Genomic DNA, 57671 nt, shown 5'->3' on the forward strand with positions numbered 1-57671 from the left:
CCACTCTGCGCGCAAATCGGCGGGAAATCAATCACATCTGATAAGCGATACTTATTGGGTATGAAAGAAAGATATTTGGCTCGAACAACAAGTAAACAAAATCAAAAGATAATGAGCGTAATAATGGTAGCACCCCTAATCTGGCGGGCCTTCTGAGGATCTGTTGCAACTTTTAGCCATTGACGTTCTCGGAGTTAGCAAGTGAGTAATTGTCGGTCGTATCAATTCGAAAGCAAGTTCATGATTTCTTCCAGATCACGGCACGACACCAAATAACGCAGGTAAAGGAAAACGGCGTGCAATATTATTTCCTTTGGAAAATGCGCGCCCTTGAATGACATCGTCACAGTTTGACTTTTCCGAAATCCGCCGCGCCACTTTCACGAGGACCAACCTCGAACAGAGGGTCTCAAAGCTTGCGACAGAGCCTTTATGGTCGTTGAGGGTCGATCCTGTCTGCCCCCTCCGGCAGGATACGCCCGATTAGAAACTCGTTGTTCGAAAATACTGTGGTGACGCAATCCGCTGCGGCCATACCTGACCGAAGCCGGATTACGGCGTAATCCGCGCGCAGCGCAGTGTTCTTGGTACATTCCCCGTCAAAGAATGCGCGACGTGCCTGCAATAGCTGATACCAGCGCACTACATCAGGTTTGCTGGTTGGAATGTATTTGAAATTTACGACAAACCCTCGCCCACTCAATCGTTCCATCCCGCCGGGAAACGGATCGCCCTCCAGAATTGATCCTCCTGCAATTGCCTCCTGCACCACGATTGCCGCATTCGGTGCCGTGTTGGTGCGGATCCATGATAGAATATCGCGTTCGGAGGCGCTGAGAGCGGCTTCGAGCCTGATATGTGGGGGATACCGCGTGACGATTTGCGCCAGACTGCCCAAGGCCTGGGGCAGTAAGAGCAACAAAACTGCGGTGCAGGTTGCCAGAGCGAGCCGCGGTCGCTGGTCCTGCTCGACCAGTTCCGACAGCATATGCGCCAAAGCCAGAAGCGACATCAGACAGATTAGCCCGGCAGGACGCAGCAGATAGAAGGGTGCCAGCAAGTAGCGGCCATCGTCCAGCATGTAGATAACAAGCGCCAGAAGGACATATACATTCAGCCCGATCAACCAGATCAGCAAAGCCCGGTCCCTGAACCGGTCGCGTAGCATTACGAGCGCAATCAAAAGCGCCAAATGCACGCATGCACCGGGCAGCCAGGCTTTGAGGAAATGGCGGATGCCATCGAGAAGGGGAGCAACATGGAAGTGCGCTGAAAGTTCTGTGTAGATCGCGTTTAGCGAGCGATCGAGGCCCGAGGTATCGACCTCCACCCCGATCCGCTCCCGGATCAAGACAAAGAATAACGGCAGGATCAGCAGGAAGAATCCGATCGCGAGACGTGCGGATTGCCACATGCGACCTGTTTTCAGAAGGTGCAGCAGAACCAGTGTCACAGCCCAGAAACCACCGACCAGAAAATGCATGTAGGTTGCCACTGCCAACGCGATCATAGCCATTATCCAGCGGCCGTTCAGCGCTGAGGTGATCGCGAGGAATACCGCAGCGTAGGCAAAGACCTTCGCCTCTATTGTGTCGAACATCCATTCATTGCCAAGAATACCTTGAGCGCTTTGACAAAATATCAGGAGTGAGAGAGCCAGTTCGGCCACCCGCAATCCGAAATCGCGTGCGATGGCGGCAACCCCCAAGGCAGAGAGCAACCAGAGTGTCAGTGCGAAGATCGTCTTAGCGGCTTCAAAGCCTGCCAGTGTGATAACGTTGCCGATCAGCAAAAAGCTGACGATGCGTCCCTTTGAATCGTCGAAAACCGCATGGCTGTCTGTGAATGCGTCGGGTTGCGCAAATCTATAGGAGAGATCGAAATAGTTGATCTCGTTACCCGACCATTGCACTGGCCACATAAATGGACCGATGACTGCGATTGCGGTTAGAGCAAGTAACCAATAGCTACGGCTCGTTGCAATGTCGCCGACCTGCCCCAGCGCTCCTTTCATCAGCCCCCCCCATAGCACAGGTTGCCATTGCAGTTGCAATTGATATCCGCATTCATCTTCCTATGCGCATGCGGTCGCGGTTTGGTGAGATATAACATGGTGCTGTAAATTTTTTGAAATATTTATATAGCTTTGAACGCTGGAGGTGATTTTGGGAGGCGTGGTTTGGTGTTTCGCACCCTGAAAACTGGACCGTTTGAAGCTGGAGTTTTCCGCTAAGCTTCCCAAACTGGGATAGGAGCGGAATCGCATGAAGGCATCAAAGTCCACGGGGATGCAATAGGCGTTCATCCTGAAGCAGGGCGAGTAAGATCGCTGTTTCATCAAGAGGCTCACCTGGTCGATGTTGGGTGTCAAAGCCTTCGTATCATCCGCAGTAAAATCAACGAGCCTGGAACGGGGGCGCAGCGACCTCCAGATGCTCCAACACATCTACTTGCAAGCGAAAGGAAAAGGTGGTGCTCCGCCGGTGCGGCTCATTGACGGATTTTATAACATTCCACGGTAGATCGAATTTGTAACACAACCACCTTATCCTGTCATACTCTTCAATAGGAAGTCGGGGGTGATTTTAGAAATCCGTATTTTCTATAATTGTCCTCGGAACAGTTTTGCTCTTGGAGGCAAACTCCACGCCGGGATAAGGGTCCCGCGTCTTTCTTAACCAGCAGGCGTGTGTCCGTCGTCAGGGATTTTGGGACAGATGGCGACGTGAGCTATGACAAGATCGTGTCGCAGTATTTCTATGTCTTCTATGCGCCTGACAAACTGTCGGCGGAGCAATTTGAAAACATTGGAAACTTCTCACTCAATTCGATTAAAATGCTGGAATCCCGGGTTCAGGAAATCCTGCTTAGTGTGATTATGGGGAACGAGTATATGGACAAAGATTTCAGTGCAGCAATGGAACGCTTTAGCACAGAACTTCTGCCGCAACCTTCCTAGGATGCCGAAGGCAGACGCCTCGCGGGCCTTGATGCGCCATGTGGGTTCCCTCTCTGTCGACGATACCTTTGACGTATTACGCACCTGCCATATGATGGCTGTGTTTCAACATGGCTCAGCCTCGTACCATATCAGATCAACGGTGCTGAATCTGCAATCGATTTGGTAAAACCTTTCCGGGTGGCGGGTTTGTGTGACGTCCGCATGTGCCCCGGACAAGGGGGTAAGGGGTTTCGTCTATGGCCTATGTTTCAGGGCAACCAGAGCAGGAGGTGGATATTGCAACCGGACGTTCCACCCGGCCACTACGCGTTCTGCAATTGGGACCTGCGTTCGAACGAGGTGGAATTCAGCGCCATATTCTGGACCTGACGAGTTATCTGCGGGATCGAGGGCATCATGTCGAACTGGGTGGACCGCCCGGTCCATGGGGCCGGGAAGGGCGCGATGTCGGGTTTCATGCGTTGGACCTGAAACGTGTATCGGAAGACGAGGGTCTCAGTATGATGAGACGGCTAGGAGCCGCCGTGGGCTGTGCGCAAAAACTGCGAAAGATTGTCGCCCGCGGCCGTTTCGACCTTGTTCATTCTCACGAAACCGCCCCCGCACTTGTCGCCCGGCTGGCGCTTGCCGGCCAGCCGACCCGCCGCCTTTTCACCTTTCATGGTTCAACGCCCGAACGGTATGGCGGGGTGGCGCGCAGTGCTCAGTTCGCAGCTCATGTCACTGCTTGCCCCAGCCATAAAACCCTTGATGCATTGATCGATCGTGGCCTGCCGCGGGCGCGCACAGCCCAGCTTGGGCTTGGTGTGCCACCGCCACCGGATCAGGATCCCGCTGCAGTTCTGGCGCTGAGACAGGAACTTTTGCGCGACGAGAAAGGTGTGTTGATTTTCAGCCCGGCCCGGCTGGATCCGCAAAAGGGTATCGACCTGATGATCGATGTGCTGGCCCGGCTGGTGAAGGTGCGCCGCGATATCGTGCTCGCGCTGGCAGGTCATGGTCCTTTGGAAGATGTGATTTCGGGTTGGATTGCCTCGGCGGGGGTGAGTGAAAATATCCGGGTTCTGGGGCCGATCGATACCGTCCCCCTGCATATGGCCGCCGCGGATTTCATGCTGCTCACGTCCCGTTGGGAGGCGCTGCCGATTTCAATCGTCGAGGCCTTTCACGCCGGTTTGCCCGTGATAGCGACCGATTGCGGCGGTGTGAGTGAACTTGTGTCTGAACAGGTTGGGCGGCTTTGCCCGGTTGGCGATGCCGAAGGGCTGACTGCTGCTGTGCTGGAGCTTGCGGGGAACGAGGAACTGCGCCGGGAACTGGGGTCCAACGCTCGTGCACTGGCACGTGAGGACCGTTTCGACCCAACCCATGTGCATGAACGGATCGAACAGATTTATCGGCAGATGCTGGATGGGGTGGCATGACAGAGTGCAGGAAGTAGAAACAATAAGGGAATATTTTGTATATTATCGAGTATTTGGGCTGCTTTGAGGTGAAACCGCCTGCATCCGAGCCTTGTGTCAGTATGCGCCCCGGATACGGTGGGGTGCGAAAGAAGGACCGGCACCTGCATGCGCCGCGTCCAGGCCGACGATTTTGCCGGGTGCCTGACCTGAACCGAGTGGACTGGAGAAGCCCATGAAACAGCCTTCCCCCGCGCTTGACCGCAACGATCTGGCAATACTCCTGTTCATTCTTCTTCTTGCCGCAGTCCTCAGAAGCGCCGGGCTGAACGCGCCCCTGTGGTATGACGAAATCCGGACCGTCGATACGCATGTCAGCCTTCCGTGGAATGAGATGATGCGCGAATATTCGATGAACCATCATTACTTTTTCAGCATGAAGGCAAAGCTGGTTTCCCAGATCTTCGGAGATCAGGCCTGGGCATACCGGTTTCCGGCCGTCCTGTTCGGCGTCGGTCTTGTCGGGGTAATCTGGTGGCTGGCAAAAGAGGTTGCAGACAGCACGATTGCGCATGTTTCTGCCTTGCTGGTGGCCCTGTCCTACCATCAGGTCTGGTTCTCTCAGAACGCGCGCGGATATACCGAGCTTGCATTCTGGAGCACGCTTGGCTTCATTTTCTTTCTGCGGGGGATGCGCCAGCCAGCGACCGGCACCTGGGTTGCATTCGGCTTTACCGCCGCGGCCGCTGTTTTCACGCATCTGACCGGTGCATTTTTCTTTGTTGCACTGGGTCTCATCTGGCTGCTTTCCCTTGTGACCGGGTTCGGCCGGGGCACTTTGACCCGCGAATGGGTGCTGCATCCGCTGGTGGGTGTTGCGGTTGCGCTGGTTCTGGTCCTGCTTGCATATCTGCCGATCTTGCCAAGCATAGCGGGCACGGTGAGCGAGGTTTCGGCGACATCCGCCGTGGACCCCATGCAGGAATACCAGAACCCGCTCTGGACAATTGTCGAAGGTTTGCGGACCGCGGTTGGGGATACCGGCCCGCTGATGTTGTTCATCGCGATCGGTGGGCTGGCCGTCATCGTCTTCGGTGCCGTGGGGGCGCATGCGGTGCAGCCGTTGTTTTTCCCGTCCATCGCCATGCATATCGCCGTGACGCTACTGCTTCTGCTGTCGCTTGAGATGCGGATCTGGCCGAGGTTCTTTTTCGTCGATATCGGGCTGATCATTATTCTGGCCGTTGTGGGGTGTCGATACGGTGCTGATGCGGTGGCACGGTGGGCTCAACAGCCCCGGTTTGGATCGCCGCTCTTTGCGTTGGGCGTTCTGGCGATGATCGTGGTGTCCGTGTTCTTGGTGCAGCGGAACTATTCTGCTCCGAAACAGGATCTGGCGGGGGCTTTTGCGCTTGTTGAAGAAACCCGCAGCCCGTCAGAACGGGTATATGCGATCAACCCGGGCGGCCCCCTTTTCGAAGACCACTTCGACGCCGACTGGGGAACCATCGGGGATGCGCAGGACTATTCCGAGGCCATGGCCCAACCTGGCCCTGTGGCGCTGGTTGTTCTGTTCCCAGACCGGATGTTCCGTGCCATTCCTGATCTGCAACGTGATGCGGAAGGGCGGCTGGAACGCGTGCACGCGTTTGCCGGGACGCTGGGGGACGGGCAGGTTCTTGTCTACCGGCGCAGATGAGGCCGAGGGATCAGGATGAATGACCGTCCAGGGGCTCAAACCCCAGGCTGCTTTCGACAATGTAAAGCGGGCGTTTCTGAGCCTCTGCATAAAGCCGCCCCAGATATTCCCCGATGACGCCCAGCACGACAAGTTGCAGGCCACCGATCAACAGCACTGCAACCATCAATGAGGCATAGCCGGGTACATCCACCCCGTAGACAAGGGTGCGTGAGATCAGGAAAACACCATAGATGATCGCGGCCAACGCAGTCAGCATGCCGACATAGCCCGCAATCCTGAGAGGTACGGTGCTGAACCCGGTAATACCGTCCAGCGCAAAGTTCCAAAGGCGCCAGTAGTTGAATTTGGTCTGCCCCGCCGCACGCTCGGGGCGGTCATACGCCACCTCGGTGTGCCGAAACCCGACCCAGGCAAAAAGGCCCTTCATAAAGCGGTTGTGCTCACGCAACTGAACAACAGCCTGAACCACGCGCCGGTCCATAAGGCGGAAATCGCCGGTATTGGCGGGTATCGGTACCCCCGAAAGCCGGTTGATGACCTGATAGAACTTCAGCGCTGTCCAGCGTTTCATCGCGGTATCGCTGTCGCGGTGGCGCCGGACGGCATAGACGACATCGAACCCTTCGCGCCATTTTTTCAGAAATGTCTTGATCAGTTCGGGGGGATCCTGCAAATCCGCGTCTATCGGAACAACGGCTTCACCCGCAGCTGCATCCAGCCCCGCCGTCAATGCGATTTCCTTGCCGAAATTACGTGAAAAATTCAGCACCTTGATACGATCATCGCGCTCATGCGCGGCGGCCAGAAGCTTGGCAGTTGCGTCTGTGCTGCCATCGTTCACGCAGATGATCTCGTAGCTTTCCCCAAGCTGATCGAGGAATTGCCCCAAACGTTCGAACAGGGCCGGCAGAACCTCTTCTTCATTGAACATGGGCACGATGATGCTGAGCGTCGGAGCGCTTTGGTCCAAGGCTTTTTCCCGGGACGGAATTGTGGGGGAACTCATGTTTAAATTTACCATAACGCGTAGCCTTTCCCGTGCGTCCGGGGATAAGTGACCATGGTTTTGCCTTGGGCTCAAAAAGTTCTGTGTGCGTGCGTATTTTTTCGAATTTCAGTGTCTTTTCACAGTCACTAAGCACCTCACGCCGTGCATTGGTGATGACAAAGTTTTTAGTTTGGCGTCATTTGGCCAGTCAGGCGCACGCCTTATTCTAGGTTGCCGGATGGATTCTCTATCGCGCCAAGTGTCAGCTTTTCGGACCAGGTGACTGCACCATCCCCGTTCACCATTGATACTTCGATCTCATTTGGTACCTCTCCGTTCCAACCTGCGGTATAGAAACACCCGCCATGTATGGTGTGGCCGTGGTCTTGGATTGCGCTGCGAACGGTTGGCATCGCGGTGCTTGTAACGTCAATTCTGTCCCCTCGAAGGGGGGACGCACAGATCTCCGAGAGCCGCAGAACTGCTTTTGGCGTGACGCAGATACGACCGATTTCGGGCTTGTCGCTGTCAGCGCACATGAGGTTGCCGGAAAAGCCGGAGCTTTGCGACAGGCAGACATAGGCGGCACCATGATGCAGATAGACGGAATTTTCGGCTGGGAAGGCCTCGCAGGCCAGCGGTCCTTCATACAGCCCGCCCTCGGCGTACCAATCCAGGTCATACATGTCCTTGAAGATGCCCGGGCGGGAGTTGCCAGCGTGAAATACGGTCCAGCCAATCATGTCCCCCCAAGCCAGATCGGGGTAATCTGTATGGCCGACGATGCGGAATGGCGCGCCGTCATACCCTTCCAGCTCCGCGAGCCGTGTCATGATTTGTTCGGCAAGCGTCTCATCACGGTCCCCCATTTCGGACTGATCGCTCCAGACGAAAGGCGCCATGAAGGCGTATGTGAGTGCAACGATCAGGGGCAGGCCCAGAATGACCGGTGCCGTGAACCCTCTTGCCCGTATTTCGGCATCAACGGCCAGGTAGAACACCGCAGCCAGTAAGCCGACATAGGCTACGGCCCGTGACGGTATCCACTGCCCATCGTAGGAGAACCAGATCAGCAAAGGCAGCAAGAGAATACCGGTCATGCCAATCAGGATGCGCAGGGCATGCACCCAATTGTGCGGGTTCCGTACAAGGACAGAAATGCTCAGCCCAACGCCCAGCAAGAACCCAATTCCGATATAGGCGCTGTTCAGGGTCTTGATTTCCCAGGGTATTCTTTGTAGCGACCCCCGCCAGATTTGGCCAAGCAATTGAAGGGCTGTTTCAAGCTTGCCCTGCAACTCGTGGAGAGAGGGCATCGCGATACGGTTGGTCGTGGGGACATGATCATGCAACTGGGCAGCCAGATGGGCCTGCGCAAAATAGACCAGAAGGCCAAGACATGATCCAATTGCCGACAGCAGGATGAATGTGCCCACATCTGTGGTCTTGTATCGGTCGGTTCGGATCATCGAGACAAACAGGATCACGGCGCCAAAAGGGACGAAAGGCTGATAGAGTGCTGCACAAAGCGCGATGCATTGCGCACCGATCAAAAGCCAGATCACCCGCGCGCCAAACGCATGAAGGATGCCGCGTTCAAAACATTTGAAACCGGCAACGGAAAGCAGCAACGCCAGTGGGAACGCAAACACGTGGCTCGAAAAAGTAAGGGCGTTGATCATGTAGATGTGATGAACGCCAAGCGTGAAAATCAAAAAGGTCGCGAAGGGCCGGGTGTCACGATCGCCGGACTGCCGCGCCAGAATCCACGACAGCAGAAGGAAAACGCCTGCCGCTAGTCCAGTCTGCAAAACGGGCAGAAAACGTTCCTGGAGAACATGGACATACAGCACCTCCATCGCCCAGCGACCTTCCTCGGTCGTCCAGTTAAGAGGCATCCCGCCCTCGGGTGCACCATGGACCTGACGCCAGTCATCGGGGTTTCTGCCATCCCTGATCAGGCCCGGTGCGGTTGTGAGTGCATAAATGAGCAGGCTGGCGGAAATCGCATGCGGCCAGCGGAACCTGGTCGAGAGGATATGTGCGGGTCGTGCAATGCTCATGCTATACATTTCCCACAAGAAACGTGCACACAGCTGTCTCTGACCCGGTCAAAAATACTCTTTCAACCTGCGGGCGCGCTTCATGTTGGATGGCAGCGACACGATGTTTCGTACCAGCCTGGCTGCGGCACGCATCCCCGGAATGGCCTTGAGCGCCGAGAGCCCTTTGGATGTTTTCAGAAGAGCTTCGTAGGTCTGATTGTCCGCATGTCTGAAGTCTTTGGCATGCAGGTCCTTGCCAGCGTTTTCTGTGGGCGCCGATGCGACCGAGGTCGCCTTGCGGTTCACGTCAAAGACGACAAAAGACTCAAAGAAGCTAATCCCCCAGGCACGCTTTTCCGAGGTGTCAGGCGTCAGCCGCGAGAACCGATGGTTGATACGGTCCACCATGTTCATGGCATATTTGATGAAGGAACGGTGCTTGAGGCCGAACCCTTCCATGTAAGAGGTATGCGTGTCTTCGACCACAAGCACCCCGCCATCCTTGATGTGTGGCAACAGGCATTCCGTCGTAATGATCTGTTGTTCATAGGTGTGGCCGCCATCATCCAGAACGATGTCGATATCACCGACTTCCCTTACGATTTTTTCAAGGAAATCCGGATCGCTCTGGCTGCCGATGAAAATCTCGAACCCTTCCTGTTCCCAGCGCTTTGCATCGGGGTTCAGTTCAACGCCGATGATGCGGGCCTGAGGACCAAAGAATTCCCGCCACATGAAAAGAGATCCACCACCCAGAACGCCGATCTCAACAAACGTGATATCCTTTCCGATGTAAGGAGAAAAAAGTTTGTCATACACATCGAAGTAAGTGGAATGCTTACTGCTTTTGTATGGGCTGTTCATATAGGCCTGATAACTTTTCGACTCTAACATCTCTACGTCCTCGGATCTCAACTTGTCATGCGCTCCACCTGTCGAAGCGGGTATTCATAAACTGGGGCGTCAATTCCATTACTTCGTCTGTTTGGCTGTTTTGTGGCTCCGCTCTTTCCACAGCCTCCGGTCTTGCTGGTTTCCTGTCAAACGCCGTGGGCCCGGTCTGGGGCACTTACTTGCGCGTTATGATGATGGCATAGGAAGAATAAACCGCCCATTGGTGCCGGGCGCACAGGCGCGCCAGCCCGTTATCCAGCTGCCGCAGGCCGAAAATCTTATCATAGTAATGGTGCCCGTAATATTCATGTACTTCGATGCTCGAAAACCCGACATCCGCCAACGCCTTTCGCATGTACGGGGTCGAGCCGCGACACAGTGAGTAATAGGCGGGGAATTTGCCGGTATTCTGGCCATCAAAGCGCCGGGGCTGCAACAGTTGAACCGCCTTGCGTGTCAGTTGTTCGGGAAACAACCAGTTGATCAGGAACGGCGAGGCGAAAATGGTCGGCACCAAGTGAACAGCAACGCCACCATCCGCCAGAAGGTGATGCATGTTTTTGTGGAACTGCTTGCCGTCGGGCATATGCTCGCCACAAAACTTGGACATGATCAGATCGAACCTCTGATCCACATGGCTGACATCGCCGCAGGCGTTGATCTGAAGGGTGTCGAACTCATCGGAAACATGGGAAAGTTCTTCGGCACTTATGTCACTGATCGTGAAGGATGTGACATGATCGGGCAGTGTCTTGTCGCCGGTCGATCGGCTGGTCGTGCCACCGATTTCCATGATCCGGGCCGGTTTTTCATCTGTTATGATGTTCCAGACCGTATCCAGATAATCCTGTCTGCAATCCGTGTGCCAGCGTATTTCTGACTGTACCATTTACTCTCCCAAAAAAACCGTAACCTTGCGCGGCGTTCGAAACGGGGCCAATCGCGATAAAAAGACTTTTTGCAATACGCCTTTTAAGGCAGTGACATGGCTGTTTGACCAATCTTTAGATGAATGCTGGCAGCATTCAAAGAACGTATGCACCCAAGTTTACATGACTGGCAATGCCAGGGGGCGGAATAGATATGGGCGGGTCCGAATTTTCGGTACCCGCCCATGCAGTGGTAATCAATAGGCTGTATTTTCAGCGATCTTTGCCGTTACGCGAACAAATCGGAATACGGCTCGACAAACGGGGTCTCGTCACCGATCGCAAAGGTGTCGACGCTATCACCAACGTACCAATCCCTTTCCCGACCGCCGGCGAAATCGAAATCCGTATTGGTTTCGTCCAGGACAACGGCACCATCGACCATAATCTGAAGGCGATCGGTGTCCTGATCGACCATCAGAGTGACCTGATGTGTTTCACCGTCGCTCAGATCGACATCCGTGATCTTGAAGCCGTCGCGGAACCCACCATCATTGTTGTCGACTTTTGCGACCAGATGCCCTTTCTTGTTCAGCTTCAGGCCGAAATTCGAGTGGTTCCACACAAGCCGCTCGGCTGTTGTGTCGCCTTCTTCCCGCGTCACGTCGATCGAGAAGCTGACCTGCTCAGCGTCAGAAATCCCGTCCAAGTGCCCGATGTTCCCCCGACTGTCCTGATTGGTGATGTCGATCACCGACATTTCGTCTTGTGAGCTGTCAGCAAGGACAAGTTCGGAGTCGGTGTCAGGCTGCTCTGAACCCGTGTCGGGTTGTTCCGAGCCTGTATCAGGTTGCACGGCGCTTGTATCGCCTTCGGCCTGCGTCGCGTCGACCGGGGAGGAGACTTTGCTGATGTCAGAAATTCCGTCCTGGTACTCAACGCTCTCCGGGCTGTCCTGATGGGTTATGTCGATCATCAGTTCGCCCTGCGGTTCGCCACTAATAGGCTCGGACCCGGTGTCGGGCTGTTCAGACCCGGTATCAGGTTGCTCGGACCCAGTGTCGGGCTGTTGGACTCCGCTGTCCGGAGACGTGGTGCCACTGTCGGGGGACGTGGAGCCGCTGTCCGGGGACGTGGTGCCGCCCTGCTGCGGAGTGGTGGAGCCCGAGGCGCCATACGAATGGGCCGAACCGGCGTTCAGTGTGTCAGCCAGGCTGCCTGGGATGACGACATACTGGTTGTAACCATTCCCCTGCGCCGTTGCCTGATAGGTGAAGTTCTGGTCGTACTCACCGGGCTGGATCAGGGCGTTGTTGCTGACGTTCCAGTCGGATTGCCCGTTATACCCTACGATCTGAGATGTAATGTTCTGATCGATGGTGACGTTTGTGGAACCAGAGGAAACGTTGATCACCGGAATCTCGATCCCGCCGGTCAGCGTCTTTTCGTCCACGTGCAGAACCGAATTCTGGGTGATCGTAAGCCCATCCACACCATAAAGGGAAATGCCGTGGAAGTGGCCATTATAGATCGTGTTCCCTTCGATCAGCACGTTGTGGTGGATCACATTGGGATCGTTGATATCCTTGCCGTCACCACCAGCCCAGATGGTTTGGGTAAAGTCCCCGTTCCCCATGTCGAACACGTTGTTGCGGATGGTGATGTTGTCACTGCCGCTGCCGTTGGCGCGCTGAATCTGGATCATGTCGCGGTGATCGCCGGACCCGGCTGCGCCGCCGAAATCGTGAATATAGTTATTCTCGACCAGAATGTTGTCGACATTGTCGAAGACCAGACCGTCGGACCGTATCGTGTGGATATCACTGCCGGTAACGCTGACCCCATTGGAGTTCACGGCAATGACTGCTTTCCACCACTTCAAGAACTCGGTGTTGTCGATAGTGACATTGGTCGAACCGCTGATTGTCAGGCCTGTTCCATAACCGGTACCATCTGCGGATGTGCCTGTGCCGCTGGCAACGTCGCCATCGAAGATCGAGTTTTTGAACGCGATGTTCTGGCTGTCATAGACACTGAACGGACTTTGGAAATGGTAGTCGCCACTATTGTAAGTGTAGTCGAACTTGATGCCGTCGAATGTGACGTTCGATGATTGCTTGACGTGAATACCGGAAAAGCTGGCTTGCGCATTCGGATCCGCGGATTGGATCGTCACATTCGATGCGAAATTCGTGTAGTGGAGGTTGAGCTGACCGTAATCGCCCGCCGCAAGCAGTATGGTTTCCCCACCTGTCGCCTGAGACAAGGCCTGGTTCAGCTCTGCCGCAGAGGTTACCGTGATTGTCGTCGACATATTTCACCTTCTGTTTCATAGGCGCTGTGAGTGGCAGCGCACGAGTTCCCGCACACCCAGGACGGATGGAACAGCCGCCCGAGGGCGGCAGAGTGGCCGAAATATGGCTATGTTTGGAAATTGTTGCCTGTATCGGGACAATTCTGCCCCTGTGCGTTTATTTCCGAGTGAACTCGATACTCGATACCGGGAATTGTTCCACTTCCCTTAGCGGTTGCCTAGGGTTTGGCGAATTGATTCCCGTAGGGCAACAATGGCCACAAAATAGCCATCATTCAGGCATGTCCTTGCGTATGGGCGATAGGCATCGGCAATGAATTGCCCGGTGCCGTAAGGGAAACCTGGGCGTTGCAAGGGCTATTCGGACGTGCCATGGCGCCAGACGGGCAAGCAGGCGCGATAGACAGTGGAACCCGCCTTGCCTACACTTTCCTGCAAGTGTGGTTATCAGAAAGGTGCGTTATGGCCGGGTCCCGGATTCTCGTCTTGGCAGGGGCGCTACTGCTCATGTTGGGTTTTGATGTGGCGGCCCAGCCCCCCTGTCAGGGGCGAGACGTGCGAACGCACCTTCCCGCAACTCAGACCAAGGGGCAGCCGGTCGCGAATGCCGCCGATCTTGGCGCAGCCCTGCAAAATGCCCGGGGCGGGGACATCTTTCTTCTGGCGCCGGGGAATTATGGAACCCTTAGGATGAACACGGCATACCGGTCACCCGTGGTGATCCGGTCCGCCGATCCTGCCGCACCGGCCTGCTTTACCCGTCTGGTTCTGGAAGGAGCCAGGAATGTGCATCTGGATGGTGTCTATTTCGATTACACCTACAATGGGGGCGATCCGCATTTCATTGCCTATTTCGTCATCCTGAACAGTACGGACATTGTGATATCGAATTCCGTGTTCGACGGTGGGACTGCAAGGGGAACAGGGTCCGAGGCGGACGGGTACAGTATCGGGATCGGCCTGAAAATCGAGCGGGGCGGGAACCTGACCCTTTCAGGCAACGAATTTCGCAGATGGTGGACAGCAGTTCTGTCCGTGCAGTCGCGGCAGTTTGTCTTTACGGGCAACAACATTCACACGATCCGGTCCGATGGGGTTGACGTCGATGCTGCGGATGGCCTGAGAATCGAGCGGAACCGGTTTCACGATTTTGGCGGTGCGGCTGGATCTCAGGATCACCGCGACATGATCCAGATTATGCGGGTATCGCCCCGGGGATCTTCGGACATCGTCATCCGTGACAATATATTCGACATGGCCGGCGGCGATTTCACACAGACCATCTGGGCTGGCGGAGACGGCAAGGACCTCGGCAACCCAGTCATGCGACACCGCAATGTGCTGGTTGAAAACAACATGATCTACAATGGTCATATTCACGGCATTTCGATCCATGGCTCGGACAATATCTCGATCAGAAAGAACTCGGTGATCCATGTGCCCGGCGGTCATTCGGTTCCGGTCATCAACATTTCTCCGGATTCGACCTCGGTGGTCATTGAGCAGAATGCGGTGGCCAATGTCATCGGGCACGAGAACCAGCGCGATTGGGTTGTGCTCAACAATGCGTTGATTCAAGATCAGACCCCCTCTCAGGGTGGGCATTATGACAGCCAGTTCATCTATTACGCGCAAGGCAGGAAAGACGGATACAACGAATACGGCGTGCGCCCCGGCAGCCAGCTTGATCGCCTGAATGCGGGGTCCAGCTTGTCGCAATCCTACCCCTCGCGATGAGGACATTGCGGGCAATGTTGTGGAAAAGTGATTGGCTTCGGGCGCGCGGCCAGAATACTGACAATATGTTGGTGCAATCTGTAATATGTTATCCGTTTAAAGGCAGGAATTTTAGATGACAGCCGTTTTGTCAGCGAAAGCCAGCGCCCCGGCGACAAAGCCGGTCGTTCTCGCCTTGCTCATTGTCTCCTTCGCGATGCCGTTCTATTTCCACCTGGGGGGGCTCAAGCTCAGCGGGTATCGGGTGATCCTGCTGCTGTTCATGTTTCCTGCGATCATCGGATGGCTGAGCGGCAAGGCCGGAAAGATCAGGGCCGTTGATATTCTGGCGATCATGTTCAGCTTTTGGTCGGCCCTGTCCATTTCTGTCAATAATGGTTTGGCGCAAATGTGGCAGTTCATCGGGATGTTCATGATCGAAACCCTGGTGCCCTATTTTATTGCCCGAACCTATATCCGGAACCTGGAATCGTTTCGGTACTTCGTGAAATGCCTGTTTCTGCTTATCCTCATTTTGCTGCCCTTTGCCTTGTTCGAATCCTTTACGGGCAAGACCCCGCTGTTGAACCTGTTCGGCAAGGTTCTAAGCGTTTATCAGAAATGGATTTTCGAACCTCGGCTTGGGTTGCTGCGGGCGCAGACAACGATGCCGCATCCCATCCTGTTCGGCGTGTTCTGCGCGCCGGCCTTCGCGCTGACCTGGTATGTGCTGGGATGGCATAAATCGTTCTTCAAGAAGGTTGGCCTGACCTCGGTAGTAGGGGGGGCGGTGTTCTTTTCCCTTTCATCGGGTGCGTTTCTGAATGTCGTCATTCAGTTGGCGTTGATGGGATGGAACTGGATTTTTAGTTTCCTCAAGAAGAAATGGAAAGTTCTGCTGAGCATATTCTGCGTTCTGTATTTCATTGCCGAGATTGGCTCGAACCGGAGTATGTTCCAGATTTTTGCAACCCATTTCACGCTGACCCCCGGTACGGCATGGGCCCGCATCCATACGTTCAATTTCGCATCCGACGATATTCTGCGAAACCCGATCTTCGGTATCGGCCTGAATGACTGGACGCGCCCCCACTGGATGGTACTGCTGAGCAGCGTCGACAATTTCTGGCTGGTGGTCACATTGCGACATGGTTTTCCGGCCCTGTTCCTTCTTGTAGGCGCGATGATTGTCACGTTCTTTAAGCTTGGCAGCAGAAATCTGACCGGGGCAATGGCGGATGCGCGCCTTGGATATCTGATTTCGCTTCTGGGCCTTTGTGTATCTGCGGTGACCGTCCATCTTTGGGATGCCACGTTCTGTTTTTTGATGTTCCTGCTGGGTGCGGGGGTCTGGTTTTTGGATGCGGATGACGGGTCCGGTCAGGATGGGGACCAGGCCCAGGCCGAGGAAGGAGGGCGGAAGATGCGGTATACCCGGTTTCCCAAGGCCCTGCCCGGAGAACTGTCTACCGGGCGTGTCGCACGCGCCCGCTAACCTGTGGTCGTCCAGCGCCGACGGGTCATGCCCAATGCGCGCCGAAAGCGGCGCGCGAGCGGCATGTGACCCGACAAGATCGCCTTCAAATCCTGATCGCTCATATCCTCGCGCAGCGATGTGCGGGGGCGTATAAATGCGTTTTTGCGCCAGATGCCTCCGTCGCTTGACCAAGCCGTAGTGTAGCCCGCATCGCGCAGCGCACGTAACACCCGTGTATCGTAGCGGCCAAAGGGAATGCCCGCTTCGACCACCGGGCAGCCGCATATCATTTCCAACTGCGCGCGGGATTCGCTGAGTTCTCGGATCAGAGCAGCGTCATCCAGTGTCGGCCAGGCAAGATGGTCAATTCCATGGCTGCCGATTGTCATATCCGCATTCTGCAAGCGACGCAGATGGTCTGCATCCAGTGATCCGGCCTGTCCGATCCGTCCGGTCAGAACAAAAAACCGGGCCCGCAGGCCTCGGGTAACAAGTGCTGGCAGGGCGATGTCATGATCAGAAAGATTGCTGTCATCGAAGGTGATGGTGAACCGGCTCGGATTGGGGGCCGCAGCGATCCGGTCCAGAACCCGCTCAAACTTGCCAACGGACAGCCAGTAGGGGGCCTCGCCCGGTTCCAGAGAGCGTTTTGGTGTTCCGATGCCGTGAAAGTTGATACCGATGGGCTTTGTCATGAGCGCAGCTTCTTCAGGCGGGCGTGAATGGTTTCGGCGATGCTGATCAGGGCAGAGCTTGCGCCGGCAGGGCGGAACTCGTACGGGCCCGCTGCGCGCAGCTCTGTGCCGCCCGTGCGCAGCTTGTAACGTGTGACGGAAGGGTTGGCTTCAGGATCTATCCCGCCCAGGTCGAAATACTTCAGGCCCAGGTCGCGACAGCGCAGCATGGAATGCCACATCAGATAATGCCCGGCATTCAGGCGCCGCCCGGTGTCCAGAGTGGCCCCGAACAGATAGACGGCATTGGACCCAGCCCGTCCCAGCGTCATCGCGGCAATGTCGGCCCCGTCCTTGCGGGCAAACAGAACCTCATGGGCAAAATCAGCCCCCTCAAGGCCATAATAGAATTCTGGCGGGATATCCGGCCGAAAGCCTTTGGCTGCCTGAACCTCGGTATACATCGGATGAAACCGGTCGGCTGCCTGTGCAATCGGCACGATATCCAGATCAAGGCCGGCTTTCAGCGCATTGCGCAGGGGGTTGCGCCATTTTCCGTGCAGGGCACGCATCAGTGTATCTTCGTCCTGGGTACAATCCACGACCACGGTTCGATAGGTCGGGGATCGATCGGTGGGCAAAAACGCTTCGCTACGGGCCAGCTGATCCAACAATGCAACATCATGCCAGGGTGTGGCCGGAAACCGCAGGCGCAGGATATGCCCGCTCTCCTGAGCATACGTACGCAGTGCGGACAGCACGGCACGCAGTGTTGCAGCGTCGGGATCAGGCCGATCGACATGCAGCACCAGCGGTCCGGCGGCAAGCCATGCAATGCCACGCCGCAGGCCAGGAACATGTTTGATGCGCAGACATGCGGCGGCAACAGGCTGCCCGTCCGGGGTGGTGAGCATCAGGAACTGTACGTCTGCCCCGATCCGGCGGGCCGCCGCGCGGGCATAGGTCAGGCTGTGTTCAAGGGTCAGGTCGCGGAACGACGCGCTGAGGGCGGGCCACTTTTCTTCAGGCAGAACCCGTGCAGAGAACTGATATGCGATCATATCCGCCTCATATTCTTGTTTTGATCCAGCTGGACCACAGCGATTTGTTTTTCAACGGGATCACGGCCCTCAGCCGGGGTGCAACCCGCCCGAACCAGAGCCTGTAATAGACCAGGTGCAACACACGCGCCCAACCAAGGCAGAGCTTCAGCAAGACAGGGGATATTCCTGATCGCCGTGAGACGATCAGGCGATGAGTGGGCACCGATTCACCGCCATAGACCAGCTTGTAACCATATGCGCCAATCCCGGCTTCGATCCGCGTCACGCCAGCGGCGATCAGCTGTTCGATCATCTGAACCAAGCCGATTTTCCCAAGGCTGAGGCGTTCCAGTTCCGGATCGGTCGATCTGGCGGGCAATCGCCAATGGCAGGTCTGTCCCGCGACCAGACAGAATTGGGTGGCAAGGGGGCCGTTTCGACCATGTTGTTCGACGAACCAGGTTTCCTGCCCCTGCTGGGTGGCGTCTGCCAGATCGCAGTAGAAGGCGGCGCTGCCAGGCCAATCCGCGAAATGGCCTCCTTTTCCAACCTCCTGCCATTGCCGGTTGTGGAAGGAGACGAAATCCCTGAACTGATGCGCATCAGGATGGACCATCCGCGTTGTCAGGCCGTGGTCATTCTGTAGATGTTTCAGATCCCGTCGATACTGACTCCGCCGTTTCTTGGACAGGTTGGCAAGATAGCCCTCAAACGTATCGGGCAGTTCAAAAACCGTATGGGTGCCAGCCGGCGTGTCGGTCAGCGCCAGCCCCGGTGCCACCCCATTGCGGATGGCTGCCAGCATGGTGCCGCGTTCCGAGGCGGGGGTGAAACTGACCAGATGCGCCCGGCCATCGCCGAGAAGGCCGTTCAGGGCCTCGGCGCAGCTGTTCTTTAGCGCGGTTTCCGTGGCGGCCAGTTGGAAAATCACCGTGTTGGGATCGGTTGCGGCCAATTTGGCGATACGGACCCTCACAGGCCCCAGCCAAACTGGATAGATCATGAACGGCAGCAAGGCGACCAGCTGCCCCTGAGCGTCATATGCCACAAGGGTCCGGAGCGTTTTACCGCGCCCAAAATGAGCCCACCAGGTCAGGACCCAGACCGGAGTGGCATAGATATCCGCGCCGGTCTGTCGGGCCAGTGCGGCCCACGCATCGGTCATGCGTTCAAGGCCGGTGACCCCATCAACCCATTTGAATGTCAGCCGGACGTCTGTGTCGGTCACTCTGTCGGCTCCTGGCTGGTCAGGTGATAGCGCAGCGAGGCCCGGGCCAGACGCCGCCGCGCGGCAGCTTCTTCCCGCTGATTTGCGACCGACATGACAAAGCGCAATACGGATGATCCCACAAACACCATCCGGCCGCGGAACAGGCCCCAAAGGCCATAATGTTTGCGCAGATAGATCATCTTGCTTTTCTGCATCTGTACGTACATCCGCGAGCGGATCTGGGCGGTGCTTTTGCCGCCTCCCTCAAGGTGCAGGATGCGCGCTTCGGGGGTGAACACGCATTTCCAGCCTGCATCGCGGATGCGACGGCACCAGTCGGCCTCTTCCGAGTAGACGAAGAATGCCTCGTCCAGAAGGCCCACGGCCTCGAAGACACGACGGGGCACAAGCATGAACATGCCCGAGACGACGTCGACCTCGCGTTGCGAACGCCGATCCCAGTCTCCGTACTCGGCGCGGGCCAGAAGCGGATTGCGCCGAGACAGGCGGTGCAGCCCAAACTCGATCAGCGCCAGGTTTCCCGGACCCGGGTCGGCAAAACAGGTGCGCTGAATGGTGGTTTCATCTTCCAGGACCTGACATCCAGCGCAGCCGACATCCGGGTGCTGATCCAGCCAGTCCAGCATGGTATCGATCGCACCATCCAGAATGATGGTATCGGGATTGAGCAACAGCAGATTGTCACCCCGTGCGATTTCCAGACCCTGATTGTTGGCGGCGGCAAATCCCCGGTTCGTGTCATTGGCGATCAAGCGAACATCAGGGAATTCGTCACGGACAAGATCGACGGATCCGTCGCTTGATGCATTATCGACGACGATGACCTCATGCGGCTTCCGGGTCTGCCGGGAAATCGATATCAGGCAGTCCCGAAGAATGTCCCGGGTATTCCAGTTCACGATGACAATGGAAACAGCGCATTCGCTCTGCGTGCCGTGTGACGGTGAAGTCATGAAACCCTGTTCTCGTTACTCACTTACATTTTCAAATTGTTTAGCCATTGTTCTGATCTATGAATACACTCAACGTCATTAAGCGACGGCTGTTGTTAAATAGTAGCTGTGAAATTCAGAGCGAATAAACCGGTATATTGAGGTATTAGTTTGGCTGTGCAGGAACTTGAAGGGCAAGATAGTGTTGCGATTGAATGCACTGAAACCCTGACCGCAGACCGGAATGCCGAATGGATGACGTTTCTGAATGCGGCCCGGCATCAGCATCCGCGGCAATCTCCGTTGTTTACGAATTCGGAACAAAGATTGAAACGCAAGGTGATTTATGCCTCGGCGCGCCGGGATGGGGCGCTTGTGGGTGTCGCTCTGATCTCACTTGAACCGCACCCGTATCTGCCCGGCGCCTGGGCCCGGGCCCGCTGCCTGAGCGGCCCGGTTTGCGACGATGCCGCCGACATGGTGACGTTTCTGGATGGCCTGTGCCGACAGCCGGGGTTTTCAAGGGTCGGCAGCCTGACTGTCACCCCGTTCTGGACTGAAGAAGAGGCCGACACACTGGATGCCGCGCTGTCTTGTGCAGGTTGGCGCGTGGCTGAAGAAGATCAGTTTCGTGAAACCGGATGGGTCGACATATCGGTCACGAGCGAAGAGATCATGGCGGCGTTTTCCAAAAGCGCCCGTCGCGAGGTCAGGCGCGCCGAACGGCAGGGCGTGACGTTCCGAAGCGCGCAGACCCCGGAAGAGTTCCGCATTTTTCTCGAGAGCATGAACCGGTTGCGCGTTTCGCGCAGGCTGCCCGAGCTGAGCCTTCCCGCCTATGAGGCGATGTTTGAAGATGTATTGCGGCCCGATGAGATTGGCACCGTGATCATGGCCTGGCAGCAAGAGGCCTTTCTTGCCGGGCTTTTGGTGTATCGCAGCAGGGACATTGTGCACGGCCGGCATTTCACCACCGAGCCGGATCATCTGCGGGCGGCGGGCAATCTGCGTATCGCCCCGGCCTTGTGGTTGGAGGCCATGAGATGGGCCAAGGGCAAGGGCTGTAGCACCTTGGATGTCGAGGGCTATCACGTACCGGTTTCGGGCGAGAAGAAGTTCAACATTCACAAGTACAAGTCAGAGTTCAATCCGCGTGTCGTGCAGCGGATTTCAGCACGTGAAAAGGTGTTGAACCGGTCTGTGTACCTGACGGGAAATGCGCGTGATCTGATCCGGGGGCAGTTGAAAAAGCTCAAGAGGGCAGCGGCGGGTTAGGTCCCTGAACGATTGGTAAGGCGAAGTATGAATCTGGCCAAGAAAGGCAAATTGCAACTGATCCGGGGGGCCGCGCGACGTGGGCCGGTTGTTCTTGTCCGGCAGCTTTGGCTGGCCCTGATGGACAGCTTTGTGCGCAAACGCCATCTGGTATTCCGGCTGGGCGCGACCAGTTGTGCTGCCCACTCACAAGCCGGGCAGGACGCGCAACAGGTGCGGGAAATCCGATCACGCGAAGACCTTACCAGGGACGAACTGGCCAGCCTGACGGACCCTGAGGCGGCGCATGACTGGGGAATGCTGGAATGGCTGGACGCCGGGTGGCAGCTTTGGGTGCTGACGGAAGAGGGGCGCATCCAGGCGGTGGCCTGGGTTAGGGATGCCGCGCATAGCCGCGATTTCTTTGTGCCCCTCACTGATACGGAAGAGCTGTTCTGGCATGTTTATGTCCTGCCGCAATACCGCGGCAGAAATTTGCAGGGCCGGCTTTGGGACGCGATTGTTGCCAGCAAAATATCCGCAGGAATCGACGGGTTTTATACCAATTGCCGGGATTACAATTTACCTTCCAGGCTCAATATCCTGAAAACGGGGTTTTCACCGGTTGGGCACTGTAATGAATACCGCCTGACACATCATCGGACTTGGCGGCAGTATTGAAATGCGGGGTTGGCATGAGCAGCAACACACATGAGACCACGCTTTATTGCGGCGACCCGCCCATGCAGTTTGCCAATCTGTTTCGCCGGGACCCGGCAGGCGGATATACAGCCCTGTTTCGGAATCGCCCGGTTTTCTGGAGTTTCAATACCCGCGTGGCGATCCGGGCGGCATGTGATCTTTTGGCCTTGCAGCCCGGGGACGAGGTTTTGGTGCCAGCCTATAATTGCGGCTCAGAGGTTGACCCGCTGATTGACGCGGGTCTTTCGGTCCGGCTGTATCCTGTCTCGGACAATTTACTGGCTGATCCGGATCGCATTGCACCGCTTATCACGAAGCGCACGCGGGCGATTTACGTGACGCATTACTTCGGCGTGATCCAACCCTCACTGACCGGGCTGCGGGCGCTGTGTGACCGGCACGGGTTGCGGTTGATCGAAGATTGCGCGCTGAGCCTGCTGAGTGGTCAGACCCCCGCCGAAGGCCGGGTGGGTGACGTTTCGGTCTTCTGTTTTTACAAGTTTGTTCCGGTTTTGGGCGGCGGCGCCTTGGTGATCAACGCGCCGGATCTGCATGCTGAGCATCCGTTTACACGCCCGCCCCCCCGCAAGATGGTCACCAAGATGCTGCTGCGGGCCGGGCTGGGCAATGTGCTTGGTACAGCGCGCCTGAAAGGGCTGGTGCAAGCGTTGCGGGGCGGCGAACAAATACCCGTGGACATGTGCCCTGAGAGAGAACTGGAAGATATTCCAAGCCATTACTACTTTGATCCGGCTCTGCGCAGTACCCGCATGAGCGCGTTTGCGGCCCGCCCCTTGCGGGCGTTTTCCGTATCCGAGGCCATCGCAACGCGCCGGGCAAACTGGGAAAGGTACCGTGAACTTCTGACTGATGTCGCGGGTGTGCGCATGCTTGTGCCCGAGCTGACGGTCGACACCTGCCCGCTGAACATGCCGGTGTTGGTGGAGGAGCGCGACCGTGTCGTGCAGGCTTTGCAACACGGCGGGATCGGGGCAACACCTTGGTGGGCGGGATTCAACCGTAATCTCGACTGGACCGGACAGGCCGAAGCGATGGCGCTTAAGAATGACGCCGTGTCACTGCCGCTGCACCAGTATCTTTCCGAGGCGCATGTTGATTACATCGTCTCGGAACTGAAGCGGGCATTGCAGGGGTGAGTGTGTCTCAGGACACCCTGGCGACAATCCTGTTGCGCAGTTTCGATGCGAGTTCGAGCGTCAGGCTTTCAAATCCCTTTGGGCGCCCCGACAGCTGCCAAAGCAACAGATGGGTCGCGATATAGGTGAACACGCCGACGATGACCTTGACGGCAAAGCGGATGCGCAGCAGGGGCAGGTCTTCGGCTGAATCGTAAGCCCAGCCGATTGCGTCGCCACTGCCATAGGCGCTGCTGACGATGAGAACCGCGGTGACCATTGCGATGGCCGCGGCGAAGGTGCGCCAGGCCATGAGAATGGGTGTAAGAAGCCCCCCGGTTCCAAAATCCTTGGCCATGACCAGCGCCAGGCCAATCGCGAACAGGCTGGCTGCGCCGGATCCGAGGATCGCGCCCACAAATCCATAGTTGGATCCCAGCAGCACCAGTATGGTTGTTACGACCAGCAGGATACTGTTGCGCAGGCACAGCCGTTTCGTGTCACCCTGCACATAGCTTGCCGAACGGACATTGGCTTGTAGCGTTTCAATGGCCTTGAGCGGGGCGAGCACCCAGATGACCTGAGAGGCTGCCAGCCATTCATATCCGGCCACCACGACGATCAGGTGATTTGCGACCAGCGCCATTCCGACACTGACGGGAATGATGATGCCCAGCAGAATGGCATTGGCCTGTTCAAAGGCTTCGCGGTCGTTGCCCTGAGTTCTGGAGATGCTGGCGAGCCCGGGATAGATCACCCGCTCAAGTGGCCCGATGACCTGGCTGGTGAACAGCGACACAAGGCGAAAGCCGATTCTGAAAATACCCGCATCCGCCAGCCCCAACGTGGCTCCGATAATGATTTGCGGCATGTTGGTCGTCAGGAATTGCGTGATCTGTGCGCCCAGTGACCATGATGATACGTCGATACAGTCATGCCAGCATCTGAGCGTCAGCCGGGGCCGCATCGGTGCGACGGAAAAGGACCAGATGACGCGTGCGACCTGAGTCAGGAAATTGGCTGCCACAATGGCCCAGAAATCGCGCCAGAACCAGGCAAGGCATACTGCGAACAACGTATATGTGATGCGGCTGATGGCTTCTTCACCAGCCACGAATCCAAACCTGAGATCCCTTTCCAGCAAGGGAAACCGTGTGCTTTTGAGCGAACTGACGATGGCGATCAGGCATAGGGCGGGTATCAGCTCGGTCAGGGCAGGCAAGCCCAGAAACCCCATCAGGGGTGCACTGATCCAGATCAGGCCAGCGGCGGAAGTGCCCAGCAACAGCTGCATCGTGAAAACTGTATTGAGGTGCGCTTCGGTTACCTCGGGTTGCCGGATCAGGGTCATGGAAATCGCCCGCTGCGCGATTTCAAGCAAGGCCACTGCGATGACGAAATAGGCGATTACACCGAAATCCGTCGGGGTCAGCAGGCGGGCAGTGACGATAAGCGTCAGCAGACCAAGAAACTGGCTGAAAACACCCGACGCAAACAGTGCTGCGGCCCCGACGACAAGGGGTGAGCCGCGCGGGACTGCGGCACCGGTCGGTTCGGATTTAGGCGAAGGCTTCAACAGCTTTGTCTTTCCACATTCAAAACAAACAACAGAATACCGGGTTAGTGTTTCCTTTTTATCTCCTCTCTCAGGTATTCCAACCAGATAGAGAAGTGCCGTTCTGGCAATTGGGCGGGGTCGCTGTTACTCAAGGAAGACCGCGCTTTTTTATGTCGAAATCACATGATTTTCTTTCAATGTCAGAAGGTTGTTTCATACTCGGTGATACCTGCGGGTCTAGTGTCCGAAAGTTATCTGCTGTTTCAAGGAGAATTTCTGGCCCAGTGTCTCAGATCAGGCTCCTCATGGGCAAGCGCGTCAAGTATGTGATGCCTGATATGTGTCCGGTGGCGGCCAGTGCCCGGAAGCCGGGGTTCAAAATGGTGTAATGGTATGAAGATTGCGATTTTTGGTCTGGGGTATGTGGGGTTCACGGCAGCGTGCTGTCTGACCCGTGAGGGGCATGAGGTGATCGGCGTCGATGTGAATGCCGACAAGGTCTCGGAAATCAATGCCGGGCAGCCTCCGATCAAGGAACCCAAGGTGGCCGAACTGCTGACCGAGGCGCTTGCAAAGAACCTGATCCGCGCCACGGTTGAAATCCCCGACCTGTCGGATGTGGATCTGGCCATCGTTTGCGTCGGCACGCCCAGTTCCACTGACGGGTCGCACAACATGAATTTCGTGGCCGAGGTGACGCGGCAGATTGCCAAGGCCGTTTCGCCCGACCGCGCGCGACCGCTGACCGTGGCGTACCGATCCACCTTCCGGCCGGGCACGGTGCGGCAGCTGATCGAGCCGATCTTCCAAAGCTATCTGGGCGATCGGACGGGTCAGGCGATCGAGATTGTCTATAACCCCGAATTCCTGCGCGAGGCTTCGGCGGTGGATGATTTCTTCAACCCGCCCAAGATCGTTGTCGGCACGGCAGACGGAAATCGCTCGGCGGTGATGGACGAGATGCACGAAGGCCTGAATGCGCCGGTGTTCTATACCGCGTTCGAAGAGGCCGAGATCACCAAATTCGTCGACAACACCTGGCACGCGACCAAGGTGGCCTTTGCCAATGAGGTGGGCCGCATCTGTCACAGCATGGGCGTGTCGGCAAAAACCATGCACGAGATTTTCGTCTCGGACACCAAGCTGAACATCTCGGCCTATTACACCCGTCCGGGGGGCGCGTTCGGGGGGTCCTGCCTGCCCAAGGATGTGCGTGCGTTGCAACATATCGCCGGTGAGGTGGGGGCGCATACGCATCTGATCGACAGCCTGTTGCAGACCAATCAGGCGCATAAAACCTATCAGGCGCAGGATATCATGGCGCGGCTGCCTGATGGGGGCCGGGTGCTGATGGCCGGGCTGGCCTTCAAGGCCGGAACCGATGATCTGCGCGAAAGCCCCAATGTCGATATCGCCCGGCGCCTGTTGCAGGCGGGCTATCAGCTGTCGATCTATGATCCGGCCATCAAACCGGCCGATCTGCGGGGGCAGAACCTTGGTTATGCCTTTACCCACCTGCCCAACGTGGGCAGCCTGCTGGTAGACCGCGCCACGGCCGAGGCCGGGCCCTGGGATCTGGTGGTCGGTTCAAACCGGATCGTGAATGATCTGAACCTGGGTGATGCAGAGGTGGTAAGAACCTATGAATATGACTAGCCCTGTGCCCGCCGTTCAGCCGATCTCGTTCGAAGAGCTGCGCCAGAGCCAGCCCCTGAAGGGCCTCAAGGTTCTGATCGTGGTGGAAAACCTGCCCGTCCCCTTTGACCGCCGCGTCTGGATGGAGGCGCGCACGCTGGCCGCCGCAGGCGCGCTGGTCTCGGTCATCTGCCCAACCGGCAAGGGCCATGAGGAACGCGTGTGGGAAGACGAGGGCATCAAGGTCTATCGCCACCCGCTGCCGCTGGATGCCAGCGGGGCGCTGGGGTATCTGCTGGAATATGGCGCGGCGCTGTTCTGGGAAAGCTGGCTGTCGCTGAAGATCAAATTCACCCGCGGCTTTCACGTCATCCATGGCTGCAACCCGCCCGATCTGATCTTTCTGGTGGCACTGCCCTTCAAGCTGTTTGGCGTGCGCTATCTGTTCGATCACCACGACATCAACCCTGAGCTTTACGAGGCCAAGTTCAACAAGCGCGGTTTCTTCTGGAAACTGATGAAAACGTTCGAGCGGCTGACCTTTGCCTCGGCCCGTGTGTCGATTGCCACCAATGAAAGCTATCGCAAGATCGCCATCGAACGCGGCGGCATGGCGCCCGAGGATGTGTTTGTCGTCCGATCGGGCCCCGACCTCAGCCGGTTGCAGCATCTGCCGCCGAACCCGGCCTGGCGCAACGGGCGGAAATACATGGTGGGTTATGTCGGCGTCATGGGTGATCAGGAAGGGATCGACCTGCTGCTGGAATCCGTGGCGCATCTGGTCAAGGTTCAGGGCCGCGACGATATCCAGTTCTGCCTTGTGGGCGGGGGGCCCAGCCTGGACAAGCTGCGCGAACAATCTGCTGAAATGGGCCTGTCAGAGTATGTCACTTTCACTGGCCGCGCCCCCGATCATGATCTGTTCGAGATCCTGTCAACCGCCGATGTCTGCGTGAACCCGGACCGGGTGAACGAGATGAACGACAAATCCACCATGAACAAGATCCTCGAATACATGGCCTTCGAGAAACCCATCGTTCAGTTCGACGTGACCGAAGGGCGGTTCTCGGCGCAGGAGGCCTCGCTTTACGCCAAGGCCAACGATCCGGTGGATATGGCCGACAAGATCACCGAGCTGCTGGCAGATGACGCCCGCCGCACCGCCATGGGCCGCTATGGCCGCGCCCGGGTCGAGGCCGAGATGGCCTGGCCGCATCAGGTGCCCGCGCTGATCGCGGCGTATCAGCGGATCTGGAAGGGGTAAGGTCTGCTATTCAGCAGCCTGTTTGGCCTTCAGGGGCTTTTGAGCCTTCCGGTGCCGCAATTGCATGGCAGGGGCCTCAACATAATGCCATGACAGCATCGCGCAGATCATCGTTAGTGGAAATGACATGGCCATGTTGACGATGGGGGTGGTGACCCCGGCCTGCGCCACCAACTGCTGGATGGGAAAGGCATAAATATAGACCCCGTAGGAATAGTCGCCCAGCTTGTTGTAGTGCAGCAGCAGAGGCGTTTTCGCGTAACCCAAGAAAAACACCACATATGACAGGCAGACGGCAAAGACCGGCAGAAACAGCGGTGTGAACCAGGCCACTATGGACAGCGCCGTTGCCGTGATGAAGAGGGTCGGGGACAGCGGGATGTGCTGGCGCCAGATATAAAAGACCATCCCCGTGAGAAAAGGGAGGCCAAGCCGGGTGAGCTGCTCGATGCGCGGGTTCAGATCGGTCACCATGGCCACCGCATAGACGACCAGGAACAGCAGGGTAACAACCGCAAAGATTTTTTTCCGACCCAGAATGCCTAGGATGCCGCAGATCAATACACCGATATAGCAGGTGACCTCGTAAGACAGCGACCAGAGTGAGCCGTTGATTGCAGGGCCGTACGGGTTGGATTCGAACACGCCGGGCAACACGTATTGAATCTTGAACAGCAGCATGTTGCGCACAAAAAATTCCCCGGCCTGCGCCCAGAAAACGGATGCAGGGGCCTGTGTCAGTATGAACCCGGCAACCAAGAGCGTAATCCCTGTCACGACCGCAAGTGCCGGAAACAGACGCAGCGCGCGGGCGATCAGAAATGAACTGGCAGAGCGTTTTCTATCGAAGCTGCGTGTGATGAAGAATCCTGAAATGGCGAAGAAGATCCATACGCACACCATGCCCAGGGACAGCCCGTGAAGAGCAGTTTCAAACGGTTGACCAACCGCACCACCCCAACTGAGCGGATAGGCGTGCGATACAAGCACGCCGCTGGCGGCAAGAATCCGGATCAGGTTGAAATTGTTGTCCCGCCCGTCTGCCCGGTCCGCGATATAGCAGCGCGTAGGATTGCCCGAGGCTGCATGCGCATCCTGGTCTTTCATCCGCGAGTCCTCTGGGTTGGTGGCGTAAACATATGGGTCCGTAATTATTTGGAAGTTATCCTTTGATACAATATCCACGGTTCAGTTGCTGCAAGTATCTCGAAACCCGGAACCTGTGGCGGAAACGATTCCGTGGAACATGTCACGATTGTATCGGCTTTGGCGTTCGATAATGCATTCAAGGCCGATGGCAGCGTGTGATTGGCCTCCAGCGCAATTTTCTGAACTGCGCCTTGCACACTGGCTAACGGCCCAACTATCCGCAGCGGTTGCTGTGTGGGGTTGGCAAAGGTCGGAACTGCTGTACCGTTGAAGATCATGAGAAAGGACAAGGGTCTGCAACTGGGCTTGAAAACCCACGAGTCCTTTGCGTCTTCCACATAAGCCCCGGCGCCCAGACTGCGCGTGTCGTGGAGGTTCAACGCCTCAAGATAAGAGGCGTAAATTTTGCCATCCTGATACCACCCGACGGTCAACATCAGATTGCGCAACAGAAACAGCCCGGCGATCGCCGCAACAGCTATTTGTTGTGATCGCAGCCTGGCGCTGGGATTCAGAGACAGGCTGGCGGCCAGAAGGGCCAGCATCAGAAGCGGGATCCGCTCACTCAGATGTCCGACGCCGAACAGGTTCGGAGGGGTTATCAGGATCAGCAAACCGCACAGCGCCACGGCAAGCTTCATACGCCGGTCGATCCGCCATATCCCGGTGATGAGGCCACCGATCAGCACGCCCCATAACAGGACGCCAAAACCCCAGTCGAACGTGCGCCATGTGGATTCAGCCACGCGCAGGAACCCGTCGACGCGCAGATAGGCCTCGGTGCTCAGGCGTGCCCACAATGTTCCTTGCTCGGCATGAGCCAGTAGGTTCGAGACAGGCGTGGCGACGCCTCCGCTTGCGGTTTTCGTTTGCAGGAAGATCACGGCCGGTGCGATGGCGATCGATGCAAGTCTTGCGGCTTTACGCAACAAAACCGGTAGCCCGGGATAGCCTGATCGGAACGCAAGCGACAGTTCGACCATACCCAGCAGCAGCCCCCACAGCGCAAAGGCCAGCCCGTGAATGAAAAACAGGATCAGCCCCAGGCAAGCCGTGACAGCCAGTTGCCGGACGGGGCGGTCCTGTGTCGCAATCCAGTATCCGATTGCGCCCAGCAGAACCCCCAACCCAAGCAGGAAATTCGAAAAACCCCAGATCAGGATATGGTTATACGCCACCAAACCGGCCAGAAATACGGTCAGTGCCGAGAGGCGGCCGTGCAGAACACGTGACAGGTACAAAATTCCCGCGAACGGGGCCGCAATGATCAGGCCAGCGATCAGCTTGGCACCCAAAAGCGGGGGCAGCACTTTCATGATACCCGTGCCCAGAACATCCAGCCCGAGATTGGGCAGCAGTTGCCAAGCCGCCTCATAGTTCTGTTGCAGTGTGGTCGAGTCCGGAAGATTGGCCAGAATGTAGTAACGGGCGATATGAGCGTAGAAATCCGTCAGTGGCAGAACGGGTGTCACGCACAAGGGGATAAGGCTGGCAAGCAGAGTCAGTGCCAGAACTGGTCGCAGAGAACGGCTTTGAGGTGTCGTAATCATTTCTGCCGCAGGCACTTTTCTAACCATATACTAGAAACTAAAAACTGATCCATCAGGTACCGATAGCACATCATTGTGCAATCTATTTTTCTTATCGCGACCACTCAAAATCCAACTGCGATGACTTGGCGTCAAAGGCTTAGAAGCCTGAGCGCCGAATTTCCTCCTCAAAACGGTACAAAGCGGGGCAGGCGGTTCAGGCTTGGCTCCATGAAACGTTGCAACCTTGCATCCGCATCCGCTTCGGTTTCACCGGGCAGGATGGGGGTCACAAACCGGACCAGAGCGCCATCGGTGCGCCCCATGGTGAAGCCGTCCTGAATAACGCTCATCTTGGCGCGGAAATCATTGACCATACGCTTGCCGCGCTGTTCGAACCAGTAATAGACCAGCTGTTTTGACAGCTCTTTCTGGATCACGGCGCGGTTGACCGTAAAGCGGCCATAAGGCGTGTTGCCGGGGTTGATCTCATACGGTTCAAGGCTGAAGATTTCCCAACCGCCCACCGGCAGGCACACTTCGGGCGAATGGATGCCGTCGCCGTCGGTCTGCTTGTCGTAAAAGGCCACGAACATGTTCACGAAATCGCCCGATCCGGTGTTGATATAGGTGGCATTGAGGTAATCGCTGGCACCCAGAACCTGTTCTACCTGTGGATCCAACGTGGTGGGCGACCCGGACCAGGGGCCAAGCTGCCGTGGATACAGTACAAACGGGTCACGTTCCACAGGCCGCACTTCGGAAGCGGGCCGCAGGGTCCAGGCGGTTGAAACCGTAAGCGTCAGAAGGGCCGCAACCGCCAGCGCCACCGATGCGCGAATGCCAAAGATACGCAAGGCAACAGAACCCAGCCCCTGGGTATCCAGATCAATGGTCTCGGCAAAGGGTTGCGGATTCGGCGCCAGGCGCTGCAAGCCGATGGCCATCAGGAACAGAATGGCGACGCAGAGCAGGAAGATGATCCAGCCTTCAAAGAAATGCATGAAGCCTTCAGCCTGCTCGATGCCGTGCTGATTAACCAGCACGCCGATCACGCCAATGCGGATCGAGTTCATCAGCACGGTCAGAGGGGCCGCCGAAACCAGCAAAACCACCTTGTGCCAGATCGGGCCACGGTAAAGCAGGGCAAAGAGATACGAGAAGCTCAGGATCGGGAACAGATAGCGCAGCCCGGAACAGGCCTCGGCCACCTGCAGTTTGTAGACCCCCAGATCGATGATGTTGCCTTCGATGAAAACCGAAACACCGGCCATCTGCACGAACCAGACGCCCAGTTCGGACGAAATCCATTGCAGGAAGATCGTGAGCTTCCAATAGACGAACTGCGGCAGCGGCAGCATGAACACCAGATGCAGCACGGGCAGCTGGTGGTATTTGCCCCGCTGCCAGCCGAACACGGTCAGCATGACGCCGCCCACCCAGATGATCATGGCATAGGTGACGATATCGGGAATACGGGCCAGGTTGCCCAGAATGGCGATGATCAGGGCCACGGCAATCACAAGCACGCCCGGCCAGCGATCATGCACAACCGGGTTGGGGGGCGGCATATCCCGCAATTCACGCAGGAACAGATACAGCGAGATGATCGGGATCAGCGGGCCATGGCTGTATTCGGGGGTGCTCCAGGCGGCGCCCAGAGACACGATCCCGATCCAGAAGACGGGTACCGATCCAAGCAGCAGCAGGACAAACCAGAACAGCCCGACGGTGTTCATGACCGGCAAGCCTCTTCTGGCCGCTTCAAGGATATTACTGCGGCTGTTTTTCGAATCGAGGTGATGCATCACGGTCCATCATGCACAATAAGGTGTGGCCTGAAATTATGACGGCTCAAGTTCCCGCTATTTTGATCCGTTTTCGGGACATTGGGCGCGGGATGTCCTGATTGTCGATATCATGAACCGCGTGAATGAACGTCAGGGTTTGAGAGAAAAGCGTCGGCCCAAAGTCAGAAAGACCGAGTTTGAGGTTGCCTTAAAGCCGTTCTGATCGTCCATTTCATATTGGTACCCCACGTTTACAGCCCAGTCTTTCGTGACCGCCCGTGTATAGGACGCACTGAACGTACCGCGCTGGCGCGGGTTGGGTTGACCGGTTCCCTCGTCTTCCTGGTCGATGTAATCGACGCTGAAAGACAGACCCGATACCGGGTTGATGAAATAGTCATATGTCAGAAACACCAATGTTTCACGTGTTTCTATGCTCTGCGTACTGGTGCCGACCCGGCGTTGCACCGTTGCTCCGATCCGGGAACTGGCCAGCTGATAGCTGTAGTCGAGCTGCCCGATCGGTGTGACTTCGTCGAATGGTCCTCTGGTCAGGCCCAGGTTGAAGCTGAATAGTCCGTTGGCGCGCTGAAAACTGCGGCCGGCCGTTGCGTTTATCCGTGACCCATTGACCCCGAATGTCTGGTCAATCTGAAAATCCGCCGAACCATCTGGCAGGGTTTTGTTCCATGCGAAATCCCAGACGAAATCCTCGGTCACGGTGTTGGTATTGGTTGTGCGCTGCGTGTCATCCACCTGACTGTAACCGATATTCGCACTGACGGTGGTGACAGGGGATATGTCATAGGTCCCCCCTACTGTCACAACCGTTGTTTGCTCATCGGTTCGCACGTTGTCTTCTGCCGAGAAATCAGTGTAGCCGAGACGCAAGTTGGCTTGGAAAACCGGTGACACCCGCAATGTTGTGATCGCCGTGTAATCGCTTGATTTGTTGTCGAACAGGTTCGGATCGATCGTGTTTGTATAAGTGCGTTCGCTATAGCCGTAGATGAATTGGAACCCGATTGGATCATTCAGGCCGGTTTGCCAATTCAGGTTGCCCAAGGAGTTGACCTGATCCCCGATGGTTCCGGTCACATCGGCGGCATCGATTCTGCCATCCAGATTGGTGTCGGTCAGTGAACGATTAAAAGCCAGATCCTGTTCGCGGTAATCCAATAGCAGGTCAAGCTGGCTGTTCTGGCGCGACCGCTGATACGACAGGCGGGCAGACGGGTCCGCAAAGCTGGAATCCGTCCCGATAATCGGCTCATTGGCGATCCGGTACAGTCCGGAAAGGTCAAGAGCCAATCTCGAATCCGAGGTCTGCTTCAGAATACCCAATGCCAGCGTATTCTCCCACCAGGTCGTGGACCCAAGCGAAGGATCGGTCAGGCGAAGATTGCTGTCATGTCTGAGCGACGAGAGATAATCCAGGGTCACACTCAGGCCGGTCCCGGTCCCAATCTGCTGACCGGTCGGCAGGCCGACCCTTCGGGCCGGGTTTCGCTGTGCCCGTTGTGCGATCAATTGCTGGCTGGGTGTCTGCTGCACAACTGTCGGTGCGACGGTTGTCTGCTGCACGGATGTTTGCTGTGTCGAGGTTTGTGTTTGCTGCGCAGTCGTTTGCTGTGTCGAGGCCTGCTGCCCGACAGCTGGTGTAAACGAACTTATGACAGCGATCCCGCCCCCCAGAATGGTGGACAGCCTGCTCCTGGATTTCCCCACCTGTATCAGCCCCTATTCGAACAAGCGGCGTGCTGGTACGACAACCACGTCTCCGGGTCTAAGCACTGTATTGCCTTGGATGCCACCGCCCGAGCCTTTGTAGTTATAGGTGTATTTTCTCATCACGCCTGTTTTACTGTCAGCCCGGCGCAATTCGATGCGCTTGCGAGCCGCGAAATTGGTCAGACCACCGGCCTGAGCCAAAACCTGAAGAATTGTCGTGCCTTCGGTTGCCAGATGCTTGCCGGGCACATTGACCTCACCCATGATGAAAACATCGATGGTTGGTCCGGATGCGGCCTGTCCGCCCAGAAGCGGCGGCGGAGCCAGCGACGCCACTGAAATAAAGACTGTCGGCGGCGTATTGAAGTTCGAGGCCAACGCCGATGAGAGCGACGCGCTTAATCCGCTGGTCGACTGACCGGCCGCACGGATCGAGCCGGCAAGCGGAAAGTTGATGGACCCGTCCGGCAGAACCAGAATGGTCCGATTCAGGGTGGGGTCTTCGAGAACTTCAACCTGCAGCGCATCACCCGGTTGGATTTGATAGGATTGCGCCCATGATGCGGTGGCCGCGATCATGGTAAGGGCAAGAGCGATTAATGACCCGATGACTGTACGCATATTCAAATCTCTCACTTTTTCCTACTTATGCCTTCCCACAAGCTGCAAAACAATCAGCAGGGAGTCTGATACATACAAGATGCGGCAGAAATGCAGCGGCGGCGCGCGTGCACTCTGTGCGCTTACTGACCTGCGTTGCTCATCGTGACCAGCCGTTCGATCTCGGCCTCTATGGATGAGGCAATCTCAGCCGAGGCTGCCCCGGTCGCTTCCGCTGCACGAAAACTGCGCAAAGCTTCTTCGTGCCGGTCCAGAGCGGCGTATGTTTTGCCCAGATGGTACAAGACCAGAGGATGCCCAGAGAAAACCTGTGCCGCAGATTCCAGGTACTGGACGGCCTCTTCATAATTGCCGACCTGATACGCCACCCAGCCATAGGTATCTTGAAAGGCGGGCTCTTGCGTGCCCCGCAGACGCTGCGCCAAAACATGCGCTCGTTGCAGGCTTTCGGCATCGTTGCGCTGGGTTGTCAGCAGGCTGGCAAGGTTGTTGGCAACCAAAATCGACTGACCACTGAGGGGGTAGAGCTTTTCGTAAACGGCAATGGCCTGCTCCATATCGCCGGCCTGTTCGTGAAGCGCTGCCTGCACAAATAGCAGATCGGGATTTTCGGGCAGGGCAATCAGTGCCTCGGCCAGGACATCCTGGGCTTTTTCGATATTGCCACGCTCGGCTTCCAGCATGTGAAGCGCGACCCATGCCCGTGTTATGTCAGGGCGCTCATCGATGATCGCGCGATAAATCTGTTCGGCCTTGTCAAGTTCCCCTTCTTCTGCCAGCGCACGTGCCTTTACAAAGCGCAATGGCAGGGAATCCGGGGTTTCCGTAAGTTTCCGATCGATCCGGGCAAAGGCTTCTTCGTGTTTGTCCTGAGCCAGCATCAGTCGGATAACCGCGATATCAGCGGGCAAGCCGAATTGGGGATCTGCGGCCAATTCGTTGAGAAATTCCATCAGGTCGTCAGAGCGGTTCTGGGAGGCCAGCATGTATGCCCTGAGCTCGTTCGAAAGGCGTTGCGCGTTGGGATCTGTCAGCGCTTCGAGCGACTTCAGAACAGCTTCAAGGCGGTCCCAGTCCTGCTGACGCATATAGGTTTGGGCAAGCAGAGACAGCAGGTCCGGATTTTGCGGGCTTTTACGCAAGGCATCCAGCAACACGCTCTGGGCGATTTCCAAGTCATTTTTTGACAGCAGATATTGACCGTAGCGCGCAGCCTCGGTTCCTGCGTTCTGGGACATCTCCGCAGCCAGGGCAAGCATTTCGCCCATCAGTTCGTGATCGCCGTTGCGTTCGTGAGCATTGGCCATAAGGGTCATCAATTGCGGATCGCGGGGGGTCTGGCTCAGGGCTTCGCGCAGCAGGATAATCGCATCACCGGTCTGATTATCCTCAATCAACCAGGCTGCCTTGAACTTGAGTGCCCCCACCTGTTTCGGATCTTCTTCAAGAATCTTTTCGACCAAAGCACGAGCTTCTTCAGATTCCCCCTCGCTGAACAGCATCCGGGCAAATTCTACTTCGTTTTCCCGTGTTTGTGCGGTTCGCTCTGCATCTGCCAGAAGATTGCGCATTTCAGAAAGCGCGGTTTGCGTGTCCCCGCTGTGAAATTTCAAAGTGGCCCGCCATGCGCGGAGCTTTGCGGCGTTTGTACTATCCTGCGCGATGATTGCATCAATTTCGTTGATAGCGGCTTGGGGACCGCGATGGTCGTTCAGGAATGCAATAAGGCGTTGAGTTGGCATGTGATCTTCGGCCTGAGGGTCGATCTTCCCGCGCAGAATATCCTCAGCCGCATCCAGCTCGTTCCAGTCGATGTAATGCTGAACCAGCATCGCCTCGACGCCCTCATCCTCGGGGTAAAGCTGAAGCATGCCTTTGAGCTGTAAAGCTATCTCTTCGTGTTTGTTCTGAGCCTGTAGGGCACGCAGTCGGATCGCGTACAAATTGTCCTGCTTCGGCACTACGGCCAGTGCGGCATCAATCTCGTCGATAGCATCATCCCAGAGCTCGTTGCGGACAAGCCAGTCGATCACGATTTTCCGCGCGCTCATCAGATCGGGTTTTTGGTCGATCATTTCGCGTGCGGTCCGAATGATGGAATCCGTTCTGGCCACATCCCCGTTACGGATCGAGTCGGTATAGGCTAGGCTGTTATTGATGGACTCGACCTCTATATTGTCGGGTTCCAGTTCGGCAGCTATCGCACCATGGCGTCTGACAGCGTCCCAGTTGCCCAAGTCAAACGCCATCTCGGCCAGTGCGAAGTGGCTTTCGAAATTGTCCGGGTATTGTTCGACCAACAACAGGTACTGGCCGAATGCGACAGGGATGTTCTCTCGATCACGCTCAAGCCGGGCATAGGTCAGGCGCGCCTCTTTGTGCTGGCCGTTCAGTTTGAAGACGTTGCGGAATTCGACCAGAGCGCGCTCGACGTCGCCCTCTTCCAGCAAGGCCAGCCCGGCCTGGTAATGTTTCTCGGCCCGCTCTTCAGCGGTGTCACAGGCACTCAGGAACAGGAACGCAGCACACAGAAGCGATGCAAGACGTGGGAGACGGGAAAAGACGGACTGGTTCATGGGTAGGTTTCCACACGATCTGGGCGCAACAAGGATACAGCCATCCCAAAAGGCTGCAAAATGACCGTTTCAGCAACCGGTCCCACGCAGAACCGCAAAAATTGTCCGAAACAGGATATGCATGTCCGTCTTGAGCGACATATCCTTCCAGTATTCCACATCATGCTGCGCGCGCTCGGCGAATGTCGAGTTGTTTCGGTTGGAGACCTGCCATGAGCCGGTAATGCCGGGGCGCATTCTGTAGTACATGTTGTTTGGATAAAGCTCTTTCTGGCAAACCATCATGGGGCGGGGCCCAACCACGGACATTTCGCCAACGAAAACATTCCAGAATTGCGGCAACTCATCCATCGAGGATTTGCGCAGGAATGTCCCGAACTTGATGATGCGCGGATCATTCCGCAGTTTCTGGTCGCGATTCCATTCCTCACGGGCTTCAGGGTTTTCTTTCAGATGTTCTTGCAGCACATTTTCGGCGTCATGCACCATTGTGCGTAGCTTGATCATCTTGAACGCCTTGCCGTTCTTGCCCAGCCGTTCCTGCCGATAAAACGGAGTCACGCCCTGGAATGCCAAAAATGCGGCTAGCATAAGAACAAAAGGCACAACGAAAGGTGCTGCGAGCAAAGCGAACGCAATGTCAAAAAGACGCTTGCCCGCACTTCTGTACACCCCTCGACACGGCAACGGAGTGGGTACAACAGAAATACCGGAGTAGCCCGCGCCAGCGTTGGCCACTTCTTTCGAATGACTTGTCACTATTTAAACCCCCAACACACACAATTACTCACGAACCACTCACCAAACTTACGAACCGAACACGCTCGACCTCAACCACACATATTTAAAATCTTATATTTTTATACCACTTCGACCCTGCACTTACTCACTTGCGAGGCCGCTTTCCCGTATCCAACTGTTAACAAATTCCACCTGCCTTGCAAAACATTAATGCTGGCGAACGTGTTCTCTGGTCGCTGAATACAGGTGCTTTTTTATAGTATCGTGAAGATGCGATCAGCTGATTGGCCGCAAATTCATGAACTTTCGTTTCCCCGTGGGACACAATGAGCGAAAATTTCACCCTTTGGGTTTGATTTCCGCCCTTAGAATCTTTTTTAATGTGTGATCACATCAGGTTCTGGTCGCCTCTTTTTTGGTCAACCTAATAAGGACACAACGGAAACAATCGCACCGATCACTCCAGATTGAGAAAGCGGAAAGGTCAATTCACCGCGTGTGCAGTTTAGTGGTGCCTGCTATCTTGATTTTGTGACAAACTAGTACCCAAGTACTTTTTGTTTATGTGATGTGTTCTTTGTGTAAGGGATTTCTGGTGGTTCAGAGCATGAGTTTGGATAATCTCCGGGGGGCCAGTACGAGGTTTGACAAGGCAGAAGGCAACCGAGGTGCAATGGCGTCCAGCGACGGGTTTTATCTAGATTATTTCGGGCTTGACCGACGGCCCTTCACGCTGCTTCCGGATCCCGGATTCATGTACTGGTCGCCGCTGCACAAGCGCGGTTACTCGGTCCTGCAATTCGGCATCATGAGTTGTGCGCCCATCACCGTGCTGACCGGGGAAATCGGGGCCGGGAAAACAACCCTGATACAGCATCTCCTCAGCGAGATGGAGCAGTCGATCACCGTAGGGTTGATCTCGAATGCGCAGGGCGGTCGCGGAGAGCTGCTGCAATGGGTCCTGCACGCGCTGGGTCTGCCGATCGAGGCGGATGCAAGCTATGTACAGATATTCCGGGCGCTGCAGGATTTCCTGGTCGCGGAATATGCCGAGGGCCGGCGGGTGGTTCTGATCTTTGACGAAGCGCAGAACCTGACCGTCGAAGGGTTGGAAGAAATCCGGATGCTGACCAATATCAACTCGAATACGGATGAGCTGATCCAGCTTGTTCTGGTTGGTCAGCCTGAATTGCGCGACATGGTTCTTGATCCCAAGATGCGCCAGCTGACACAGCGCGTTGCCGCAAGTTTTCATCTTGAACGGATGGATGAGTCTTCGGTCAAAGCCTATATCAGCCATAGGATGAAAACGGCTGGCGGTTCAGGCGATGAATTCACCGAAGAGGCCTGCAAGCAGATTTTCAAACAAACGCGCGGTGTTCCGCGACTTGTAAATCAGTTCTGCGACTTTGCCCTGCTTTATGCCTGGACGAATGAGGCCGAGAAGGTGGATGAAGAGGTTGTGGAGCAAGTGGTCAAAGATGGCGTGTTCTTTGGCGGAAACTCACTCGAGAAGGAGCTGACAGTCTGATATGGGCCCGGTTCGCTATTACTTTTCCATTTTCCTGAGACGGTTTCCGTATTTTCTGATCGTCGCACTCATTGTCTCTGTGGCATCGATCATCATAGCACGGGCGCTGCCCCCGACCTACCTGTCTCAGATGCGCCTGATCGTGGAATCGCCCCAGATTCCAGGCAGCCTGGCCGCGAGTACTGTGACCACACCTGCAGCAGAGCAACTGCAGATCATCGAACAGCGCCTGCTGACCCGGCCAGTCCTTCTTGATATCGCCCATGAATTTGAGGTTCTGCCTGATCAGGACGAGGCAACCCCCGATCAGATCGTCAACGCCATGCGCAAGAGCACCTCGATCTGGATCACCGGAGGTCTCAATCAGGCCAATCTGATGACAATCACCTTCGAGGCGCGCAGTGGCCAGATTGCGGCAGGTGTGTTGAACAGATACCTGACGGAAATCCAGAAGCTGGATGTCACCTATCGCAAGGAACGCGCGACCGATACGCTGGCCTTCTTCCAGTTGGAAGTCGACCGCCTCAGCGACGAACTGAGCAAGCGTAGCGCCCGTATTCTTGAGTTCAAGAATGACAATTCCGATGCGCTCCCCGACAGTCTGCAGTTCAGGCTGGCGCAACAAGGGGCGTTGCAAACCAATCTTGAACAGACGGACCAGCAGATATTTTCCCTCAAGGCGCAGCGAGAAAACCTTATAAGCATCTTCAGCTCGACAGGTCAGGTTGTCGGTGTTTCACCACAAAATCAGACCCAGGCACAGCAGCAACTCAGTCAGTTGCGATCTCAACTCGACAACCAACTCGTGGTCTATTCCGAAAACAGTCCGCAGATCAAACTGCTCCGCGCCAGGATCGAAAAGCTTGAGCAGGTGGTAGCTGCCGAACAAGCAAACGCCCCGGCACCATCTAACCAGACAGGCAATTCGTCCCTTGATCTGCAGTTGGCGCAAATCGACTCGCAGATTGCGGCGCTCGAAGATCAGCGCCGCGTGCTTCAGGACCGGCTCGACGCACTCACCCTGACGATTGATCAGACCCCGGCCAATGCCATCACACTATCTGAACTGCAGCGCGAACATGACAACATCCAAACCCAGTACAATGCCGCAGTCAGTCGTCTGGCCGCAGCCTCGACCGGGGAACGGATTGAGGTCACGTCCCAAGGGCAACGTATTTCCGTCATTGAGCATCCCTCTACGCCAAGCGAGCCTTCGAAACCCAACCGCCTGATGATTGCCGGAGGGGGATCGGCCTTTGGTATCCTGCTGGGGCTGGGGCTGGTGGTTTTGCTGGAGGTCCTGAATCGGTCCGTGCGCCGGCCCGAAGACCTGATCAACAAGCTTGAGGTCTGGCCGATCGCCACTATTCCCTATGCTCCATCACGCGGTGAAGTGTTGATGCAGCGCGCGGTATGGGGTGGGATCATACTGGCCATTCTAATCGGAGTGCCAGCCGGGGTCTGGGCGGTGCATACCTATTACCTGCCCCTCGATCTTATTACCGAGAGAGTGATGGATAAACTGGAGACATACTGGTGAGTATTGTTTCGATTGATTTGGTGAATGTGTGATGGACCGTCTTCAGAAAGCGATTCAAAAGGCGCGCGAGGAACGGCAGAGCCGCGAAAGCCCGCCGCCGGTCATGGAACAACCGCCCCGTCACGCCCCGTCAGAAGACACTCGTGACGCCCGGTGGCAAAGCGTGCCCGAGATACAGATCGACCCAAAGCTCGCAGTGCGCAACCGGCTTGCATCTCTGGCTGGCGGCGCGGACGCCACCCCCTACGACATGTTGCGGACCAAGATGCTGCAGCAGATCTTGTCCAACAAATGGCGCAGGGTGGCATTGACCTCCCCGTACAGCGGGTGCGGCAAAAGCACGACGACGGCCAACCTGGCGTTCAGCCTGGGGCGGCAGGAAGATCTGCGGACGATCGTGATCGATTTCGACATGCGGCGCAGGGGGCTGGCCGAGATTCTGAAGCAAACCGGCAACCACAGTATGGCCGACGTCATTCAGGGGGCGGTGCCGTTTCATGAACATGCGCTGCGGTATGGCAAGAACGTGATCTTCGGGCTGAATTACACGCCCACGCGCAACCCGGCGGAGATCTTGCAAAGCCGACGGGCAATCGAATTCCTCGAACAGCTTGAGGCGGATTACAAACCCGACGTCATTCTGTTCGACACGCCCCCCCTGATGATGAGCGATGACAGCCACGGGTTTCTCAGGAATGTCGATTGTGCCCTGCTTCTGGCGGCCGCCGAAGAAACCAGCATTGACCATATTGACGTTGCCGAACAGCAACTGGCGGAACTGACCAGCGTCATGGGGATCGTGCTGAACAAATGCCGATACATCAGCGGGACGTTTGGCAATGAGTACGGATCCTACTGATACGGCCCCGGCCGATGCAGTGATCATTCCCCATTACAACGATTTGCCCCGGCTGGAACGATGTCTTCTTGCCCTGAGAGAGAATGATCTGACGGCAACTGAAATCGTTGTCGTTGACAACAACTCTCCGGTGTCGCTGGATACGATGCGCCGGGCCTTTCCCGAGGTGCGTTTTGTGGTGGAAACCCAAAAGGGCGCGGCCCATGCCCGCAATCGCGGAGTTGCAGAAACCAGAGCGCCCCGACTGTTTTTCATTGACGCCGATTGCGTACCCGCGCCGGACTGGTTGAGCGTCGGGCGTCAGGTCGCGGATCAGGCCGATCTGATTGGTGGCCGGGTAGATGTTTTTGACGAAACCCCACCCCCGCGCAGCGGCGCAGAAGCGTTCGAGGCTGTTTTTGCATTCAACTTCCGCAGGTATATTGAGGTTCAGGGGTTCTCCGGCGCCGGCAACCTGCTGACCCGACGCGATGTGTTCGATGCGATCGGCGGATTCATCAACGGTGTCTCGGAAGATCGGGAATGGACCATGCGCGCGGTCGCGCGCGGGTATAGCCTGATCTACCGGGATGACTTGCGTGTCAGCCATCCATCCCGGCAGAACTGGCCCGCGCTCAAGGCCAAGTGGCGGCGCACGACACAAGAGGCATATCTGCTGCACGGCACCAACGCGGCCGCGCGCATGCGGTGGGCGATCCGTGGATTGGCCATGCCGGCCAGTGCAATTGTGCACACCCCGAAAATCCTCAGCAGCGACAAGCTGTCCTCGGCGGGCGAAACCAGTCGGGCGGTCATCACGTTGTTCCGGCTCAGATGTCAGCGGATGATCTGGATGTTGCGCCAGGCGGCAGGTGGCAACATCTGATCAAAAGAAAAGGGACCGCGAAACGGCCCCTTGTCCTGTTTGTCAGGTTTGTGTGTCGCTCAGGCGGCTTTGCGGCGACGCGTCAGAGCCAGACCACCAAGCGCGGTCAGAAGCAGCAGACCACCGGCGGGCAGCGGAACTGGTGCGACGTCGAAATCAAACGTAACCGGCACCGGATTGCCATTGGCATCGGTCGCCCCTTGAGAGTTGGCCCAGCTAAACACCAAATTCTGGCTCAAGGTGTTCGGGCTGACGCTGCTGAACAGCGTGCTGAGTGTCGTCTGAACACCACCCAGAACCGACGTCGATGCCAGCACGTTGGCCGGGTTCAAGGCGTCGACCCAGCTCACCGTCAGACCTGTGAACGTGTTCAGCAGATTGATGGTGATCGAAGCGTTCGCAACACCAAAAAGAGGATCAATGGGCGACTGGAAGTTGATCATGTAAACCCCGGGTCCACCCATCGTGGAAACCGTACCGGAGAAGAGCGTGTCGGAGGTGATGTCATATCCACCCCCTGGCAGAGGACCACCACCCGCTGACACCGAGGTCAGAGCGCTGGCCGATCCGGCCATCATCACAGCAGTAGCAAGCCCCGCCGCCATCATCTTAAAAGTTCTAAACATACAAAGTCCCACCTTTGATTTTTATACACACAACCCGCTCGAAATCTCGGCAGGGCACCTACTGCATTTATTAATAATTCATTTCTATTTGATTGCGAAGGATTTTTCTCGGAATTGTGGCTTTTTTTGGGCGCAAAGGCCGATTGCTCGGCACAATGGGCGCTCGAATTATAGTTTGTTTCCCCATCGTGAACCAGAATCACCCGAATAAGGCGAATCTGCGTCTGGAGAACATGCCAACTTTCCGGCGATTCCGAGCGTTTTCACACTGCACCAAACATAATCCAAACCGGTTCAGGCAATGCAGAACCAACCCCGATCACTCTGTCATGAAATGCAACCGGCACGCCTTTTCACATGACGGGCGCCCCCGTTCTGCGCAAGGCGAGAAACAATACAAACCATTTCAGCGCACTGTCTACTTTCGGACCGCCGCAAGGACCCTGCGGATCACAACAGAAGGGAAAAAGGCCACAAACCCGGGTTCCACCATATTTATTCTTCGACGGTCCGAAAGTTTCGTGTAGCTTTGGATTGTTATTGTACCAAGTTCAGGCACGCATTTTCAATCGGAAGCCCTTGTTTAGCCGTTTGTCCATTGTGCCTGCCTATTTAGCGAGGAGACATTGCGCATGGGCGTTGGCCAGAACATAGCCGCTGAGAATGCGAACTGGACCTTTGGGGGCAGTGTTCCCGATACGTTTGTCGACCACATCAAATTGTCTGTTCCTCTTTATGAAATGGGTCACGGCCTGATCTGTCAGGTTTCCGATTTCTTCGTCCGCAATGACAGTCTCTGCTATGAAATCGGCACATCGACCGGAGAGTTGATCCGCAAGCTGGCAGAACATAATGCGGGAAAGCCTGACGCACGCTGGATCGGCATCGATGTCGAACCTGAAATGGTGAAAGTCGCCGAAGCTCATTGCGCGGATGTCCCGAACATTTCCATTCTTCATGACGATGCCCGTCATATGGAGATGGAAAAGGCGGACATGATCGTCAGCTATTATACAATGCAGTTCATCCCGCCCCGGTACCGGCAGGAACTGTTCACCAAGATCTACAACACCCTGAACTGGGGCGGTGCGTTTGTCATGTTCGAAAAGGTCCGGGGGCCGGATGCGCGGTTTCAGGATCTTGTGACCCAGCTCTACAACGAATTCAAAATCGGCAATGGATTCTCAAGCGAGGAAATCGTCGAAAAGGCGCGCAGCCTGAAAAGCGTGCTGGAGCCGTTTTCCACTCAGGGCAATCTGGATCTGCTGGGCCGGGCCGGTTTCAAGGATGTGATGAGTATTCAGAAGTATATTTGTTTTGAAGGTTTTCTTGCTATCAAATGATTGCTTAACGCCATGCCGGCAGAGACCGGAGTGGGATAACACCGCTTATGGCCCGATTGATGGAGGCTGCCGAGGACGCTGATGAACGCGCCTGATTTTGATCCTTGTGAAATGGCACTGGAAGACGGGCTGAATGCAATAGTTGCTTGCTTTCAGCACACCGTACTTGTGGCGAAGCTGGTCGCAGAACGGATATGACCGTGTCGGCTCTTTCGGATAAGCCATCTTGGACGGTCGGGGCTTTCCTCCTGGTGATCGCGGCGCTGCTGGTTTGCCTGTCCGTTCTCATGATCAATGGCGGGCCGCTTTATTACTTCGATACCGGCAGTTACATCCGGCAGGGAAATGTGGCCTTGAGCAGTTTCCTTCCGCCGACAGCTGACAGCGTTGCGGCAGGTGTAACCCACACCGCCGATGAGGATAACACCGCAACCGGATCACGGTCACTGATCTATGGCCTCATCATGGCTGCGCTTGTTCGGATCGATGCCCTGTCCGTCCTTCCGGTATTGCATCTGGTTGCTACGCTGCTGGCCGTCTGGATGCTGGCGCGAACCGCTGGCCGGTCGCCGGGCGGGGCACCGAACACAACCATTATGACCGCAGTGCCTTTGTTGGTCGCAGCCAGTACTTCATTGCCGTTTTATGTCGCCTATATGATGCCGGATATTTTTGCACCGGTGCTGCTGATCGTGATTGCCTCACTGACGGCCTTTGGGCGGATGATGCAAACCTGGGAACTGATTTTGGTATCCAGTCTGGCCCTGTTCAGCGCCCTTCTGCACCCGTCTCATCTGGCGGTTGCGGCGTTAATGATACCTTTTGTCGCTTTGGCCGCGCTCTGGGGGAAAAGACCACGGCGCTGGCGCGCGACAATCTTGATGATGATGGTTCTGGCGCTGGCACTGGCCGAGCGCAAGGCCTTTCAGGTCACCGTGGAAATCGCCACCAACAAAGAGGTCGTCTATACGCCGCATATCACCGCGCGGCTCATCGTTGACGGGCCGGGCATGGATTATCTGGACGAGGTCTGCCCGAATGCCGAAGTGCCCACCTGCGCACTACACGAAGCGCTGTCGTGGTCAGATGATCCCTACAGGCTGACACCCTCCCATATCATTTTCGAACGCTCCCCCAACCTGGGTTCATTCCGGCTCATGTCACCCGAAGATCAGAAACGGGTTGCCCTGTCCCAACGGGAATTCGCCAAGGCGGTTTTCCTGTCCCGGCCTCTTTCCACCTCGTTGGCACTGGCCCGGAACGGCTATCAGCAGGTATTGCGCTATAGCATTGCCATGACGATCCCAACGGATGTGGAGCTGGAAAACGCCCGCTGGTTGGCCAGAATGGAAGATATCCGGCCCGATATGTTCCAAGGCGGTTCATTGTCTCAGGACAGGGGCTGGATAGAAACGGCCGATATCGTGCACGGCGTGATCTATGCCGTCTCTTTTGCCTTTATCGTGTTTATTCTGCTGCGGCCGGGTAGTGTGTCGCGTGACATGAAGCTGTTTGCGCTGTTCATCCTGATCGGAATAGCGGTCAACGCTCTGGTCTGCGGGGGAGTATCACAACCCGCAGATCGTTACGGCGCGCGCGTGATGTGGTTGTTGCCCTTTACAGCGGCCTTTCTTTTCCTTGTTCAGCGCTCAGGCGCTTCGCGTATCATTGCCGGAGATCCTTCGTGAGTTCAGATCACCCCCTTTCCATCAGCGTGGTCATGCCGGCCTACAATGCCGAACATCTGCTGCCGCGCGTTTTGCCGCCATTGATTGAAATGTTGAATACCGGACAGGTGCAGCAGGTTCTGGTGGTGGATGACCAGTCCCCCGACGGTACCGCGGCGCTGGCACGGGAAATGGGCGCAACTGTTCTGACCACACCCGTCAATGGCGGGCCGGGGGCTGCCCGCAACCTGGCCGCCCAACAAGCCACGGGCGATATCCTGTGGTTCGTGGATTCCGATGTCATCGCCTGGCCGGACGGGCCTGACCATATTCGCCGGTCGATGTCCGAAGACAATGTGGGCGCCGTGTTCGGATCCTATGATGATGCCCCGGACGGGCAGGCCTGGTTTTCACGCTACAAGAACCTTCTGCACCGCTATCACCATCAACGCGCCCGCCGCGAGGCGCGCACCTTCTGGGCCGGGTGTGGCGCCATCCGGCGCGACGTGTTTCTTGAAGTCGGTGGCTTTGATGTCAAAACCTATGAGGTGCCTTCGATCGAAGATATCGAACTGGGCTACCGGATAGCGGCCACCGGTCGCCGTATCCTGGTCGAGCCGCTTTTGCAGGGCAAACACCTGAAGGTCTGGACCATCCGCAACAGCCTGAGCACGGATATCTTCTGCCGTGCCCTGCCCTGGGCCCGGCTGATGATCTCGCGTGAGGGGTTGACCGATGATTTGAACACCTCGATGGCTGAACGTGCACGGGCCGCAATTGCCGGGCTGTTGCTGCTGTCGCTTCTGGCCCTGCCGTTCTGGCCGGGAAGCTGGCCTTTGCCTTTTGTGTTACTGGCTGCGGCCTTTGTCGCCAATCTGGATCTGGTGCGCGCCATGTCCGGGCATGGCGGGCCGTGGTTTGCGTTCAAATGTCTGCTCTACCATCAGGTCTATTATGTCTATTCGGCCACCATCTATGTCTGGTGCCTGTTCGAATATCACATGCTGGGCAGACGGCATAACTTGTCGGTCAGGCGAAGTTAGCCTGTCCGGTTTCACCCGTCGGAAACCGGGCAAACCGATCAGTTTGCCCTGCGCAAGTTTCCTTTGAGGGACCGCGTTCTGGGCTTTCTGGCAGCTTCAATCTGGCCCGGCAGCGTTACCGAAACGCGCGCACCACCCAGAGAGGATGTTCCGATACTGACGGATCCGCCGTAAAGTTCAGCGATATCCTGCACGATCAAAAGCCCCAGCCCATGCCCCTCGGTCTCATCTGTATTGTCTTTCCGAGCCGACCCCTCTGATCTGCCCGCCCCCATTCCGGGGCCATCATCCTCGATACTCAACGTGATCATGCCCGGCTCGGGTGCCGTCACGGATATGCGCACATGGCTCTTGGCCCAGAGACAGGCGTTTTCAAGCAGATTGCCCAGGATCTCCTGAATGTCGGCCTCCTCGCCCCAAAAGGTGGTTCCGGCGTCTATGGCGTTTTCGATATGCGGCATCCTGTTTCGGAGTGTGATGCCAAGTGCAAACGATACATCTTCGGCGCAGGCATGCACCGGAGAGGATTTTCCATAGGGGCGTTCGGTACGCGCGCGGCTGAGGTTGCGTTTGATGACACCGGTCATACGCCCCACAAAATCCGTTATCTGATCTCTTTTATCTCCCTCAAGCTCTTCGGCAACGCGCGCCAATGCCGCCAGCGGCGTTTTCAGGCCATGCGCCAGCTCTGCGTTTTTTCGACGGTGTTTTTCGATGATCGTGCCGTTGCGCCAGTGTAGCTCGCGCAGTTCCTCGACCACGGGAACCAGATCGGGGGGCCATTTCTGATCGTCTATGATGGTGTCGTTTTTACGCATGACCTTCACGGAATTGCTGAGCCGCTTGAGCGGCATCAGCCCCCTGTTCACAGTGATGTAGACCGAAACCGAAACCACTATGGCAAGACCAATGAAAATCAATGCAATCAGCTTTGCAGCCCGGTTGGTTTCTTCCGTGACATGCATCAGTGGGGCCGCAATCCGGAAGGTCAATGTCTCATCCGGTTCCATCCCGGGAAACGCAGCCCGCCTTCCACGCAGAACATCTCCGCCCGGGATTACGAAATTCCCCCCGGCTTCCGGGACGTCCAGAACCCAGCTTTCTGCGGTGACAGGGCCAAGTGACGGGGATTGCAGCAGGATTTCGTCAGACCCGTCACGCGTCAATTGCCAGAACCATTGCTCATTGGTCAGGTCATAATAGCTCGGGCCAACGCTCTCGAGCAGTTCAGCCTGTGCCCCGTCATAGGCGACCCGCCGGGCTTCGATCAACAAATCCTGCCCAAGCAGCAAATCCATTTCGCCGATTTCATGAGCCCGGTAGACCTGAATGCAGATCATGGCCCCGATACCCAGTATGGCGCAGCAGATCGCTATCGTGGCAATCGAAACGCGACGGGGGATCGTAGCCCAATTATGCGTCATCTACCGGAATCCGATACCCATGCCCCCGCACGGTTTCCACCATTCCCGCCGAAGTCTTCCGACGCAAACGTGAGACAAGAACATCGATGACGTTCGATTGCAGATCCATATCCTCGGCATAGATATGTTCGATCAGATCTGCCCGGCTGACGACAGATCCCGCATGTCGGGCGAGATGCTCCAGCGCCCGGAACTCGAAAGCGGTCAGCGATACGCTGCGCCCTTTGAAAAAGGCAGCTTTTTCATCCGGCATAACCGAAAGATCTCCGACATCGATCGAGGGCGTGCCACGCCCGCTTGCACGGCGCACCAAGGCCTCGAGCCGCGCCAGAAGTTCTTCTGAATGAAAAGGCTTTGACAGATAATCATCAGCCCCGCTGCGCAGCCCGGAAACGATATCGTTCCAGCTGTCACGCGCCGACAGGATCAGAACCGGTGCTGCAACCTTGCGGCTGCGCCATTCCCGCAGGATCGACAACCCGTCCAGCCCCGGCAGCCCCAGGTCCAGCACGATCGCGTCCCAATCCTCGGTCTCTCCCAGAAACAGCGCATCATTGCCGTTTCCTGACAGTCTTACGATATCACCCCGTGCGCGCAGCAAACATTCAAGATCACCGCGCAGTGTATCGTCATCTTCCGCAACCAGTACCTTCATAACCCCTCATACGGGACAAACGGTCCAAACGTGAACACAGCATGACAAGACCCGACATGCACCGTTCACCCCCCCTTTTATATATTTCACCAGATCGGTTGTCGAAAGCGATCCGTTTCAGAACCCGAAATTAAGTTTTAACGATTTGAGGTGCCGGATGTGCGGTCTGTTTGGAATTTTCCCAGAGGATACAACCTCATCCCCTGATGTCACACGGCTTCGTCAAAGCGGTTTCGCCATTCGGCACCGCGGCCCCGATGCCGGCAATATTCTGAGCGAGCCCGGTCTTGGCCTGGCCCATCAACGCCTGTCTCTGGTTGATACCGACACCCGGTCGGATCAGCCCTTTACGGACCCAAGCGGCCGCTACATCCTTGTCTACAATGGCGAAGTCTACAACTTCAGAACCCTGCGCGCTGAACTTGAGGCATTGGGCATCCCGTTCCGCACCACCTCGGATACCGAAGTGGTGCTGCACAGCCTGATCCAATGGGGCGAAGATGCGCTTGCCCGGTTCGATGGCATGTTCGGACTTGCCTTTATCGACCGGCAGACACACCGGGTTCTGCTGGCCCGGGACCGGTTTGGCATGAAACCTCTTTACTGGATGCAAGGCATGACCGAACAAGGCCCCGCCTTTCTGTTCGGTTCAGAGATCAAGGCCTTCGAACCCTGGATAACCCTGCAACCCGATGTCAACTCGATCGCGGCTTACCTGATGAAATTCGGAGGCCCGACCAGCGGCCCGACCTTCTATCAGGGGATCCGCAGCCTGACACCCGGCACTTACCTATGGCATGACGGATCGGGCAATATCGACACCGCCTCTTTCTTCCACCTGACCGACTTTCTCGATCTTGATGAGATGACCCGTCTCGATGGCCTGTCGGCTGTCGATATCGTCGATGAATATGCGGATCTCATGCATAAATCCGTGGCCTCACATTTATTCGCGGATGCACCGGTTGGCGCGTTTTGCTCTGGCGGGGTGGATTCATCCCTGATCGTTGCTATCGCAGCGGCCCAACACCAGAATATCGCCCTGTTCCACGCCAATGTGAAAGGCGCCTGGAGCGAGGTGGACGCCGCCTCGGAACTGGCCAAAAGCCTGAAACTTGATCTGCATGTCATCGAGGCTGAAGAGCAGGATTTCGTCGACATGATCCCGCGCGTAATGCGTCACTACGAATACCCGTTTTCCTATCATCCCAATTGCGCGCCATTGATGATGATCGCCCAGCTCGCGGCGGATTCAGGGATCAAGGGGCTGTTGTCAGGCGAAGGATCGGATGAGCTGTTTCTGGGCTACCCCTGGCTTGGCCGCAAACGCCTGACAGACGGGTATGAAAGGATGATCAGCGGGTTGGGTTCGGCCATACGCGCAATACCGGGGGTTGGCCCGATCCTGGCACCTGACCGGATGGGAAACATGGAAAACGTCCGCGACATCCTGAATGGTCGCGAGATGGCGCAGGACAAGCGGGCCGTAGCCGACAGCCTGGCACAGCTGCCTCGCAAGTTTCAGGAAAGAGGCCGGCAATGGAGCCTGGATTACATGCACCACCATCTGCGAACGCTTTTGCATCGCAACGATACAATGGGCATGGCTGCCGGGATCGAGGCGCGGTTCCCGTTTCTGGACACACAGGTTGCCCGGTTCGGGGTCAATCTGCCGGCACGCTACAAGCTCAGAGCCTCTCCGTTCGTTTTCGAGAAGGCACACCCCTTCATCCGCGACAAATGGGTGGTCCGCGAGGTTGCCAACCGCTACATCCCCAACACCCTGAGCCAGCGCATCAAGATCGGGTTCTGGACGACGGTGTTTCAGCGGCTTGAGATCCGGCCGGAATACTTCAGGAACGCCCATTTGGGGGATCTTTTCAGCCTGACCCGGACACAGATGACAAACACCATCGAAGAGGCCGGTCCGGATCTGCGGCTGCGGTTGCTGCTGACCGAGGTGTGGCTGCGATGCCGGCTGGATCATCAGGACGAAGATTGCGAAATCAACAGATTACGCGATCACGTCAGCATCCGGCCGGACAGATTTCGCCCCCGACCCTCCTCTGCCAACAAACCTGTGGGCGCTGCGGTCCACAGTTGAAGGGCTGCCCCTTCCTCAGAGGGCCCTGCTTTTGCGGACGGCGGATTGCGGGGCCGCCTTTTTCTTGGGTTTGGCTTCAAACTCTTCGTGATAGGACCGCTCAACATTGACATCCCAGACGTCATGATTTTCGCCCAGGATATTGCGCGCCGCGTACATCGCCGACAGCATGGAATGATCCTGGTTGTTGTAGCGGTGCAGACCATTGCGACCCACGGTCTGGAAGTTTTCCAGCGTCTTCAGCCAGTCGCTGACCGTGTCCAGGGCGTCCTTGTATTCGCTGTCATAGACCGGATAAGCCTTGGGCTGCCGGATAACTGCGTGATCGATGACATCACTGGCCTTGGCCAGACCAAGCTTTTCAAGCTCTTCACTGGCAAGATGCCTGAGATCCTCGTCACTTGAGGACCACAACCCGTCACCCTTCTGACAGAAATATTCCATCCCGATCGAGGCAGTGTTCTGATCGGGCAGCATTTCCGCGGACCAGGCGCGGAAATTCTGGATGCGACCCACCTTCACCTGCGGGCTGTGGATGTAGATCCAGTTGTCGGGGAACGGATCCGCGTGATCCAGGATCAGGGTCACGATCAGGAAATCACGATACCGCAGACGGTCTGCCGCCTCGACGACCTCGGGCGGTGGCGGCGGATCAAAAGCATGGATCAGATCACGAACGGCCATCGAATTGACGAACTCTTCACCCTCCACCCGCTCGGTGTGTTTTTCGCCATCTTCAGTCCAGTGGCGCACATCGATCGAGGTGACGCGATTGCCATCACGGTTCACCTGGATCACTTCGGAATGGGTTTCGACCGAGCCCCCCTTTTCCCGGATCAGGTCACGGGTCTTTTCCCACATCATGCCGGGGCCCAGGCGTGGATACTGGAATTCCTCGATCAGGCTGGCGGTGTCATTGGCCCCCGAAATCGCATTCCAGACCGCCTTGGGCAAAGACAGGTTCTTGATCCGCTGCGCGGCCCAGTCGGCGCGGATTTCGGACGGCGGAATACCCCAGACCTTCTTGGTGTAGCTGTGGAAGAAATGCATATAAAGCCGCCCGCCAAAGCGATTGACGACCCAGTCTTCGAACGTGTCTTCCTGCTGGCGTGGACGAATCTTCCATTTGATGAAGCTGCCGATGATCTTGTAGGTCTCGTAGGGGCCGATATTGCCAAGGGCGTTGAAGATACGCAGCGGGTAATCGTAGAATTTGTTGCGATAGAAGATGCGGCTCAGGCGTTGCACGGTGATGAAATCATCCCCCATCACCTCGTGCCACATATCCTCGACTTCGCGCACCTTGGTGAAAAACCGATGCCCGCCAATGTCGAAGCGATACCCTTTGTGCGTTTCGGTTCGCGAGATGCCACCAACCATGTCCGAGGCTTCGAACACCCTGGGAACATGTGTGTCGCTCAGTTTCTGAAGTTCATAGGCTGCTGTCAGCCCTGCTGGACCACCACCAATGACGACAACGGGAACAATATCTTTTTTCAAATGACTAACACCCATACCAAAACACTGACCTAAAGCTACAAGAGGTTATCCGAGATTCACAACAAAATCCTGTCAGTCCCCGAAACGGGGCTCCTGCGCCTTTAGCTCCACCCCTTCCGCGCAGAAAAATCAACCATTCCGTTTGACGAACCGCACTTTCGCCCTTCTGTGCAAATCGATGACAGGCCAAACCCGGGTCACCTGTGCCGAAAGCCAGTTTGGGCTTTGCGAAACCGACGGTCTTTCACACCGCCCGAAACAGCACGCGCTTTCCACAACGCCCTGAAACATAACGATGATTGCTGACTGGCACCGCCAGCCGAAACTCCCCGCCCGGAAGCGAAACATAGATTTGATCCATACACCTCTTGCACGGCGCCTGACCTGAACCATGACCGTTTTTTTCAGGCTGCGTCTGTGATGTCCTTCACTGTATCGACGGACCGAAAGGGCGCATCAACAATGCTGTGACTTTCCTCGCATTGTGTATAGTTGAGCGCCAGAGCAGCAGGAAATTCAGCACCTCACGACTCGTCGCTTGGTGAATCTTGACAGGGTGGCACCGCTGCCGTCCTAATACGTGAGAATGTTTGCAAAACCCAGGTGTCTCAAACCTGGGGGACGATGAGTAAATTGGTAGCCAGTCTCGTTGTTAACGAGGGAGCAATTTTATGAAGTGTGTTATTCTGGCCGGCGGCTTGGGAACCCGGCTCAGCGAAGAAACCGTCAAGATTCCAAAACCCATGGTCGAGATCGGCGGCAAACCGATCATCTGGCATATCATGAAAATCTACGCGGCACACGGCATCACGGATTTCATCGTCTGCCTCGGCTACAAGGGTTACGTGATCAAGGAATACTTCGCGAATTTCTTTCTGCACAGTTCAGACGTCACGATCGATCTGGCCAATGGCGGGCTTGAGATTGCAAACAGTAAATCGGAACCATGGCGCGTGACGCTGGTCGATACCGGAGAGGACAGCCAGACCGGGGGGCGGCTACGCCGTGTCATGCATCTGCTCAAGGATGAAGAGGCCTTTTGCATGACCTATGGCGACGGGGTCGGGAATGTCGATATCAGTTCGCTGGTCGCGTTCCACAAAAGCCACGGCAAACGCGCCACGCTCACCGCAGTCGTGCCACCGGGGCGTTTCGGCGCGTTGGAGCTGGCTAGCGATCAGATCGAACGTTTTGCCGAAAAACCTGGCGGTGACGGTGGTTTTATCAATGGCGGGTTCTTCGTGCTGCATCCTTCGGTTGGTGATCTGCTGGACGGGGACGGCGCAATCTGGGAACGCGCTCCGCTTGAAACGCTGGCCGCAGACGGCGATCTGATGGCGTTTCGCCACAAGGGATTCTGGCAACCGATGGATACGCTGCGCGACCGCCGTCAGCTCGAAGCCCGCTGGCAGGAAGGCAATGCTCCATGGAAGGTCTGGGAATGACGCTGGGTTCCACTCCGAAAATCATCCTGCTTGGCAATCTGGGCTATATTGGTCCGGTCGTGGCGGCGGCCTTGCGGAAATCCTATCCCAACGCCAATCTGATCGGCCTTGATCCCGGGTTTTTCTCGGACCGGCTGACCACGCATGATGCGTGGCCCGAGCGGGTTCTGAACCAGCAGATCATCGCGGATATTCGCGATATCGATGCGTCACTGTTCCAGGGGGCGGATGCGGTTGTTGCACTGGCGGCCATCTCGAACGACCCGATGGGTGCCCGGTTCGAAACAGTCACCACGGAAATCAATCAGGATGCCATCGTGCAGGCCGCTCATCTGGCCGCCGAAGCCGGGGTGTCGCGCTTTGTGTTTGCCTCCAGCTGTTCGGTCTATGGTTTCGCCGAAGGCGATGCCAGATCCGAGGACGCGCCCCTGAACCCGCTGACCGCCTATGCCCGCAGCAAGATCGGGACCGAGCGCGCGCTGGCGGCCATGGACACGCCGGGGATGCTGCGTACAGCGCTGCGTTTCGCCACCGCCTGCGGGCCGTCGCCCCGGCTGCGGCTGGATCTGGTGCTGAATGATTTTGCCGCCTGTGCGGTCACCGCTGGCAAGATCACGGTGCTGAGCGACGGCAGCCCGTGGCGGCCGCTGATCGACGTGCGCGACATGGCCCGAGCCATCGACTGGGCCATCACCCGGACCCAAGATGCCGGGGGGCAGTGGCTTGCGGTCAACGCTGGATCGGATGTGTGGAACTATCAGATCCGCGATCTGGCGCAGGCCGTGGCCGAAGCGGTCCCCGGGGCCAGCTACTCGATCAATCCCGATGCCTCGCCCGACAACCGGTCCTACAAGGTCGACTTTTCGCTCTACAAACAACTGGCACCCGAACATCAGCCGGTGCAGACGCTTGAAGGCACCATCCGGGATTTGTTGCAATTGCTGAACGATATCAACTTTGGCGATGCCGATTTCAGGTCATCTCCGTTGATGCGGCTGAAAGCGCTTGAAGAGCATATCCGCACAGGCACACTGAGCGAGGATCTGCGCTGGAGGATGCCGCAATGACACACCCCGCTTGCCGGAGCTGTGGCGCAGCCCTGACCCAGACGCTGGTCGATCTGGGGCTTTCGCCGCTGGCCAATTCCTATGTCCCGCCCGAGCGCGCGGGCACGGCCTGTCCGCGCTATCCGCTGCATGCCTGGGTCTGCAACGACTGCTATCTGGTACAGGTCGAAGACGCCGTACCGGCGGATGAGATCTTCAATGCCGATTACGCCTATTTCTCGAGCTATTCGGACAGCTGGCTGGCCCATGCCAAAGCTTATGTCGAACAGATGGTCGACCGGCTTGATCTGGGACCCGATGATCTGGTGATCGAGATCGCCTCGAATGACGGGTATCTGTTGCAGTATTTCGTCGAGAAAGGCATCCCGGTTCTGGGGATCGAACCTTCGGGCAGCGTGGCGGCGGCAGCCGAAGAAAAAGGCGTGCGCACGCTGGTCGATTATTTCGGCGAGGCGCTGGCCCGCAAGGTGGCCGCGACCGAGAAACCTCCGGCGCTGATCGCATCGGCCAATGTGCTGGCGCATGTGCCTGACATCAACGATTTCGTCGCCGGGATCGCCACGCTTCTGACCGGCGATGCGGTCTATACGGTCGAATTTCCGCATCTTCTGAACCTGATCAGAGAAGTGCAGTTCGACACGATCTATCACGAACATTACTCCTATCTGTCGCTGCTGGCGGTGGAAAAGATTTTTGCCAAGGCGGGCCTGCGTGTCTTCGACGTCGAGGAACTGCCCACCCATGGCGGTTCGCTGCGGGTGTTCGCCTGTCTTGAGGGTGCCAGCCATCCCGAAGGGCCCGGTCTGGCCAAGGTCCGCGCGGATGAGGCTGCGGCGCAGTTCGACCGACCTGAGGGCTATATGAATTTCACCATTCAGGTCGAAGCGCTGCGCGACGGGCTGCTTGGCTTCCTGCGCGAAGCAAATGCCAGGGGTGACACCATTGCCGCCTATGGCGCCGCCGCCAAGGGCAACACGCTGCTGAACTATGCCGGGATCGGCCCCGACCTGATCTCTTACTGCGTTGATCGCAACCCGGCCAAGCAGAACACGCTGCTGCCCGGCAGCCATATCCCCGTGCATGGGGTCGAAGCCCTGCGCGAGACGCCGCCGGATTACGTGCTGATCCTGCCCTGGAACATCCGGGACGAAGTCACGGATCAACTGTCCGACCTGAAGGCACATGGCACCCGCTTCGTAACGGCCGTGCCAGAGATCAGGATCAGCTGATGGCACGGGTTCTGCTGACGGGCGCAACCGGATTGATCGGGCGCGCGACAGCCACGGCTCTGACAGAGGCGGGCCACGAGGTGGTGACGCTGGGCCGCAACCCGGCAAGCGACATCACCTGCGATCTGCTGGACCCCGATGCCATCACGACAGCCCTTGAAACAGCCCGCGCCAACTATCTGGTGCATCTGGCCTGGCATGACGGCGCGCGCGACCGCTGGACTTCTGGGGCCAATCTGGACTGGATGGCCGCCACCCTGCATCTGGTGCGGGAGTTTGCACGCACAGGAGGCCAGCGCGCGGTCTGCGCCGGAAGCTGTGCTGAATATGACTGGTCGGTACCGGAGCTGATCGAAACCAGCCCCCTGCGCCCCCGAACCCTTTATGGGGCGGCCAAGGCCGGGGCCGGTCTGGCATTGTGCGCGGGCCAGCAGACGCTTGGCCTGTCCCTGGCATGGGCCCGCATCTTTTTTGTCTACGGGCCGGATGAACCGCCGGGGCGACTGTTTGGCGATCTGATGTCAAACCTCGGGGCGGGACGGCCGGTTGATTGCACCGATGGGCGGCAGGAGCGGGATTTCCTGCATGTCGATGATCTTGCCCGCGCCTTGTTGCGCGTGCTGGAAAGCGATCTGACCGGCCCGGTCAATGTCGCCAGCGGTACGGCGACCCCGGTTCGAGACCTGATTGCAGAGGTGGCAAACCAGATGCACCGGCCCGATCTGATCCGCTTGGGCACCATCGCCCGCGCAGCGGACGATCCGCCCCGGCTGGCGGCGGACGTGACCCGGTTGCGGGACGAGACCGGTTTTATGCCACAATATGACATTGCTTCCG

At 56.9% G+C, this 57671-nt stretch carries 44 protein-coding genes and 1 pseudogene (1 of these 45 running past the window's edge); 22 read left to right on the forward strand and 23 right to left on the reverse strand.

What is annotated here, in order from left to right; genetic code table 11:
- Positions 1 to 239 precede the first annotated feature (239 nt).
- A pseudogene (locus GS611_RS18365) lies at positions 240 to 347 on the reverse strand (IS6 family transposase); the annotation flags it as partial.
- 83 nt (positions 348 to 430) lie between these two features.
- The gene (locus GS611_RS18370) at positions 431 to 2014 is read right to left on the reverse strand and encodes a hypothetical protein (protein ID WP_171637859.1); all 1584 of its coding nucleotides are present in this window, start codon (positions 2012 to 2014) and stop codon (positions 431 to 433) included.
- A 711-nt stretch (positions 2015 to 2725) separates the two neighbouring features.
- On the opposite strand from GS611_RS18370, the gene GS611_RS18375 reads away from it, so the two are divergent.
- The 3 genes from GS611_RS18375 to GS611_RS18385 all read left to right on the forward strand — a co-directional run bounded on the left by GS611_RS18375 (position 2726) and on the right by GS611_RS18385 (position 6064).
- Positions 2726 to 2959 carry a hypothetical protein gene (locus GS611_RS18375; RefSeq protein ID WP_171637861.1) on the forward strand — a complete coding sequence of 78 codons (234 nt, stop codon included), beginning with the start codon at positions 2726 to 2728 and terminating at the stop codon, positions 2957 to 2959.
- Positions 2960 to 3198: 239 nt separating this feature from the next.
- On the forward strand, positions 3199 to 4386 hold the full coding sequence (locus tag GS611_RS18380; RefSeq protein ID WP_171637864.1) for a glycosyltransferase family 4 protein: 1188 nt from the start codon (positions 3199 to 3201) through the stop codon (positions 4384 to 4386).
- A gap of 214 nt (positions 4387 to 4600) precedes the next feature.
- The gene (locus GS611_RS18385; RefSeq protein WP_171637866.1) at positions 4601 to 6064 is read left to right on the forward strand and encodes a glycosyltransferase family 39 protein; all 1464 of its coding nucleotides are present in this window, start codon (positions 4601 to 4603) and stop codon (positions 6062 to 6064) included.
- A 10-nt stretch (positions 6065 to 6074) separates the two neighbouring features.
- Here the strand turns inward: GS611_RS18385 and GS611_RS18390 are convergent, their stop codons facing one another.
- From GS611_RS18390 to GS611_RS18410, 5 genes are all read right to left on the reverse strand, one after another.
- The gene (locus GS611_RS18390) at positions 6075 to 7073 is read right to left on the reverse strand and encodes a glycosyltransferase family 2 protein (protein ID WP_171637868.1); all 999 of its coding nucleotides are present in this window, start codon (positions 7071 to 7073) and stop codon (positions 6075 to 6077) included.
- A 203-nt stretch (positions 7074 to 7276) separates the two neighbouring features.
- Positions 7277 to 9118 carry a glucosyltransferase domain-containing protein gene (locus GS611_RS18395; RefSeq protein WP_171637870.1) on the reverse strand — a complete coding sequence of 614 codons (1842 nt, stop codon included), beginning with the start codon at positions 9116 to 9118 and terminating at the stop codon, positions 7277 to 7279.
- Between the two features lie 48 nt (positions 9119 to 9166).
- Complete coding sequence (locus GS611_RS18400; protein WP_216598343.1) at positions 9167 to 9994, reverse strand: class I SAM-dependent methyltransferase; 828 nt, start codon at positions 9992 to 9994, stop codon at positions 9167 to 9169.
- 175 nt (positions 9995 to 10169) lie between these two features.
- Positions 10170 to 10883, reverse strand: a complete 714-nt coding sequence (locus tag GS611_RS18405; RefSeq protein WP_171637872.1) for a bifunctional 2-polyprenyl-6-hydroxyphenol methylase/3-demethylubiquinol 3-O-methyltransferase UbiG — start codon at positions 10881 to 10883, stop codon at positions 10170 to 10172.
- A gap of 269 nt (positions 10884 to 11152) precedes the next feature.
- A complete protein-coding gene (locus GS611_RS18410; protein WP_171637874.1) occupies positions 11153 to 13177 on the reverse strand; it encodes a right-handed parallel beta-helix repeat-containing protein in 2025 nt (674 codons plus the stop codon).
- A gap of 555 nt (positions 13178 to 13732) precedes the next feature.
- Here GS611_RS18410 and GS611_RS18415 point away from each other — a divergent pair.
- Together GS611_RS18415 and GS611_RS18420 are read left to right on the forward strand one after the other, a co-directional pair.
- Entirely contained in the window at positions 13733 to 14914 is a 1182-nt protein-coding gene (locus GS611_RS18415; protein WP_171637876.1) for a right-handed parallel beta-helix repeat-containing protein, read from the forward strand.
- 115 nt (positions 14915 to 15029) lie between these two features.
- A complete protein-coding gene (locus GS611_RS18420) occupies positions 15030 to 16388 on the forward strand; it encodes an O-antigen ligase (RefSeq protein WP_171637877.1) in 1359 nt (452 codons plus the stop codon).
- Here the strand turns inward: GS611_RS18420 and GS611_RS18425 are convergent.
- From GS611_RS18425 to GS611_RS18440, 4 genes are read right to left on the reverse strand one after another with little or no spacing between them, the layout of a single operon-like run.
- The gene (locus GS611_RS18425; RefSeq protein WP_171637879.1) at positions 16385 to 17065 is read right to left on the reverse strand and encodes a polysaccharide deacetylase family protein; all 681 of its coding nucleotides are present in this window, start codon (positions 17063 to 17065) and stop codon (positions 16385 to 16387) included. The genes GS611_RS18420 and GS611_RS18425 overlap by 4 nt on opposite strands.
- Positions 17062 to 18105 carry a GNAT family N-acetyltransferase gene (locus tag GS611_RS18430; RefSeq protein WP_171637881.1) on the reverse strand — a complete coding sequence of 348 codons (1044 nt, stop codon included), beginning with the start codon at positions 18103 to 18105 and terminating at the stop codon, positions 17062 to 17064. The genes GS611_RS18425 and GS611_RS18430 overlap by 4 nt, the downstream gene beginning before the upstream one ends.
- A gap of 7 nt (positions 18106 to 18112) precedes the next feature.
- Positions 18113 to 19315 carry a GNAT family N-acetyltransferase gene (locus tag GS611_RS21340; protein WP_171637883.1) on the reverse strand — a complete coding sequence of 401 codons (1203 nt, stop codon included), beginning with the start codon at positions 19313 to 19315 and terminating at the stop codon, positions 18113 to 18115.
- Entirely contained in the window at positions 19312 to 20271 is a 960-nt protein-coding gene (locus GS611_RS18440; RefSeq protein WP_171637885.1) for a glycosyltransferase family 2 protein, read from the reverse strand. The genes GS611_RS21340 and GS611_RS18440 overlap by 4 nt, the downstream gene beginning before the upstream one ends.
- Before the next feature lie 156 nt (positions 20272 to 20427).
- On the opposite strand from GS611_RS18440, the gene GS611_RS18445 reads away from it, so the two are divergent.
- Genes GS611_RS18445 through GS611_RS18455 form a run of 3 tightly spaced genes read left to right on the forward strand, consistent with a single transcriptional unit; the run spans position 20428 to position 23363 of the window.
- A complete protein-coding gene (locus GS611_RS18445) occupies positions 20428 to 21525 on the forward strand; it encodes a GNAT family N-acetyltransferase (RefSeq protein ID WP_371732296.1) in 1098 nt (365 codons plus the stop codon).
- Between the two features lie 27 nt (positions 21526 to 21552).
- Positions 21553 to 22185 (forward strand): GNAT family N-acetyltransferase, encoded by a 633-nt coding sequence (locus GS611_RS18450; protein WP_171637889.1) that lies wholly within the window; start codon positions 21553 to 21555, stop codon positions 22183 to 22185.
- Positions 22186 to 22199: 14 nt separating this feature from the next.
- A complete protein-coding gene (locus GS611_RS18455) occupies positions 22200 to 23363 on the forward strand; it encodes a DegT/DnrJ/EryC1/StrS family aminotransferase (RefSeq protein WP_171637891.1) in 1164 nt (387 codons plus the stop codon).
- 7 nt (positions 23364 to 23370) lie between these two features.
- Here GS611_RS18455 and GS611_RS18460 read toward each other — a convergent pair whose 3' ends face one another.
- Positions 23371 to 24918 carry an oligosaccharide flippase family protein gene (locus GS611_RS18460; RefSeq protein ID WP_171637893.1) on the reverse strand — a complete coding sequence of 516 codons (1548 nt, stop codon included), beginning with the start codon at positions 24916 to 24918 and terminating at the stop codon, positions 23371 to 23373.
- Positions 24919 to 25293: 375 nt separating this feature from the next.
- Here GS611_RS18460 and GS611_RS18465 point away from each other — a divergent pair, with 375 nt between their 5' ends.
- Together GS611_RS18465 and GS611_RS18470 are read left to right on the forward strand one after the other, a co-directional pair.
- Positions 25294 to 26556, forward strand: coding sequence for a nucleotide sugar dehydrogenase (locus tag GS611_RS18465; RefSeq protein ID WP_171637895.1), 1263 nt, complete (start codon positions 25294 to 25296; stop codon positions 26554 to 26556).
- Positions 26543 to 27799 carry a glycosyltransferase family 4 protein gene (locus GS611_RS18470; RefSeq protein WP_253285134.1) on the forward strand — a complete coding sequence of 419 codons (1257 nt, stop codon included), beginning with the start codon at positions 26543 to 26545 and terminating at the stop codon, positions 27797 to 27799. The genes GS611_RS18465 and GS611_RS18470 overlap by 14 nt, the downstream gene beginning before the upstream one ends.
- 6 nt (positions 27800 to 27805) lie before the next feature.
- Here GS611_RS18470 and GS611_RS18475 read toward each other — a convergent pair whose 3' ends face one another.
- From GS611_RS18475 to GS611_RS18505, 7 genes are all read right to left on the reverse strand, one after another.
- Complete coding sequence (locus GS611_RS18475; RefSeq protein WP_171637897.1) at positions 27806 to 28906, reverse strand: acyltransferase; 1101 nt, start codon at positions 28904 to 28906, stop codon at positions 27806 to 27808.
- A gap of 44 nt (positions 28907 to 28950) precedes the next feature.
- The gene (locus tag GS611_RS18480; protein WP_171637899.1) at positions 28951 to 30498 is read right to left on the reverse strand and encodes a hypothetical protein; all 1548 of its coding nucleotides are present in this window, start codon (positions 30496 to 30498) and stop codon (positions 28951 to 28953) included.
- A gap of 167 nt (positions 30499 to 30665) precedes the next feature.
- Positions 30666 to 32285, reverse strand: coding sequence for a VPLPA-CTERM-specific exosortase XrtD (gene xrtD / locus GS611_RS18485; protein ID WP_171637901.1), 1620 nt, complete (start codon positions 32283 to 32285; stop codon positions 30666 to 30668).
- Positions 32286 to 32417: 132 nt separating this feature from the next.
- Positions 32418 to 33851, reverse strand: coding sequence for a hypothetical protein (locus GS611_RS18490; protein ID WP_171637903.1), 1434 nt, complete (start codon positions 33849 to 33851; stop codon positions 32418 to 32420).
- Positions 33852 to 34007: 156 nt separating this feature from the next.
- Entirely contained in the window at positions 34008 to 34619 is a 612-nt protein-coding gene (locus GS611_RS18495; RefSeq protein ID WP_171637905.1) for a polysaccharide biosynthesis/export family protein, read from the reverse strand.
- A gap of 122 nt (positions 34620 to 34741) precedes the next feature.
- A complete protein-coding gene (locus GS611_RS18500; RefSeq protein WP_171637907.1) occupies positions 34742 to 37195 on the reverse strand; it encodes a tetratricopeptide repeat protein in 2454 nt (817 codons plus the stop codon).
- 69 nt (positions 37196 to 37264) lie between these two features.
- Positions 37265 to 37954, reverse strand: a complete 690-nt coding sequence (locus tag GS611_RS18505; RefSeq protein ID WP_348539750.1) for a sugar transferase — start codon at positions 37952 to 37954, stop codon at positions 37265 to 37267.
- Positions 37955 to 38609: 655 nt separating this feature from the next.
- Here GS611_RS18505 and GS611_RS18510 point away from each other — a divergent pair.
- The 4 genes from GS611_RS18510 to GS611_RS18525 all read left to right on the forward strand — a co-directional run bounded on the left by GS611_RS18510 (position 38610) and on the right by GS611_RS18525 (position 42731).
- Complete coding sequence (locus tag GS611_RS18510) at positions 38610 to 39467, forward strand: ExeA family protein (RefSeq protein WP_171637909.1); 858 nt, start codon at positions 38610 to 38612, stop codon at positions 39465 to 39467.
- 130 nt (positions 39468 to 39597) lie between these two features.
- Positions 39598 to 41007: a lipopolysaccharide biosynthesis gene (locus tag GS611_RS18515; RefSeq protein ID WP_171637910.1), complete on the forward strand. Its 1410-nt coding sequence runs from the start codon at positions 39598 to 39600 to the stop codon at positions 41005 to 41007.
- Between the two features lie 31 nt (positions 41008 to 41038).
- A complete protein-coding gene (locus tag GS611_RS18520) occupies positions 41039 to 41866 on the forward strand; it encodes a CpsD/CapB family tyrosine-protein kinase (RefSeq protein ID WP_171637911.1) in 828 nt (275 codons plus the stop codon).
- Positions 41847 to 42731, forward strand: a complete 885-nt coding sequence (locus GS611_RS18525; protein WP_171637912.1) for a glycosyltransferase family 2 protein — start codon at positions 41847 to 41849, stop codon at positions 42729 to 42731. The genes GS611_RS18520 and GS611_RS18525 overlap by 20 nt, the downstream gene beginning before the upstream one ends.
- A gap of 59 nt (positions 42732 to 42790) precedes the next feature.
- On the opposite strand, the gene GS611_RS18530 is transcribed toward GS611_RS18525, so the two are convergent.
- A complete protein-coding gene (locus tag GS611_RS18530) occupies positions 42791 to 43357 on the reverse strand; it encodes a VPLPA-CTERM sorting domain-containing protein (protein WP_171637913.1) in 567 nt (188 codons plus the stop codon).
- 632 nt (positions 43358 to 43989) lie between these two features.
- Here GS611_RS18530 and GS611_RS18535 point away from each other — a divergent pair.
- The 3 genes from GS611_RS18535 (at position 43990) to GS611_RS18545 (ending at position 47410) form a co-directional block, all read left to right on the forward strand.
- Positions 43990 to 44700: a methyltransferase domain-containing protein gene (locus tag GS611_RS18535; RefSeq protein ID WP_170347013.1), complete on the forward strand. Its 711-nt coding sequence runs from the start codon at positions 43990 to 43992 to the stop codon at positions 44698 to 44700.
- A gap of 200 nt (positions 44701 to 44900) precedes the next feature.
- Positions 44901 to 46388: a hypothetical protein gene (locus tag GS611_RS21345; RefSeq protein WP_171637914.1), complete on the forward strand. Its 1488-nt coding sequence runs from the start codon at positions 44901 to 44903 to the stop codon at positions 46386 to 46388.
- Positions 46385 to 47410, forward strand: coding sequence for a glycosyltransferase (locus tag GS611_RS18545; protein WP_171637915.1), 1026 nt, complete (start codon positions 46385 to 46387; stop codon positions 47408 to 47410). Before GS611_RS21345 ends, GS611_RS18545 begins: the two co-directional genes overlap by 4 nt.
- A 38-nt stretch (positions 47411 to 47448) precedes the next feature.
- On the opposite strand, the gene GS611_RS18550 is transcribed toward GS611_RS18545, so the two are convergent.
- Together GS611_RS18550 and GS611_RS18555 are read right to left on the reverse strand one after the other, a co-directional pair.
- Complete coding sequence (locus tag GS611_RS18550) at positions 47449 to 48834, reverse strand: sensor histidine kinase (protein WP_171637917.1); 1386 nt, start codon at positions 48832 to 48834, stop codon at positions 47449 to 47451.
- Complete coding sequence (locus GS611_RS18555; RefSeq protein ID WP_171637919.1) at positions 48824 to 49489, reverse strand: response regulator transcription factor; 666 nt, start codon at positions 49487 to 49489, stop codon at positions 48824 to 48826. Before GS611_RS18555 ends, GS611_RS18550 begins: the two co-directional genes overlap by 11 nt.
- 157 nt (positions 49490 to 49646) lie before the next feature.
- On the opposite strand from GS611_RS18555, the gene asnB reads away from it, so the two are divergent.
- Positions 49647 to 51593, forward strand: coding sequence for an asparagine synthase (glutamine-hydrolyzing) (gene asnB / locus GS611_RS18560; protein ID WP_171637921.1), 1947 nt, complete (start codon positions 49647 to 49649; stop codon positions 51591 to 51593).
- A gap of 15 nt (positions 51594 to 51608) precedes the next feature.
- Here the strand turns inward: asnB and GS611_RS18565 are convergent, their stop codons facing one another.
- Complete coding sequence (locus GS611_RS18565; protein ID WP_245218223.1) at positions 51609 to 53093, reverse strand: NAD(P)/FAD-dependent oxidoreductase; 1485 nt, start codon at positions 53091 to 53093, stop codon at positions 51609 to 51611.
- A gap of 671 nt (positions 53094 to 53764) precedes the next feature.
- Between GS611_RS18565 and rfbF the strand changes: the two genes are divergently transcribed.
- The 4 genes in view from rfbF to GS611_RS18585 are tightly spaced (each overlapping or abutting the next) and all read left to right on the forward strand, a layout consistent with a single transcriptional unit that may run on beyond the window.
- On the forward strand, positions 53765 to 54538 hold the full coding sequence (rfbF, locus tag GS611_RS18570) for a glucose-1-phosphate cytidylyltransferase (protein WP_171233823.1): 774 nt from the start codon (positions 53765 to 53767) through the stop codon (positions 54536 to 54538).
- Positions 54520 to 55605 carry an NAD(P)-dependent oxidoreductase gene (locus tag GS611_RS18575; protein WP_210093869.1) on the forward strand — a complete coding sequence of 362 codons (1086 nt, stop codon included), beginning with the start codon at positions 54520 to 54522 and terminating at the stop codon, positions 55603 to 55605. The genes rfbF and GS611_RS18575 overlap by 19 nt, the downstream gene beginning before the upstream one ends.
- Positions 55602 to 56834: a class I SAM-dependent methyltransferase gene (locus GS611_RS18580; RefSeq protein ID WP_171637925.1), complete on the forward strand. Its 1233-nt coding sequence runs from the start codon at positions 55602 to 55604 to the stop codon at positions 56832 to 56834. The genes GS611_RS18575 and GS611_RS18580 overlap by 4 nt, the downstream gene beginning before the upstream one ends.
- Positions 56834 to 57671 carry the 5' portion of an NAD(P)-dependent oxidoreductase gene (locus GS611_RS18585; RefSeq protein ID WP_171637928.1) on the forward strand. 41 nt of this gene lie beyond the right edge of the window, so the window shows 838 of its 879 coding nt (coding positions 1–838); the start codon lies at positions 56834 to 56836; the stop codon falls past the right edge of the window. Before GS611_RS18580 ends, GS611_RS18585 begins: the two co-directional genes overlap by 1 nt.

This window comes from Ruegeria sp. HKCCD6119 (assembly GCF_013110585.1).
Lineage (GTDB): Bacteria > Pseudomonadota > Alphaproteobacteria > Rhodobacterales > Rhodobacteraceae > Ruegeria.

Excerpts from the sequence above, each read along its gene's own strand:
- asnB (WP_171637921.1), top strand. The coding sequence starts at position 49,647 with ATGTGCGGTCTGTTTGGAATTTTCCCAGAGGATACAACCTCATCCCCT.
- GS611_RS18450 (WP_171637889.1), top strand. The coding sequence starts at position 21,553 with ATGAATCTGGCCAAGAAAGGCAAATTGCAACTGATCCGGGGGGCCGCG.
- GS611_RS18555 (WP_171637919.1), bottom strand. The coding sequence starts at position 49,489 with ATGAAGGTACTGGTTGCGGAAGATGACGATACACTGCGCGGTGATCTT.
- GS611_RS18420 (WP_171637877.1), top strand. The coding sequence starts at position 15,030 with ATGACAGCCGTTTTGTCAGCGAAAGCCAGCGCCCCGGCGACAAAGCCG.
- GS611_RS18430 (WP_171637881.1), bottom strand. The coding sequence starts at position 18,105 with ATGATCGCATATCAGTTCTCTGCACGGGTTCTGCCTGAAGAAAAGTGG.
- GS611_RS18395 (WP_171637870.1), bottom strand. The coding sequence starts at position 9,118 with ATGAGCATTGCACGACCCGCACATATCCTCTCGACCAGGTTCCGCTGG.
- GS611_RS18455 (WP_171637891.1), top strand. The coding sequence starts at position 22,200 with ATGAGCAGCAACACACATGAGACCACGCTTTATTGCGGCGACCCGCCC.
- GS611_RS18405 (WP_171637872.1), bottom strand. The coding sequence starts at position 10,883 with ATGGTACAGTCAGAAATACGCTGGCACACGGATTGCAGACAGGATTAT.
- GS611_RS18370 (WP_171637859.1), bottom strand. The coding sequence starts at position 2,014 with ATGAAAGGAGCGCTGGGGCAGGTCGGCGACATTGCAACGAGCCGTAGC.
- GS611_RS18525 (WP_171637912.1), top strand. The coding sequence starts at position 41,847 with ATGAGTACGGATCCTACTGATACGGCCCCGGCCGATGCAGTGATCATT.
- GS611_RS18495 (WP_171637905.1), bottom strand. The coding sequence starts at position 34,619 with ATGCGTACAGTCATCGGGTCATTAATCGCTCTTGCCCTTACCATGATC.
- GS611_RS18390 (WP_171637868.1), bottom strand. The coding sequence starts at position 7,073 with ATGAGTTCCCCCACAATTCCGTCCCGGGAAAAAGCCTTGGACCAAAGC.
- GS611_RS18550 (WP_171637917.1), bottom strand. The coding sequence starts at position 48,834 with ATGACGCATAATTGGGCTACGATCCCCCGTCGCGTTTCGATTGCCACG.
- GS611_RS18410 (WP_171637874.1), bottom strand. The coding sequence starts at position 13,177 with ATGTCGACGACAATCACGGTAACCTCTGCGGCAGAGCTGAACCAGGCC.
- GS611_RS18510 (WP_171637909.1), top strand. The coding sequence starts at position 38,610 with ATGGCGTCCAGCGACGGGTTTTATCTAGATTATTTCGGGCTTGACCGA.
- GS611_RS18530 (WP_171637913.1), bottom strand. The coding sequence starts at position 43,357 with ATGTTTAGAACTTTTAAGATGATGGCGGCGGGGCTTGCTACTGCTGTG.
- rfbF (WP_171233823.1), top strand. The coding sequence starts at position 53,765 with ATGAAGTGTGTTATTCTGGCCGGCGGCTTGGGAACCCGGCTCAGCGAA.
- GS611_RS18425 (WP_171637879.1), bottom strand. The coding sequence starts at position 17,065 with ATGACAAAGCCCATCGGTATCAACTTTCACGGCATCGGAACACCAAAA.
- GS611_RS18470 (WP_253285134.1), top strand. The coding sequence starts at position 26,543 with ATGAATATGACTAGCCCTGTGCCCGCCGTTCAGCCGATCTCGTTCGAA.
- GS611_RS18440 (WP_171637885.1), bottom strand. The coding sequence starts at position 20,271 with ATGACTTCACCGTCACACGGCACGCAGAGCGAATGCGCTGTTTCCATT.
- GS611_RS18400 (WP_216598343.1), bottom strand. The coding sequence starts at position 9,994 with ATGTTAGAGTCGAAAAGTTATCAGGCCTATATGAACAGCCCATACAAA.
- GS611_RS18475 (WP_171637897.1), bottom strand. The coding sequence starts at position 28,906 with ATGAAAGACCAGGATGCGCATGCAGCCTCGGGCAATCCTACGCGCTGC.
- GS611_RS18465 (WP_171637895.1), top strand. The coding sequence starts at position 25,294 with ATGAAGATTGCGATTTTTGGTCTGGGGTATGTGGGGTTCACGGCAGCG.
- GS611_RS18380 (WP_171637864.1), top strand. The coding sequence starts at position 3,199 with ATGGCCTATGTTTCAGGGCAACCAGAGCAGGAGGTGGATATTGCAACC.
- xrtD (WP_171637901.1), bottom strand. The coding sequence starts at position 32,285 with ATGCATCACCTCGATTCGAAAAACAGCCGCAGTAATATCCTTGAAGCG.
- GS611_RS18520 (WP_171637911.1), top strand. The coding sequence starts at position 41,039 with ATGGACCGTCTTCAGAAAGCGATTCAAAAGGCGCGCGAGGAACGGCAG.
- GS611_RS18535 (WP_170347013.1), top strand. The coding sequence starts at position 43,990 with ATGGGCGTTGGCCAGAACATAGCCGCTGAGAATGCGAACTGGACCTTT.
- GS611_RS18480 (WP_171637899.1), bottom strand. The coding sequence starts at position 30,498 with ATGATTACGACACCTCAAAGCCGTTCTCTGCGACCAGTTCTGGCACTG.
- GS611_RS18500 (WP_171637907.1), bottom strand. The coding sequence starts at position 37,195 with ATGAACCAGTCCGTCTTTTCCCGTCTCCCACGTCTTGCATCGCTTCTG.
- GS611_RS18575 (WP_210093869.1), top strand. The coding sequence starts at position 54,520 with ATGGAAGGTCTGGGAATGACGCTGGGTTCCACTCCGAAAATCATCCTG.
- GS611_RS18580 (WP_171637925.1), top strand. The coding sequence starts at position 55,602 with ATGACACACCCCGCTTGCCGGAGCTGTGGCGCAGCCCTGACCCAGACG.
- GS611_RS18385 (WP_171637866.1), top strand. The coding sequence starts at position 4,601 with ATGAAACAGCCTTCCCCCGCGCTTGACCGCAACGATCTGGCAATACTC.
- GS611_RS18515 (WP_171637910.1), top strand. The coding sequence starts at position 39,598 with ATGCGCCTGATCGTGGAATCGCCCCAGATTCCAGGCAGCCTGGCCGCG.